General features: G+C 59.5%; 55 protein-coding genes and 3 pseudogenes. 27 read left to right on the top strand and 31 right to left on the bottom strand.

Annotated elements, in window-relative coordinates; genetic code table 11:
- Nucleotides 1–252: 252 nt before the first annotated feature.
- From ABM428_RS16980 to ABM428_RS16970, 3 genes are all read right to left on the bottom strand, one after another.
- Nucleotides 253–480 (bottom strand): hypothetical protein, encoded by a 228-nt coding sequence (locus tag ABM428_RS16980; RefSeq protein WP_340290581.1) that lies wholly within the window; start codon nt 478–480, stop codon nt 253–255.
- 166 nt (nt 481–646) lie between these two features.
- Nucleotides 647–904 carry a helix-turn-helix domain-containing protein gene (locus tag ABM428_RS16975; protein WP_340290583.1) on the bottom strand — a complete coding sequence of 86 codons (258 nt, stop codon included), beginning with the start codon at nt 902–904 and terminating at the stop codon, nt 647–649.
- A 124-nt stretch (nt 905–1,028) separates the two neighbouring features.
- Entirely contained in the window at nt 1,029–1,280 is a 252-nt protein-coding gene (locus tag ABM428_RS16970; RefSeq protein WP_353628657.1) for a hypothetical protein, read from the bottom strand.
- A gap of 210 nt (nt 1,281–1,490) precedes the next feature.
- Here ABM428_RS16970 and ABM428_RS16965 point away from each other — a divergent pair, with 210 nt between their 5' ends.
- The 17 genes and pseudogenes from ABM428_RS16965 (at nt 1,491) to ABM428_RS16885 (ending at nt 15,952) form a co-directional block, all read left to right on the top strand.
- A complete protein-coding gene (locus tag ABM428_RS16965; protein ID WP_037941710.1) occupies nt 1,491–1,859 on the top strand; it encodes a hypothetical protein in 369 nt (122 codons plus the stop codon).
- 43 nt (nt 1,860–1,902) lie between these two features.
- Nucleotides 1,903–2,517 carry a lytic transglycosylase domain-containing protein gene (locus ABM428_RS16960; protein ID WP_353628662.1) on the top strand — a complete coding sequence of 205 codons (615 nt, stop codon included), beginning with the start codon at nt 1,903–1,905 and terminating at the stop codon, nt 2,515–2,517.
- A 107-nt stretch (nt 2,518–2,624) separates the two neighbouring features.
- On the top strand, nt 2,625–2,909 hold the full coding sequence (locus ABM428_RS16955) for a TrbC/VirB2 family protein (RefSeq protein ID WP_353628661.1): 285 nt from the start codon (nt 2,625–2,627) through the stop codon (nt 2,907–2,909).
- Nucleotides 2,902–3,180 (top strand): VirB3 family type IV secretion system protein, encoded by a 279-nt coding sequence (locus ABM428_RS16950; protein ID WP_353628656.1) that lies wholly within the window; start codon nt 2,902–2,904, stop codon nt 3,178–3,180. Before ABM428_RS16955 ends, ABM428_RS16950 begins: the two co-directional genes overlap by 8 nt.
- A pseudogene (locus ABM428_RS16945) lies at nt 3,170–5,543 on the top strand (type IV secretion system protein B4). Before ABM428_RS16950 ends, ABM428_RS16945 begins: the two are co-directional and overlap by 11 nt.
- Nucleotides 5,540–5,707 (top strand): hypothetical protein, encoded by a 168-nt coding sequence (locus ABM428_RS16940; RefSeq protein WP_162840128.1) that lies wholly within the window; start codon nt 5,540–5,542, stop codon nt 5,705–5,707. Before ABM428_RS16945 ends, ABM428_RS16940 begins: the two are co-directional and overlap by 4 nt.
- A complete protein-coding gene (locus tag ABM428_RS16935; protein ID WP_353628655.1) occupies nt 5,697–6,851 on the top strand; it encodes a lytic transglycosylase domain-containing protein in 1,155 nt (384 codons plus the stop codon). Before ABM428_RS16940 ends, ABM428_RS16935 begins: the two co-directional genes overlap by 11 nt.
- Nucleotides 6,851–7,660, top strand: a complete 810-nt coding sequence (locus ABM428_RS16930) for a type IV secretion system protein (protein WP_037941838.1) — start codon at nt 6,851–6,853, stop codon at nt 7,658–7,660. Before ABM428_RS16935 ends, ABM428_RS16930 begins: the two co-directional genes overlap by 1 nt.
- A 17-nt stretch (nt 7,661–7,677) precedes the next feature.
- Nucleotides 7,678–8,331 (top strand): virB8 family protein, encoded by a 654-nt coding sequence (locus tag ABM428_RS16925; RefSeq protein WP_243252210.1) that lies wholly within the window; start codon nt 7,678–7,680, stop codon nt 8,329–8,331.
- Between the two features lies 1 nt (nt 8,332).
- A complete protein-coding gene (locus ABM428_RS16920; protein ID WP_132998441.1) occupies nt 8,333–9,028 on the top strand; it encodes a TrbG/VirB9 family P-type conjugative transfer protein in 696 nt (231 codons plus the stop codon).
- On the top strand, nt 9,025–10,404 hold the full coding sequence (locus ABM428_RS16915) for a TrbI/VirB10 family protein (RefSeq protein ID WP_353628654.1): 1,380 nt from the start codon (nt 9,025–9,027) through the stop codon (nt 10,402–10,404). The genes ABM428_RS16920 and ABM428_RS16915 overlap by 4 nt, the downstream gene beginning before the upstream one ends.
- A 4-nt stretch (nt 10,405–10,408) precedes the next feature.
- Complete coding sequence (locus ABM428_RS16910) at nt 10,409–11,395, top strand: ATPase, T2SS/T4P/T4SS family (RefSeq protein WP_353628653.1); 987 nt, start codon at nt 10,409–10,411, stop codon at nt 11,393–11,395.
- A complete protein-coding gene (locus ABM428_RS16905; RefSeq protein WP_009807516.1) occupies nt 11,392–11,586 on the top strand; it encodes a hypothetical protein in 195 nt (64 codons plus the stop codon). The genes ABM428_RS16910 and ABM428_RS16905 overlap by 4 nt, the downstream gene beginning before the upstream one ends.
- Entirely contained in the window at nt 11,583–11,996 is a 414-nt protein-coding gene (locus ABM428_RS16900; RefSeq protein ID WP_353628652.1) for a hypothetical protein, read from the top strand. The genes ABM428_RS16905 and ABM428_RS16900 overlap by 4 nt, the downstream gene beginning before the upstream one ends.
- A gap of 12 nt (nt 11,997–12,008) precedes the next feature.
- Nucleotides 12,009–13,085 (top strand): type IV secretion system protein, encoded by a 1,077-nt coding sequence (locus ABM428_RS16895; protein WP_353628651.1) that lies wholly within the window; start codon nt 12,009–12,011, stop codon nt 13,083–13,085.
- A gap of 145 nt (nt 13,086–13,230) precedes the next feature.
- Nucleotides 13,231–13,728 (top strand): hypothetical protein, encoded by a 498-nt coding sequence (locus ABM428_RS16890; protein ID WP_353628650.1) that lies wholly within the window; start codon nt 13,231–13,233, stop codon nt 13,726–13,728.
- A 199-nt stretch (nt 13,729–13,927) separates the two neighbouring features.
- Nucleotides 13,928–15,952, top strand: a complete 2,025-nt coding sequence (locus ABM428_RS16885; protein WP_353628649.1) for an ATP-binding protein — start codon at nt 13,928–13,930, stop codon at nt 15,950–15,952.
- Nucleotides 15,953–16,111: 159 nt separating this feature from the next.
- On the opposite strand, the gene ABM428_RS16880 is transcribed toward ABM428_RS16885, so the two are convergent.
- From ABM428_RS16880 to ABM428_RS16850, 7 genes are all read right to left on the bottom strand, one after another.
- Nucleotides 16,112–18,106 carry a type IV secretory system conjugative DNA transfer family protein gene (locus ABM428_RS16880; RefSeq protein ID WP_353628660.1) on the bottom strand — a complete coding sequence of 665 codons (1,995 nt, stop codon included), beginning with the start codon at nt 18,104–18,106 and terminating at the stop codon, nt 16,112–16,114.
- Between the two features lie 8 nt (nt 18,107–18,114).
- The gene (locus ABM428_RS16875) at nt 18,115–20,448 is read right to left on the bottom strand and encodes a relaxase/mobilization nuclease domain-containing protein (RefSeq protein ID WP_353628648.1); all 2,334 of its coding nucleotides are present in this window, start codon (nt 20,446–20,448) and stop codon (nt 18,115–18,117) included.
- Complete coding sequence (locus ABM428_RS16870) at nt 20,435–21,028, bottom strand: helix-turn-helix domain-containing protein (RefSeq protein WP_353628647.1); 594 nt, start codon at nt 21,026–21,028, stop codon at nt 20,435–20,437. The genes ABM428_RS16875 and ABM428_RS16870 overlap by 14 nt, the downstream gene beginning before the upstream one ends.
- Before the next feature lie 564 nt (nt 21,029–21,592).
- Nucleotides 21,593–21,799: a hypothetical protein gene (locus tag ABM428_RS16865; RefSeq protein WP_007120662.1), complete on the bottom strand. Its 207-nt coding sequence runs from the start codon at nt 21,797–21,799 to the stop codon at nt 21,593–21,595.
- Nucleotides 21,800–22,337: 538 nt separating this feature from the next.
- Complete coding sequence (locus tag ABM428_RS16860; protein ID WP_353628646.1) at nt 22,338–23,267, bottom strand: DUF2493 domain-containing protein; 930 nt, start codon at nt 23,265–23,267, stop codon at nt 22,338–22,340.
- A gap of 593 nt (nt 23,268–23,860) precedes the next feature.
- Nucleotides 23,861–24,346, bottom strand: coding sequence for a hypothetical protein (locus ABM428_RS16855; protein WP_353628645.1), 486 nt, complete (start codon nt 24,344–24,346; stop codon nt 23,861–23,863).
- Nucleotides 24,347–24,353: 7 nt separating this feature from the next.
- Nucleotides 24,354–25,415, bottom strand: coding sequence for an XRE family transcriptional regulator (locus ABM428_RS16850; protein WP_353628644.1), 1,062 nt, complete (start codon nt 25,413–25,415; stop codon nt 24,354–24,356).
- Between the two features lie 178 nt (nt 25,416–25,593).
- Here ABM428_RS16850 and ABM428_RS16845 point away from each other — a divergent pair, with 178 nt between their 5' ends.
- The 3 genes from ABM428_RS16845 to ABM428_RS16835 are packed head-to-tail and all read left to right on the top strand — an operon-like array spanning nt 25,594 to nt 28,933.
- Nucleotides 25,594–26,919 carry a nucleotidyltransferase gene (locus ABM428_RS16845; RefSeq protein WP_132998369.1) on the top strand — a complete coding sequence of 442 codons (1,326 nt, stop codon included), beginning with the start codon at nt 25,594–25,596 and terminating at the stop codon, nt 26,917–26,919.
- A complete protein-coding gene (locus ABM428_RS16840; protein WP_353628643.1) occupies nt 26,900–27,508 on the top strand; it encodes an SLATT domain-containing protein in 609 nt (202 codons plus the stop codon). The genes ABM428_RS16845 and ABM428_RS16840 overlap by 20 nt, the downstream gene beginning before the upstream one ends.
- A gap of 3 nt (nt 27,509–27,511) precedes the next feature.
- Nucleotides 27,512–28,933 (top strand): DUF2235 domain-containing protein, encoded by a 1,422-nt coding sequence (locus ABM428_RS16835; protein ID WP_353628642.1) that lies wholly within the window; start codon nt 27,512–27,514, stop codon nt 28,931–28,933.
- Nucleotides 28,934–29,208: 275 nt separating this feature from the next.
- Here the strand turns inward: ABM428_RS16835 and ABM428_RS16830 are convergent, their stop codons facing one another.
- From ABM428_RS16830 to ABM428_RS16795, 8 genes are all read right to left on the bottom strand, one after another.
- Entirely contained in the window at nt 29,209–29,937 is a 729-nt protein-coding gene (locus ABM428_RS16830; RefSeq protein ID WP_132998372.1) for a DUF736 family protein, read from the bottom strand.
- A 124-nt stretch (nt 29,938–30,061) separates the two neighbouring features.
- Entirely contained in the window at nt 30,062–30,364 is a 303-nt protein-coding gene (locus ABM428_RS16825; RefSeq protein WP_132998373.1) for a hypothetical protein, read from the bottom strand.
- A 100-nt stretch (nt 30,365–30,464) separates the two neighbouring features.
- Nucleotides 30,465–30,926, bottom strand: a complete 462-nt coding sequence (locus ABM428_RS16820) for a DUF6915 family protein (protein WP_353628641.1) — start codon at nt 30,924–30,926, stop codon at nt 30,465–30,467.
- Nucleotide 30,927: 1 nt separating this feature from the next.
- A complete protein-coding gene (locus ABM428_RS16815) occupies nt 30,928–31,314 on the bottom strand; it encodes a DUF6878 family protein (protein ID WP_353628640.1) in 387 nt (128 codons plus the stop codon).
- A 121-nt stretch (nt 31,315–31,435) separates the two neighbouring features.
- Nucleotides 31,436–35,698 carry a strawberry notch family protein gene (locus tag ABM428_RS16810; protein WP_353628639.1) on the bottom strand — a complete coding sequence of 1,421 codons (4,263 nt, stop codon included), beginning with the start codon at nt 35,696–35,698 and terminating at the stop codon, nt 31,436–31,438.
- A 102-nt stretch (nt 35,699–35,800) separates the two neighbouring features.
- Nucleotides 35,801–35,953, bottom strand: coding sequence for a StaA (locus ABM428_RS16805; protein ID WP_289092283.1), 153 nt, complete (start codon nt 35,951–35,953; stop codon nt 35,801–35,803).
- Between the two features lie 147 nt (nt 35,954–36,100).
- Nucleotides 36,101–36,619 (bottom strand): type II toxin-antitoxin system YhaV family toxin, encoded by a 519-nt coding sequence (locus ABM428_RS16800; RefSeq protein WP_348398730.1) that lies wholly within the window; start codon nt 36,617–36,619, stop codon nt 36,101–36,103.
- Nucleotides 36,616–36,942, bottom strand: a complete 327-nt coding sequence (locus ABM428_RS16795; protein WP_340251926.1) for a type II toxin-antitoxin system PrlF family antitoxin — start codon at nt 36,940–36,942, stop codon at nt 36,616–36,618. Before ABM428_RS16795 ends, ABM428_RS16800 begins: the two co-directional genes overlap by 4 nt.
- Before the next feature lie 401 nt (nt 36,943–37,343).
- Between ABM428_RS16795 and ABM428_RS16790 the strand changes: the two genes are divergently transcribed.
- Nucleotides 37,344–37,859 carry a hypothetical protein gene (locus ABM428_RS16790; protein ID WP_223866110.1) on the top strand — a complete coding sequence of 172 codons (516 nt, stop codon included), beginning with the start codon at nt 37,344–37,346 and terminating at the stop codon, nt 37,857–37,859.
- Here ABM428_RS16790 and ABM428_RS16785 read toward each other — a convergent pair.
- From ABM428_RS16785 to ABM428_RS16755, 7 genes are all read right to left on the bottom strand, one after another.
- Nucleotides 37,856–38,512 carry a DUF6927 domain-containing protein gene (locus ABM428_RS16785; RefSeq protein WP_353628638.1) on the bottom strand — a complete coding sequence of 219 codons (657 nt, stop codon included), beginning with the start codon at nt 38,510–38,512 and terminating at the stop codon, nt 37,856–37,858. The genes ABM428_RS16790 and ABM428_RS16785 overlap by 4 nt on opposite strands.
- Nucleotides 38,512–39,105, bottom strand: a complete 594-nt coding sequence (locus tag ABM428_RS16780; RefSeq protein ID WP_289085191.1) for a regulator — start codon at nt 39,103–39,105, stop codon at nt 38,512–38,514. Before ABM428_RS16780 ends, ABM428_RS16785 begins: the two co-directional genes overlap by 1 nt.
- A 72-nt stretch (nt 39,106–39,177) precedes the next feature.
- Nucleotides 39,178–41,160 carry a ParB N-terminal domain-containing protein gene (locus ABM428_RS16775; RefSeq protein ID WP_353628637.1) on the bottom strand — a complete coding sequence of 661 codons (1,983 nt, stop codon included), beginning with the start codon at nt 41,158–41,160 and terminating at the stop codon, nt 39,178–39,180.
- Between the two features lie 155 nt (nt 41,161–41,315).
- Nucleotides 41,316–41,705 (bottom strand): DUF3768 domain-containing protein, encoded by a 390-nt coding sequence (locus ABM428_RS16770; RefSeq protein WP_353628636.1) that lies wholly within the window; start codon nt 41,703–41,705, stop codon nt 41,316–41,318.
- Between the two features lie 87 nt (nt 41,706–41,792).
- Nucleotides 41,793–42,002, bottom strand: a complete 210-nt coding sequence (locus ABM428_RS16765) for a DUF6330 family protein (RefSeq protein ID WP_289085194.1) — start codon at nt 42,000–42,002, stop codon at nt 41,793–41,795.
- A 23-nt stretch (nt 42,003–42,025) separates the two neighbouring features.
- Nucleotides 42,026–42,964 (bottom strand): zincin-like metallopeptidase domain-containing protein, encoded by a 939-nt coding sequence (locus ABM428_RS16760; protein ID WP_353628635.1) that lies wholly within the window; start codon nt 42,962–42,964, stop codon nt 42,026–42,028.
- A gap of 39 nt (nt 42,965–43,003) precedes the next feature.
- Complete coding sequence (locus ABM428_RS16755) at nt 43,004–43,474, bottom strand: hypothetical protein (protein WP_353628634.1); 471 nt, start codon at nt 43,472–43,474, stop codon at nt 43,004–43,006.
- A gap of 292 nt (nt 43,475–43,766) precedes the next feature.
- Here ABM428_RS16755 and ABM428_RS16750 point away from each other — a divergent pair, with 292 nt between their 5' ends.
- Nucleotides 43,767–44,969 (top strand): Fic family protein, encoded by a 1,203-nt coding sequence (locus tag ABM428_RS16750; RefSeq protein ID WP_353628659.1) that lies wholly within the window; start codon nt 43,767–43,769, stop codon nt 44,967–44,969.
- Between the two features lie 212 nt (nt 44,970–45,181).
- Here the strand turns inward: ABM428_RS16750 and repC are convergent, their stop codons facing one another.
- The 4 genes from repC to ABM428_RS16730 all read right to left on the bottom strand — a co-directional run bounded on the left by repC (nt 45,182) and on the right by ABM428_RS16730 (nt 49,893).
- Nucleotides 45,182–46,237, bottom strand: coding sequence for a plasmid replication protein RepC (gene repC / locus ABM428_RS16745; RefSeq protein ID WP_353628633.1), 1,056 nt, complete (start codon nt 46,235–46,237; stop codon nt 45,182–45,184).
- Between the two features lie 238 nt (nt 46,238–46,475).
- Nucleotides 46,476–47,444 (bottom strand): plasmid partitioning protein RepB, encoded by a 969-nt coding sequence (repB, locus tag ABM428_RS16740; protein WP_353628632.1) that lies wholly within the window; start codon nt 47,442–47,444, stop codon nt 46,476–46,478.
- Nucleotides 47,444–48,643, bottom strand: coding sequence for a plasmid partitioning protein RepA (gene repA / locus ABM428_RS16735; RefSeq protein ID WP_009807965.1), 1,200 nt, complete (start codon nt 48,641–48,643; stop codon nt 47,444–47,446). The genes repB and repA overlap by 1 nt, the downstream gene beginning before the upstream one ends.
- A 341-nt stretch (nt 48,644–48,984) precedes the next feature.
- Nucleotides 48,985–49,893 carry a recombinase family protein gene (locus tag ABM428_RS16730; RefSeq protein WP_353628631.1) on the bottom strand — a complete coding sequence of 303 codons (909 nt, stop codon included), beginning with the start codon at nt 49,891–49,893 and terminating at the stop codon, nt 48,985–48,987.
- Nucleotides 49,894–50,121: 228 nt separating this feature from the next.
- Here ABM428_RS16730 and ABM428_RS16725 point away from each other — a divergent pair.
- The 5 genes and pseudogenes from ABM428_RS16725 to ABM428_RS16705 form a co-directional block, all read left to right on the top strand.
- Nucleotides 50,122–51,121, top strand: a pseudogene (locus tag ABM428_RS16725) (hypothetical protein).
- Nucleotides 51,122–51,336: 215 nt separating this feature from the next.
- Entirely contained in the window at nt 51,337–51,927 is a 591-nt protein-coding gene (locus tag ABM428_RS16720; protein WP_064217181.1) for a L,D-transpeptidase, read from the top strand.
- A gap of 83 nt (nt 51,928–52,010) precedes the next feature.
- Complete coding sequence (locus ABM428_RS16715) at nt 52,011–52,589, top strand: L,D-transpeptidase (RefSeq protein WP_037941826.1); 579 nt, start codon at nt 52,011–52,013, stop codon at nt 52,587–52,589.
- Nucleotides 52,590–52,601: 12 nt separating this feature from the next.
- Nucleotides 52,602–53,336 (top strand): DsbA family protein, encoded by a 735-nt coding sequence (locus ABM428_RS16710; protein WP_235183692.1) that lies wholly within the window; start codon nt 52,602–52,604, stop codon nt 53,334–53,336.
- A 442-nt stretch (nt 53,337–53,778) separates the two neighbouring features.
- Nucleotides 53,779–54,057 (top strand): annotated as a pseudogene (locus ABM428_RS16705) (hypothetical protein); the annotation flags it as partial.
- A gap of 337 nt (nt 54,058–54,394) precedes the next feature.
- Here the strand turns inward: ABM428_RS16705 and ABM428_RS16700 are convergent.
- Both ABM428_RS16700 and ABM428_RS16695 read right to left on the bottom strand, forming a co-directional pair.
- Complete coding sequence (locus ABM428_RS16700) at nt 54,395–55,576, bottom strand: metal transporter (RefSeq protein ID WP_037941822.1); 1,182 nt, start codon at nt 55,574–55,576, stop codon at nt 54,395–54,397.
- Entirely contained in the window at nt 55,573–56,571 is a 999-nt protein-coding gene (locus ABM428_RS16695) for a multicopper oxidase domain-containing protein (protein WP_353628665.1), read from the bottom strand. Before ABM428_RS16695 ends, ABM428_RS16700 begins: the two co-directional genes overlap by 4 nt.
- Nucleotides 56,572–56,781: the final 210 nt, after the last annotated feature.

The raw sequence follows: 56,781 nt of genomic DNA, 5'->3' as shown, positions 1-56,781 counted from the left end.
TGGTGTGCCAGACCTTGCTGCACGATGCCTTGGATGGCCGGTCTGGTGAAGCTGCGTCGCAGCATAGCCTGACCTGGCGAAGGTCCGGTTAGGGCCGCTTTTGCCGGCCCAGCTAATGCCGCAACTGCGAAGAACTCCGCCCCTCACGCGGTCAGTTTGGGCTCATTTCGGTCATTTTCCGTGTGGGAACCTAGTGTCTGGTATGTCGGCGGGTCCTATCCATCAATATGAATTGACGATTGCCTGAGAAGCCTATCCGCCCTCGTCTCTCTCAACCCGCCGAAGCGCATCGAAGTCGATTTCCTGCTTCTGTTCCGCAGTAAGATCCGGCCGGATATCCAACACCGGCTGGGGCCCGTGGACGTCCCACATCACCGCATGCCCGCCTGTACTCCAGCGATACACCCAGCCAACAACACTGCACCCATCGGTCCCGATCAGATTGGCGATTGCGACGCCCTCACCTTTATCATCGTTCACTGTTTACTGACTTCCTGCACTGAGGCTCTGATTTTGCAGCTGACGGCCTGCGGTGCTCGCCTGCACCGCACGCCGCGCTTGGTGGATGTTGGCTAACCGCTCTTTGTTTAGAAGCTCACTTCACATGGGGGCGCACAAAGCGGAGCGTCCCAAAATTACATTGCTTTCAAATCTTGTGGTCGGGCTCCGTGGCGGCTTCGACGATCGCCAAGACATCGAACGGGTCAAAGCCGATGGCGCGCGCCAGAACGACCAGTTCGACGACGTCGATCCGACGTTCGCCGCTCTCAATGCGCGCCACGAGAGATTGATGGCACTTGAGCCTTTCCGCCAAGTCGTCCTGGCCCAAACCTGCGCTTTTGCGCGCGACGACCAACGCCTGGCAGAGCGCCACCTGCCCTTTGCTTCTGATTGTTTTTGCCACGGGTCACATACCTTTTGTGACGTCGCTAGCGGATGAAATCCGTTATCTAAAAAGTAGATATTTGAGGGTGTTATCGGCGTCTGGTTTTCACGGGCTGCAAGACTGATACTCCCGAGGCTGCCCATCAATCCCCTACCAATTGCAGAAATCGGCCATAGTCCTCGCTGACTTTGCGCGCTTCCTCGAAGGCACGGGCCCGTTCACCGTCGAGGCAACGGAAGTAGTTCTGGATATCCTGGATGTAATCTTCGAAATCGCCACGGATGATGTCCGCATATTCCCGCGCCGCCAGCGAATCGCTTGGTAGAAAAGGGCGGGTTGGGGCGAAGCAGGATTCCGCCAAAACCAGCCCGGGAACGCAGATCAGAGGGACCATAGATTGCAATGGCAGCAGTCCAGTCAACCTTGGGTTTGTCAAACCTGTTATCTCCTTGATCGCGGACACTAGCCGTGACTAGTGTCCGCGTGACTAAACTACAGCTGATGCATGATATTACATCTTGCGGTTGAAAGTATACTATCGTAACTCTGGGCTTCAAGTGAAAATGCCTAGGGTCGCGCCATTGAAGAAAGCGTGAGCCGGGCCATGAACTGGGACATCGAAGCACCAAATGTGGTTACGGAAGCCAGGTTCCGCGAACTCGTGGAAAGCGGCTATTGTGCAGAAATCCTGTGCCAGGAGACGGCACATAAGAAAGGCCCCAGCTATTACGGGGTCTGGATTATGCGTGTTGTCTCTGATGACGGGGTGGAAAAGCTCCTCGTCACCGCCCGCACGCGGACGACCTACAACGATATCAAGATCCGCGAGTTCAAGACGGTCTCCGGCGTGGTGTCTTTCTTCATTGGCCTTGGTTTTGCGCATGTCGACCTGCCGCTTGAGGCGGGAACAAGCCGCACGCATAAACTCGCCCCGCCAGACAAAGCCCCATCAGACAAGGGCGCTGACAACTAACCTCGTCTGCCTCTGGCTGGTCGCCATGCCAGCCTCCGCGCAAATGGTCCTGGTCATGGATAGCGACGGCTCTCTTACCCCGTCGCGCTCCCAAAGGAGCTTTGCTCGAAACTACAATGACGGGATTGGTCAGGGTTCGGCCTCCGATGGGATCGCGATCCTCGGCGAGGTAGAGGCCGAGCAAGAGGGCGTCCAAGTTGCGGCCTTTGCCCGCCTGACTCCCCTGCCCCGCGCCGATGTTCTCTCTGGGATTCAGACCACGGCCTTGCGCCATGCCGGCCATCCCGGCCTGCGTCGCGCGGGGCTTTCCGTGACGGATTGGCTGGCTCTCTATCGAGCCAATATCGAGGTTGAGAGCGCCTATCGGCAGAATGCGATTTCAAGTGCAGGTGCCATTGGCCTTGGCCAGTTAATGCCCGCCACGGCCAGTGATCTGGGCGTCGACCCGCGTGATCCGCTGCAGAACCTCGACGGCTCCGCCCGCTACCTCGCGATGATGCTGGAGGCCTTCGGCGATCCGCGTCTCGCCCTCGCAGCCTACAACGCCGGACCCGATGCGGTCCGCCAGTATGACGGCATTCCCCCTTACCGAGAAACCCAGAACCACGTGGCCCGCGTCATGGCCGTCGTAGCCCGATTGGAAGGATCAAATTCATGATGTCCCAGCCTTTTTGGAAATCATTCCTAAAAACACTTATCGGCAATGTCACGAGAGCGCGCAGCGCGGCAGTGCATTGGCGATACCGCTTTTTCCAAACAAGTTGGATTTCAAACCTCTTTGTAGCCTCGCTGGCGCTCTTTTTAATAATCGCTGAGCCGGCCCTTGCACAGAGCATCGATCTTTCCCCAATCCAGAGCTTGTTGCAGGGCATTGTCGATGCGCTAACCGGACCTCTTGGTGTGGTCATCGCCACACTCGCGGTCCTCGGCGTTTTCTTGAGCTGGTTCTTCAACATCATCGACCTGCGCCAGGCACTCTGGGTGCTTGTCGGGATTGCAGGCGTCGCTGCCGCCCCCACCATTGTTGCCGCGGTCTTTGCCGGTGGCTGAGCGCTCACCCCTCTTTCTGGGTCTCGTGCGCCCGCCGAAGCTTCTGGGCCTGCCCATCATGTACGCGATGGCCTGGCTCTTCGGCTCGGTGCTCTTGTTCGTCTGGGTCCAGCACATCGCTGTACTGGGCGTGGCCGCACTGCTCTACCCGGTGCTCTGGAAGGCTGCGGATTGGGATCCGCGCTTCATCGACGTGATGATGACGGCGCTGCAGGAAACACCACCGACACGGAACCGCTCTATTCACGGCGGGGACAGCTATGCGCCCTAATCCAGCACCGAATGAAGCCCTCGATCTCCGCACGATGACGCCGGACTGGTATGCGCGCGAAACCCGCCTCGCGCATATGCTGCCTTATGTGAGCCTGGTCGATGACCGCACCGTACGGACGCGGGTGAACGAGCTTTTCCAGTGCATCCGGCTCGATGGGGTCAACAGCTACACCACGGATGATGCCTATCTCGACAAGGTGACCGCGCTCTTCGCCCGGATCATCGCGCAGCTGGGACCGGAGTTCAGCTATTACGTCCACAAGGTCTCCAAGGCGATCACGCCAGACCTCGAGCCTGTGCGCGAGGACAGCTTTGCCGGAGAAGTTGACCGCCTCTGGCGCGCGAAACTCAAGATCAGCGGCCTGCGCGACAAAACCTTGACGCTGACCGTCATTCACCGCCCGCCCCCGAAAAGCGTCCTGCCGTTTCTCAATCGCAGCGCACCGGATCGTCTCAAGGAAGCAACCGAGAAGCGCCTGCGGCGTCTGGGCGAGGCCGTGAGCGTGTTCCTGTCTGGCCTGACGGAGCTGAACCCGCGCGTGCTGACCTCCGAGAGTGGCGAGTTGATCGGCTTTCTGGGGGCGCTCAACACCGGCCAGGAATTGCCGCTCTATCCGGCCAATACCTACGGCTTCCTGTCTTTCAACGTCGCCAATACCCGCGTGACGTTCCACGGCGACCATTTCGAGCTCTCCGAAGGCGTCGTGGGGCATCGCTGCGGCAAGAGCTTCACCATCGGGGAATACTCGGAAGCCACCTCCTGCACCATGTTCGACATGCTGAACCTGCCGGTCGACCTGATCGTCACGCATTCCTTCACGCCCATCAATTCGAACCTCATGGCGGGCCGCATCAAGCGGCAAAAGCGCCAGATGCAGGCCAGCCAGGATGCGGCACTGTCGCTGATGGAAGCGCTCGACATCGCTGCCGACGATCTGGAGGCCAAACGCCAGAGCTTTGGCGAGCACCACATGGTGGTGACGATCTTTTGTGACACGCTTGATGAGTTGCAGACACTGAGCGCCGAGATCGTCAACGCCGCCGCCGCCGAAGGCGTGAAAATGATCGGCGAGCGCGTCGCGGCCAAGGCGCATTACCTCAGTCAACATCCCGGCAACCAGCCCAAGCGCGTGCGCGCCAGTGCAATTACCAATCGCAACTTCGCGGATTTTGCGGCGTTTCATCGGACGCAGCTCGGCAAACCTGCTCAGAAAACCCCTTGGGGGAAGGTCATCACCTATCTGCCCACGCCCGAACAGAGCGCTTACCGGTTTTTATCACGAGCAAGGCAGCCCCAAGAAAGAACCCACCAGCGGGCATACCTTGATCATGGGACGGCCCGGATCGGGCAAGTCGGTGCTTTCCGCTTTTCTCATGACGCAAGCCCGTCGAGCAGGGGCGCGGATCTTCGTCTTCGATTACCGTCTCGGTATGGAGATGGCGGTCCGCTCCAATGGCGGCCGCTACGCCTCCCTGAAAGCAGGCCAGCCCACCGGTCTCAATCCACTTTGGACGGAAACCGATAGTCGCGGCACGGCATGGCTCTCGGACTGGCTTGCCACGCTTCTTTATCGCGCAGACAAGCCGCTCACGCCGGCGCAGACCAACCGCATCCAGGAAGTCGTGCGCCAGAACGCGCAGGCCGCGAACCCGGCCCTGCGGAACTGGCGCGACTTCGCATCGCTCTTTGTCTCCACCGATGATGGCGGCGATTTGCACGAGCGTCTTCTCGAATGGACCGAAGAGGGTCGCTACGGCTGGATATTCGGCCAGACGTTGGAAGACACGTTCTCGCTGGAAGGCGATGTGGTGGGCTTCGATCTCACCGGTATTCTCGACAGCGAGGCCGAGAAGGAACGGATGGCCGTCCTCTCCTATCTCTTCCGCCGGGTCGAGCGCGAGATCGAGGACCGCCGCCCCACCATCATCGTGATCGACGAGGCCTGGAAGGCGCTTGACAATGCGTATTTCGCCGAACGGCTCTCGAACTGGCTGGTGACCGCGCGCAAGCAGAACACCGTCGCGGTGATGATGACGCAATACGCGAGCCAATTGGAGCGCACGCGCACGGGCAAGACCATCATCGAGGCCGTGCCGACGCAGATCCTGCTCCCAAACATCCGCGCCCATGCCGCCGATTACGCGATGCTCAATCTCTATGAGAAGGAACTCGATGTGCTTCTCAACACCGGGAGCGACAGCCGCCTTGCGCTGATCCGTGATGACCAGGGCTCCATCGTCGTCGATGCAGATCTTAGCGCCCTCGGGCCCAATCTCACCATCCTCGGCGGCATGGAGAAAGGCGAGGCGCTCGTCGGATCCGATTACCGCAACCGCCCGGACTTCTGGAGACTTTCATGATCCGTATTCTTATCGCTTTGGCTGCGCTCGGCGCGCTGGCCTCCTGCACCCAGTACCGGGAGCCGCAGGCGAACTGCTTCACATTCCTTGCGTCCACGGCACCCGTCGCGCCGGATTGCAGCTTCACGCCCCTCGGCGCACCGGAGGGTGACGTTGACGTCTAGGCTGCCCCATATCCTGGCGCTTTGCCTGTTGCCCGGTCTCGCCCTGTCCCAAGGCGTGCCAACCAATGACAGCGGGCTGACTGCACGCGATATCGTAGAAACGGGTGATCGCGAGGCAGACTTGGCTGTTCAGGCCGACAAGCTTGCCGTGCGCGAACTCATCGCCGAGATCGAACGGGAGCAGCTGGAAACCCTCCGACGCATCCTCGATGCCCAGACCAGCTTCGGCGGCCAGGGCTTGCCCGCGATGGTCTCGGGACTGGAAAGCGGCAGCGGGGATCCCGACCGCTCGGTGGCGGCGGTCTATGGCACGGGCGAGATCGATCCCAATCCCGGCGGTGCGCAGATGTTCGGCGACGCGTCTGAGACCATCGAGCAGCTCATCATCCGCGTCGCCCAGGAAACCAGCGGCTTTGCGGGTGTTGGCCGCGCAGGGCTCTCCCCCGTCCAATGGCGCGCGCTGCTGCAAGCGCTGATCTGGCAGGAAAGCCGGTTTACGATCGGTGCACGGTCTCCCGTCGGCGCCTATGGCCTCACCCAGATCATGCCGGGCACCGCCAGCGATCTCGGCATCAACCCGGAATACTATGACAGCCCCTACCTACAGGTGCATGGCGGCGCGCGCTATCTCGCGACCCAGCTCAAAACATTCGATGGTAACATCATCAACGCCCTCGCGGCCTACAACGCCGGCCCCGGTCGCGTGTTCGAATATGGGGGCGTGCCACCCTTCCGCGAGACTAGAGCCTACGTTCAGGTCATCCCCGAACGCTATAACCTCTATTTGACCCGTATCGGGGGGATCGAAGCGCTTGGCACGATCGACCCCGCGTTACTGGCAAATGCCAACCTCTCGATCACCGGGCATGGCGCGGCGTTCTATGGCAACAATTCGCCCACCGCGATCCGACAGGGCGCCCTGCGCATCGCGGACATCGTCGAGCGGATCTCTGAAACCGAGGATGTGCAGGAAAGCATCGCGCTCAACACCTATGCGCGCGCCGAACTCGTGCGCCTTGTCGCCGCACGCATCCGGCTACAGGCGGCGCGAACCCGCGTGCTGTCTGCCGAAGAGCTGGCACAGGCCAGCGCCCGCATGGCCGAGGGCGCGTTCATGGATTTCACGATCAGGGAGATTGAATGATGGGACATCTGCTCTTGAGGACAGCTTTGGCCACAACACTTGGGGTTGGCTTGCAGTTCGGCGCCATACCCCCTGCCGCAGCACAAGGTGTACCGGTCGTCGACACCCAGAACATCGCGCAAAACATCCAGCAGCTCCGGCAGATGATCGAAGACGAGATCCTGCAAAACGAGCAGCTGACGCAGCTCCGCGAACAGCTTGCCACACTCACGGAACAACTCGCGGAGCTGCAACGGACATATGAAGCCCTGACCCGCCTGGCCGAATTGCCGGAAATCATCCGCACGGAAATGGAGGACGAGTTGAACGGTCTACTCGACCAGGAGTTCGGGGACATCCTCGCCACGATTGAGGCGATCAAGACCGGAGACTTCTCTGGCCTCTCCGGCTCCGGCGCAGGCGAGATCGAAACCCAGATGGACCGGGTGCTGGCCGATCTCGGCTTCGATGAAGACACGCTCTCGGAAATGGCCACGAGCGGCAATTCCGGGGCCAACCGCGTGGCGACGCAGGCAACAACCGGCGCGCTCGTCTCAGCCGCCGCCCAGAACAGCTATGAAGATGCCGGCCAATCGCTCGAGCGGGTCGACCGTCTTGTGGGGCTTATCGACGACATGGACGAACTCAAGGAAAGCATCGATCTCAACACGCGCGTGACCGCTGAATTGGCCATCGCCCTCGTGGCGATGTGGCAACTGGAAGCGATTCAAACCGTGGGTGACGGCACCGGCGGCGTGATCGACGCCGCCACCATCGCCGAGGAACAGCGCTTCATGGATTTCACGCTACCGGACCTCCAGGCAGACTGATCGTGGGGGCATGACGGGTGGCGACTGAACAAGAAATCATCGAGGAAGAACTGGTCTACGGTGCCTTGCGCCGCGAACGACTCTGGCAACGCCTTGGTCTGACAGGTCTTGTCTTCGGCATCATCGGCTGTCTGAGCGCAGCAGCAGTCTCGATCCTCGATGTCGACCCACCCCCCGTCGTTGTCCCGTATGATCCCGCCACTGGTTTTGCCCTGCCCGAGGCGTCCGTTGGGGCCACATCCGTCACCGCCAACCAAGCGATCATCGAGGCGGAGGTCTTCCGCTATGTGACCGACCGGGAGGTCTATAACCAGCTCGACAACGATCTGCGCATCCGAAGCGTCTTGCGCCGATCGGATCGGGCGGCCGAGAGTGGCTTACGCCAGATCTGGAACAGCGCCAACGAGAACTACCCGCCGACAGTCTACGGCCCGAATGCCCGGCTCGATGTGGAGATCCTCAGCATCAATCGCATCGGCACCAACCGCGCCACGGTCCGCCTGCGCAAACGTCTGACATCCATCAATGGCGTCCAGACCGGGCTCTTCACCGCCACGCTTCTCTTCGAGTTCCGCCCCGAGACCCGCCGCTCCATCGACGAGGTCTGGACCAACCCCTTTGGCTTCACGGTCCTCGAATATTCCATCCGTTCCGACAGATTGGAGAATTAGTTTGATCAATAAGTTATTTGGTGCTGCCATATTTGTTTTGCTGCCTGCCCTTGCCTTTGCCGAAGCGATCCCGCGCGGTGGTCCAAATGACAGCCGCGTGCGGCTGGCAACATATCAAGAAGGTCAGGTCTACCGTCTCAGCGTCTCGCTTACCCATGTCACCACGGTCGAATTCGGCGAGGGTGAAAGCATCCGCTCGATCATCGCGGGCGACACCGAGGGCTTCGAGATCGATGGCGTGCCCGGAGGCCAGGCATTTGCAATCAAGCCCGTCGCGCGCGGGGTCCATACCAATGTGACCGTCTACACGAACAGGCGCAGCTACTATCTCAACGTCGAGGAGGTTCGCAGCCCGACCTTCTATGTGGTGCAGTTCCGCTATCCTGATGACGCTGGGCGCCCGACTCGAGCCATCGCCGCCCAAGCGCCAAACTACAATTACGGTGCCAGCGCGCGGACCGAGTTTACGCCAACCCGCATCTGGGATGACGGGACGTTCACGTATTTCGCGTTTCCAAGAAACGCGCCTGTGCCCGCGATCTTCCGCTACGCCGGCGGCCGCGAGCGCACGGTCAACACGCAAACTCCTGAAGACGGCGTGATCCGCGTCAGCGGCGTGAACCGCCAATGGGTCCTGCGACTTGGCGAAGAGGTGGTCTGCATCGAGGCGATCCCGCCCGCGGAGGCCACCTCATGAGCGATACCGGGAACACCGAGCTGGAAAAACGCCTCGCCGCCCTTGAGAAAGGCAGTGCCCGCGCCCCCACGGCGTCGCAGCGCCGGTCGCCCCTTCTCGCGCTGATCGTGGTCCTCGTCATCGGCGCAGGTGGTGCCCTGCTCTATCTCCTCTCACAGCCCGACGAAGAGGAAGCCTTGCCGACGGCCACCCCGGACGTCTTCCAAAACGAGGGGGACGGCTTTGGCGCTATCGAGACCTTGCCCCCGCCCGAGCCCGAGGTTGTGTTTGTCGGACCGGATCCAGTCGAGCCCAACGCGGAGCTTCTGGCGCAGATCAGCGCCCTGCAGGCTCAGATCGAGGAGTTGCGCAACGCCCCTGAACCAGTTGTCCAGGAAGACACCGCCGCCGCAGAGGCTATTGACGCGCTGACCGCTCAGATTGCGGCGCTACAAGCCGCCTCGGAAGCCGCACAGCAACGATTTCAGGACGAACTGACGGCGCGGGATCGCAGCCTTGAGCAACTCCGCATGGATCTGGAACTGGCCCAACTCGAGGCCAGCCGACCGCAACCCGCGCCAGTGGGCCCCACGGAAGATGAGCTGCGCGCACGCGAGCAAGAGCGACTGCGCCGCGAGGAAGAAGCCCGGCGCATGGCCGAGCTGGAACGCCGCGCCGCGGAGGAACGCGCCTTCCAGGAGCGGCGCATCACCTCGCCCACCATCGCGTTTGGCGGTGCCTCCGGAGCGAATGAAACGGCTCTGACAGAACGCACTTTTGGCGAGGTGACGGATTTCGTGCTGAACGGGGCGCTGCCCTCGACGGTGACGCAGGCCGAGGTGATCGCCAATCCCTCCAACACGATTCTACAGGGCACCATGATCCAAGCCGTCATGGAAACCGCCCTCGACAGCTCTCTGCCCGGCCAGACCCGGGCCCTTGTTTCCGAAGACGTGTTCAGTTTCGATGGCTCACGCCTCCTCATTCCGCGCGGGTCCCGCCTGATCGGGCGCTATCGCTCTGGCGTCGATATCGCGCAGCGCCGGGTCACCATCGCCTGGGATCGGATCATCCTGCCCGACAACCAGACGATCCAGATCAGCTCCTTCGGGGGCGATGAACTGGGTCGCTCAGGTGTGACCGGCTTTGTCGATACCCGCTTCGATGAACGCTTCGGCTCTGCGGCGTTGATTTCTCTGATCTCAGCGGCCCCAAGCGCCGCCGCTGCAAACGTGCAGGATGAGACCGCCGCGGACGTGCTCGAAGACGTGGGCGATGATCTCGCCGATGCCACGGACATTGTGATTGGCGACTACCTCTCCATCGGCCCCATTATCTATGTCGATCAGGGCGCGCGCGTCACGGTGATGGTCGACCGCGATCTGGAGATATTCTGAGCCCATGTCGCTGAGCTATCTCGAAACCTCGCTCGACCGGATCGATGCCGCCGCACGCGACGATGTCATCGAGATCTGCATCAACCCTGACGGTAGCTGTTGGGGAGAATTCCAGGGCGATCACTTCATGCGGAGGCTGGACCAGGCGTTGACCACGACGGAAGTCAAAGACCTCGGCAACCAGATCGCCTCCTCGGCCAATACCACAATGAGCAAGGACCGCCCCATCGTCTCGGTCTCGATCACCTACAAGGGCCGCCCTATCCGCGCACAGGTCATCACCCCGCCCGCCGTGCTCTCCGCCATGTCGATCAGCCTACGGTTCTTCTCGAGCCTGCCGCTCGAAGGGATCGCGCTCGATTTCCTCTACGGCAAAGAACGCAAGCTTGAAGAACTCCGCATTGAGAAAACCCGGGAACTGCGCGAGGTGGTCGCTGCAGGCGTCATCGACGATGCTCTGACCTTCTGCGTCGAGAACAAGCTGAACATGATCGTCTCGGGTGGCACCTCCACCGGAAAGACCGTCGCTGCGCGGAAGATCCTCTCCCACGTGCCTGCCGAAGAACGGATCGTCACCATCGAGGAAGCCGCCGAGCTTCTGCCGACCCAGCCAAATGCCGTGACGCTCATCGCCAATCGCGATGCGGAGTTCCAGACCGCCGATGTGCTGCTCACCGCAACGCTGCGCATGCGCCCGGACCGGATTATCCTCGGCGAGGTGCGCGGCAAGGAAGCGATGACTTTCCTGGAAGCGATCAATACCGGTCATGGCGGCTCCATGACCACGCTGCACGCCGAAACCCCGCAATTGGCCGTACAGCGGCTCGCGATCGCGGCCCTCAAAACAGAGATCCCGATGACTTACGCCGACATGATTCAGTACATCGAGAACTCCATCGATGTGATCATCCAGGCCGGTCGCCACGACGGCAAACGCGGCATCACAGAATTCTACCTCCCCGGCACCAATGAGATCGGAGCTTCCCAATGAAAACCTTTGAATACGATATCCTGTCCTTTCCCATGACCCGCAAAACCAGTCTTGCCGACATGCAGGCCAGCCTAAATGTGAAGGGGGCCGAAGGCTGGGAGGTCGTGTCGATCAGCTCCTCGGAATTCGCCAACGTGGGACACACTGTCTTCCTGAAGCGCGAGACCACACCCGCCAGAGCCACGGCATGAGGCAGGCGGGCTGTACCCTTGTACTGACTGCGCTGGTCTTGGGCCTGACGTCGGCACCCGGCTTCGCTGAGCGCAATCTCGTGCCGACCCTCGAGCGCAGTTTCGACGTCTGTCCAGACCGGCCCGCTGAACCCATGTGGATGCAGGAGATCCCCCTGCGCCAAGCTTATCAGCGCGTGTTGGTTCAAGACATCTACCGCGCCCAGAATCTCGAGCGCATCGTCGAGACCGAAAGCTGCGACTGTGAAACCCGGTTCCCCTCTTGGGACGCTGCCGAGGCGGTGTTTCGGGAAAGGTACGCGAGTGACGAACGATGGGAGATGCTGCAAGCCTCGGACGCCTACAACCGCCGCGCAAACGCTGCCCGCCCTGCCGCCAAGGCCATCTGCGAAGCCGCGCGCAATTGGTAAGGCAGCCCCGTCATGAGCGTCGTCACCTATTTCGTTGAAACCTCCCAGGGCTATCTCGACACCGCCGCAGAAACCCAGTTCGGGTCGGTCGCGGCAACGGTCGGCACGCTTCTCGTCCTGGGAACAACGCTCGTGCTGATCCTCGTCTTCCTGAACATGATCTACCAGTACAAGGCGATGGACGGGCGCACGGCCTTCTGGCTCGCGGTCAAGATCGGGTTGATCGGAATATTCGCGACCAACTGGGTGCAGTTCAACGCCCTCTCCTCCGCTATCCTGGCCGGGATCGACAGCATTGCGGGGGCGCTCGTGGCTTCGGTCGGTGGTGGAACTCCTGGCCCTTCTGGAACTTTCGCCGAAGAGTTTGACCGGCTGATCGCGGAACTAGGGGACTATCTCAACGCCGCCGGGTCTGAGCTGAACTGGATGGCCGGCGCCATGCTCGACATTGTCGGGGTCCTCTTGCTCTCGATCCTGGGCGGTTTGGCCGCCTTTATCCTCGTGGCATCCCGCCTGATGATCGCACTTCTGATCGGGATCGCACCGGTGATGATTTTCCTGACCCTCTTCGAGGTCACCAAGGACTATTTCGCGCGCTGGCTGTCGGCGCTGGTCTCCTTCGCGCTCTACCCCATAGTCGTGGCCGGTGTGTTCGCGACAATCACGGGCGTCTCCTCTGCCCTCATCGGCGAACTCGGCGACCCGGAGGGAGCCTCAAACATCGGCGCGCTCATTCCCTTCTTCATGATGGTGCTCATGGCCAAGGGCTTCATCATTGCCACGCCCTTCATCGTCCGCGCGATCTCCGGAAATATTATGATGCCCGCCCTCTCCGGTGGTCTCGGCGGCGGCTACAGCTTTGCCCGCGCCGCCATGGGCAGCCAGCAGGCCTACAATCGCTACCTGATCGGAGGCGCAAGTGGCGCAGAATACGCAGCCCTCAGGGCGCGGCAGTTCTTCGGCGTGCAGCAGATGCCCGTGAGGCAAGGCATGGGGCAGACGGGATCCGCAGGAGGCACAGGATCCGCAGACTCGGGGTCAAAAATGCTGGCGCAGCTGGCGAGACTGGGTCGACTTGGCCGACGGTGACGGCCCTTAGCGGACTTTGAAAGCCGATAACAATTCTGCGGCGCAGCTTCCTCAGGGCGGACATTCATGTTAGAAAGAAAACCGTGTGAATTAAGCTCTTTTTTGAGTTTTCGCAAAATTAAATTGAAAGTTAAGCGATGAGAAAATGGTTTCTGAGGTTCTGATGTCTTTCATCGCTTGGCGCGCTGATCAAGAGTCTAAACGCCTACATAGCTCTGAAGCCGGTAATCCCCAAATAGCACAATTTAGTATAAAGAAGGCGCTTAAGAACGACTTTGGGCGTGAAGTGGTAAGAATGCACTGGTCGCATCGCCCCTTCGCCACCCGCTACGATGTTGTTCGGATAACCTACGAGACCAACCAAATATTCGTTCCCATTCTCGGATTGGATGGCAACGAGCAAGTTGGCATAGCACGGCTGGGCTATGATCTGAGGAAACGTCTCGGTGTGCCTAATGATGCCGTTGGTCAAGAAACGAAATTCGACCTTATTATCGAGCAAACAGGGTTATGGGGGCAAATTTACTGGTATCTCTGCACAAAAGACCCCGCGGTAAAAGTGCCGGCTTGGTTGGCTTTCTGGTCAGTTTTGCTGGGCGCGGCAGGATTGATGTTGGCTATCGTTAATTTTTATCTGACGTAATGGGATATGGACTGATGAATGCCGCACGAAACATCTGTGCGAAGGAACGAGGTCACAGGTAAGTTCGGCCCATATCGGACTTTCGGTGACGTGCTTGGTGCGGCGCCGCAGCATGCTGAGATCAGACACTGAATGGAAGCATCACGTCGGCTACGATCGAAACTGATGATCTAATCACTCCTAAGAAGAATTCTTAGCTTTGCGGGTTTTTCACTCACGCGACGTAGGCTACGATGTCGGAAATAGCGAGGGTATCGGCATGGCGGAAACTGGATGGTTATCAGACCCAATCGGCCGCATCAATAATCTGTCTCTGGCACCTTCGCCGAAGAATACACTTCAGCCTTTGTTCGAAGCTCTGATGAACTCGATCCACGCGATTGAAGAGCGGTTTGGGAAAGACAAGCTGTCATCCGGGATCATCGAGATAGAGATGACGGAGAACGACGAGGGATCATACACGGGGTTCGTAATCACGGACAATGGTATTGGCATGAATGCCGATAACATGATCTCGTTTCGCAAGTCGGACTCGATGAAGAAGGTGAGATTTGGAGGCAAAGGTGTTGGGCGGCTTCTGTGGCTTAAAGTTGCGGACAAAGTTGGCATATCCAGCAATTACCACAACGGTGCAGGCATTGAATCAATCTCATTCGATTTCGTAGCCGATCCTAACGAACCGATATCGAACCTGAAGGAAGGCTCCTCATCAGGGGGTATAGGAACAACGGTCCGGCTTACTCCTATTAAGACAGCTTACGCCCTGCATATGCCGGCGAAGTTGGAGACAATCGCTGTCCGAACCGTCGCTCATTTCATCAACTACTTTGTCAACATAGACTGCCCAAAAATCACTTTGCTCGACTCGAAGGCAAGCATCGATCTGCTCGATAAATTTACCAGCGATGTTGTTAGGGATCAAAACTACCCGATTTCCGTCTTGGTGGATGGAGAGAACCGCAAGCTATCGCTGAACTGTTTCCTCGTGCCGAAGAACTATTCTGACGACGAGAAAGGCACTAACGGTCTCTTCTTCGGCGCACATGGTCGCGCTGTGACTCGATACGAAATGGATAGCGTCATTGGGCTCAAAGCCATCGACGGCAAATACGCCTTTTTTGGCTATCTTGAAGGAAATATACTTAATGAGGCCGTAAACGACACAAGAACGGAGTTCTCATTGGGTGAAGATCCGATTGATGACCTGAAGCGTGAGTGTATCGTTGCCATTCAGAGTTTTCTGGCGAAGGAAATTGGCCAAGTTCGAGAGCGTCAACTTCAGACAATCATCGAGGTGCGGAACGAACACCTGCGCTTTTACAATATCGCCAAAGATCCTCAAGAAATTGCCGGAAAGCTTTCTCTTTCGACTCAAAAGGATGAAGATATCTTCGTCGAGATGTCCCGGCAGTCGCTCCGTCAATACAAGAAAGTCCGCCGTCAGTTCGCCGAAGCCAAGAAGAAAGATCTTCCGGACATTGACCAAAAGGCGAAGGAGTATGTCGCGGAGCTTCAGGACGAATCTCTCTCCTCACTGGCAGAATACATTTACAAGAGAAAACTGATCCTCGACATGTTCGATGAAAAATCGGCATTCGCTGATGTCGATGCGGAAAAGGCTCACTATGAACGCGTGGTGCACGAAATGATTTGCCCGCTCGGAACCACCAAGAGCGACCTGAACTACGAAGACCATAACCTTTGGGTTATCGATGACCGTCTGGCGTTCTATTCCTACTTTAACTCGGACAAGCAGCTAAAAGCGCAGGCGACAAGCTCTGATCCTCGGCGTCCAGATGTGACCCTTTTCGACTTGGGGATGGGATTTGAGAAGGGAGCATCTCCAGAACCGATCACAATTGTCGAGTTCAAACGTCCCAAGCGTGACGACTACACCATGGCCGATAACCCCTTTACGCAAGTTCAGGACTATGTCGAAGAACTTCGCAAAGCTGGAGAGGCAATGCGGTTTGATGGGCGTGTGATACGCACGATAGAGGACAACACACCGTTCATGTGCCAGATTGTCGCCGATGATACGCCATCTTTACGGCATGTGATGAAGCGGGTCGGCGGCTTCTACAAGAAGGCGGGTTCAAAGTCCTATTATCGCTGGGACGAAGGCTTCAAAGTATTCATGGAGGTCACCTCGTATGCCGATCTGATTTCTGGAGCCAAAGCCCGCCACGCTGCCTTCTTCGACAAACTTGGCATTGCTCCATAAGGTTCTGTTTTACCCTCCGCTCGGTTTGGGCAGGTGTCAGACTTCAAAGATGACACAAGGAACTCGATGCCCGTTTGTTGCGATCGGCACTGCATTTTTGCAGCCGCAGCGAAAGTCTGCATCCCGTCCTTCTATGACCGTCAGACCATGCCCACCGCCCTACCGGTGAATTGGCTTTTTGCCACCCTCCTCCTGCAGCATCGCTTCCATGTCGTTCAAGCCATCGACTGCAGAGCGCATCTGCGCCTCATCATCCACTGTGTCGGAATCCGCAACCTGGCCCTCAAAATCCATCTCCATCTGGCGCTGTTCCTCGGCGACAACAGTTTGAACGACGGGCGCGGTCTTCCGTGAATTGGGTTCAGTTTGCCCGGACGGTTGATCGCCAACACCTTCGCGCAGGCCCTCAACATCGGCCTCGGGTCTGCTTGACCCGTTCGGTGGCGGTGTCATCGGCATCGCGCGGACACTCAGCGGCAGCGTACCCTGCGGCCCCCCTCCCCCCGGCTCTGGAAACGGCAATTCGCCCGTTTGCGCTGCATGGATCGCCTTGAACAGTCGGTCGTCGAAATACTGGATCCGCTTCGCACGTACGGGCATCTGCGCATCGATGACCATGACGATCTCGTCGAGCGGCAGGCGGCGCGCCTCGTCTTCGGGGAGCAAAGAGCTTTCTTCGGTCCGTGTGGATTGGCTACGGCCCTCGAATGGGTTCTTGCCGATGGACTGCGAACGCGTGATGACGGTCTTCGTGGTCTTGCCAACCGCCTTGCTCAGCTCTTCGACGGTTTTTTCATCCGAGGGCGTGAGGTAGAGCTTCACGCCCGCGTTGCCCTGCAGGGCTCGGCGGGTGTTCTCGCCATAGATTTCATCAAGGGCGGGGATGGTTTGGGTAACCACGGCGAGGTGACCGCGATACGTCCGCAGGGTCTCGATGCTCTCGACCACGATAGGCATCTTGCCCAAACGATTGAACTCGTCGAGCATGATCATCACCGGCCAAGGCTCATCCGGCCCTGGGTCCTTTTCCTGCATGGCCGAGAGAAGATCGGAAAAGAAGAGCCGGATCAGCGGCGCGAGCGGCTTCACCATCAGCGGCTGGACCACGAGATAGACCGAAAAGGGTTTCTTGCGGATCGTGCGGAAATCAAAATCCGACACCGCTGTCGCCTCATCGATGGCCGGGTTCTGCCATTGATCGAGCCCCGATGTCATCAGGAGCGAGACGTAAGAGGTCAGCGTATCGTTGTTGGTCGAGGCCAGCCGCGTGAAGATCAGCTTGGCGGCCCTGTTGTCCACCTCGTGGCCCCGCGCGAAATACTCCTTCTGCTTGTTCCCGCCCGAGGCGGCGATGCGGTAGATCTCGCCCAAGGTCGGACGCTTGCGCTGGAAGGCCAGGAGCCCCGCTGCCACAAAGAGATCGATCCCGCCCTTGAGCAGCCCCTGCACCCGGTCATTGTCGCTTTGCAGGAAGAGCGTCGCCAGGAGCTGCAATTCCATCTGCTGGCGCGCGGGATCTTTCAACTCATAGATGCGCAGGAGCGGGTTGTAGCGATGCGTGCGCTTGCCCTCCCAATCGGTGGGGGCAAAGCGATAGACCTTGTCGCCTTGGGCTGCGCGGTGCCGGGCCGTGGCCTCGAAACACTCGCCCTTCACATCGAGCGTCACGGCGGAGCCTTGCCAGGTCAGCAGGTTCGGAATGACAAAGCCCGTGGTCTTGCCGCGGCCCGTGGGGGCCACGATCAGCGCATGGGGGAAGACCTTGGAGCAGATGTAGTTGGCGCGGGAGCCCGGCGGCCCCAGCTTGCCGAGGATGAACCCGGTACCGGGCGCTCCGAAGAAGCCATTGGCCGTCATCTCGCGCGCGGTCTGCCAATGGGTCTGGCCAAAGCGTGTCAGAGCGGACCCCGAGAGGGCGAGGCTCAGCATCAGGCCGGCGGCGGCGAAGCTGCCGATGATCAGGTGAATAAGTTGCGCGTCTTCCGGGCGGCGATCGAGGATCGCCAGATAGTTCTGCGCGATATAGGCAAAGTCGACCTCGGCTCCGAAGCCGAGATCCTGATAGGTCAGCACCGCCGAGGCGATGGTGTAGCCTATGGCTGCGGTCACCAGCGTTACCAGCAGGACGCCCGTGGCGATCCGCGCTTTTCCCATGGAGGCGCTCAATGGACCTGTCCCCGCTCGGTCTCGCCATCCACATCGCCAGTGCGGTGTTTTTCGTATTCGGTGTCGGCAAGATCATCGACCACCTGGCGCAAGGCCTCCGTGTTGGCCGTCGCGGCATCGGATTGCAGATAGACCTTGGCGACATAGAGCCGGTCGAGACGGTCCTCGAGAACCTTCTCCAGCGCATCGGCATCGCCAGATGTGAGCCGGTCGAGTTGGCGAACGTCCAGCACCCGCGCGATCTCGTCGCGGAAGGCGTCCCGCTCCGCCTCGGTCTCGAAGGGCGCGGACAACTCCCCCGCCCGCTCATGCTCCAGAACACGCGTAATCCCGTCTGCGAGGCGATCGGTGTTGTCAGACTGCAGCGCAGTTTCATCGCGGGTCGCGAGGATGTCGTCGCGCGTGCCAGACCCAAGCCCGTCGCGCATCTCGGCTTCGCGGCGGACCTGATTGATGGCTTCCGTATCGCGTATCTCGACGACGGCCGCATAGGTCGCGCCGAGCCCACGGGCGAGATGGGACGGCATGTCCGGATAGCGCGCTCGTAAGTCATCCGTGACAGCATCTGCAACGGGCGTGCGGAGGTCGCGTCCCTCCATGATGCGGCCGACCTCGCGGGTGATCTCGCTGGCGCGGGCCGCATCGGTGATAGTCTCCCTGTAGGGCTCAGACCGGTCGATCACATCGCCGGGGCGTGCGAGCAGGTCCGGGTGTGCCTCGAGATACGCACGCTGCTCCGTCTCGATGCGGCGCTCCGCCCGTGAGACAACCTCCCAGTCCCGGTCCTCGATCTGCTGCGCGGTCAGGCCGTCTGCGCGCATCTCCTGACGGATTGTCCCTTCCATCGCCCGGACTGCGTCCTGATGATAATGGAACCGCTCGCTGACCGGTTCCGCTTCCATGACCCCATCCCGGCGCAGCACGTTTTCCCGTTCCAGAAGCGTGCCAAGCGCGACATGCACATCGTTGAGAATGTCGCGCGCCTGTTCCAAATCGGCGCGGCGTTCGAGATTCAGATCGCGCGCCTCGGCCACCTTGGAGAGATCATTGGCGATCCATTGATGCTCGAGCGCTGCATTTGAGGCCCCGGTCTCGATCCGGGCCACCACTTCGGATGTGCTGATCCCCGTGCCCCGTAGTGCCGCGTCAATGCGCGATCTCAGATCGGGCTCGGCCAGTCGCTCGCGCTGGTTGGTGTCGATATTGGCTTCGGAATAGATCCCGCCCTCCGAGGGGGCCTCTGACAGCGTGGATGATCGCAAACCGAGAGGCTGCATGTGCTGGACCTGCGTCTGGATCTCGATGAGGCGTTTTTCCAGCACGGGACGTTCCGCGTCAGGCTTCTCGGCGATCATGCCCTGCACCCGCGCGAGCTTTTCCGCATAGAGGCTTCTCAGGTCCTCGAAGCTTTGATCCTCGGCCATATAAACATCTCCTGTTCGGTCCACCTGTCCGCCATGCGCCAGCACCTCGCCCGCGCGGAACAGCGCCGCGGCAATATCCTCGCGGGCCTCCCTCGAGGCTTCGGCGGCCAGGGAATGGTAGACGGTTCTGGTTTTGGCGATCTCCGCCAGCGTCCGGGTCAGGTCCTGCCCCACGCGTTCGCGCTCGCGGGGCGCGCGACCCTCTTCTTTCGCCGCATAAACCTCGCTGGTGCGGGCTGGGTAATGCACGACGCCGCGCTCCACCCGCCGCGTGGCTTCCAGCCGCACGCCGTACTTCTCGGCCTCCTCGACCATGGCGAGGCGGAAGTCGTCATAGTTGAAGCGGTGATTGCGCCCCAGAAAGAAGAACTCGCCTTCTTGCGAGCGGCGGTTCAGCACCAGATGCGCATGCGGGTGATCGCGGTCCTCATGCACCGCGATGATGTAGTCGAAATGCCCCTCATCAGTCTGGAAGAACCGCTCGGCCACATCCGTCGCAATATCGCGCACATCCTCCCCGCGCGTGCCGATGGGGAAGGACATGAGCATGTGGGTGGTCTGTCCGAGCTTGGGTTTGAAGCCCGCATCCCACCGCTTGGCAAAGCGCTCGGTGAGATCCTTGATGTCATTCGCCTCGAGCTTCGCCTTGCCATCCAGGAACCCGCTACTGTCCACGATATGAGTGGACTTGGTTGCGAGGTAATCGAGCTGGTTCATCAGCTGCGACTTGTTATGGGTCCCCCCGCCCCGGATCGCCTTGAAGACCGCTGGCCGATGCCCCGCTGCCGCGCGTACAAGCTGGCTCTGCTTGGCGACATGCAGCCCCTGCATCGAGCCCCGGACGCGGCTCCAGCCATCCCGGAAGACCTCGCCCGTGACGGCATGGACGGCATCATTCAGCCGCATGGGCAAACTCCCTCAGCGCGGCCGTGGCCTCCAGCTGCATCGCGTCCCGACGGCGGCGCAGGAGCAGGTCGATCTCGTCAGCAGAATCCAGAATGAACCGCGCCAGCCCGCGCATCTGCGCGAGGCGCAATTCGGAGAACTCGGCACTCGTGCCCTCCACGGCCCCCTGCCCCATCCGGTTGGCCCGCGTCATCTGCTTGGCGATCTGCGCGACCCCATTGCCGACCTCGTGCAGAGAGGCCCTGTAGCGCGCCATCTCGGCCGCCATCTGCGCGTCCGGAACGAACACTCCGCCCGCCGCCTGAATGAGCCGCCGCAGCCCCTCGGCACGGCTCTGGATCCCCGCCTTCGCCAGCACCTCGTCGAGCGCCGCAAGCTCCGCAGCCGTAACCTTCACACTGACCGCTAAGACCGGAATTGCGGCATCGGCCTGGCGCTCGGCATCAGCTTTGAGCGTGTACTGAATCGCCCGCACCGACACGCCAAACCGTTCCGCCAGCACTGAAGTGGAAATGCCTTCCGCAGCTTCGCGAACGATCTCCATGCGGTCCGCATCTGTGAGACGTTTTGAGCGCGACATGCGAAGAAAGACCCCCTATTTCCTGCCACCTTCCATCAAGGCTGCCCCCACCTTACGATAATATACCTATATGTCAATTATATACTTATGTCGCTTTCAGTCTCAGGCAGCCCTGATGTCCGTTTCACGCCGCGGCCCGCAGGGACGCGGCCCTGTCGAGCCTCACCACCGGCACACCATCCAAACGCCAGGACCCCCTTCCCCAGCACCGCCCGAGTGTCAGGCCGAACACGAATGTGTTCGGACGGAACCGCGGGCGGGCGCAAACCCCACCGACAGGGCGGACAGGCAGGGTCAAGTAGGGCCAGATTTGGGTCCCCAAATCTCTGCCGCAAAAACCGGGAGGCCCTGGCCGATAGGTTTTTACGGATGGCCCCCTTGAGGCTGACTGGCCGGTCTGTCGCGGCCTGACTCTTCCGGTCTGCGATCCTCCTTTGATCGCACAAAGACCGGAAGCAAGGCGAGGTCGCTGCCGGCGATCACCCGCGCCGGAACCGGCATCCCTGGAACAGGGATCGGGCCGCCCCAAGATCGTCCTGGGGCGGCCCATCCTCGTCAGAGGATTTAGTCCTGGGGATCTTTCGCGCTCGGTGGGAACATCACCAGCTCCGAGACCGCGACCGGGAAGTCGAGCTTGAGGCTGAAGAACTCCGAGCCGTCCCCGTTGCGAGTATTGCGGAACATCGCACCCACGCGCTGAAAACGGGTGCGCTCCTGGCCATCGGTATCGGTGAACTTGACGGGGACGGTGGCGACGTAGTGGTTGGTCATTTGGGTTACTCCTTGTTGCGATGGGGATCACCCGGCACGGGGGCAAGAGGCCCGGTCGCAAGCGCAAATGCGGAGGGTCCGCGGCCCGCCGTGGAAGCCGTATTTGTGCTTGCCGAAGCGTGAGCTGAGGGCACGATTGGGCCGACCCCGTGCGATCCACATCTATGAGCAAAAAGGAGTGACACGGATGACCCTTGCCATCACGCAGCCGCCACCATCCGCGTCCGCGTCCCGCCAAGCCTGGTCGGGGTGCTGACGGAGCCCGCCCGCGTGGATGCGATGTTCCGAAACACCACCCGAGGGATACGCAAGTCTTCAGCCTCAAGTGCGACGTCTCGATCCCTCGCGTCTTGCCCCGCTAACGATGTGCGTGAGGTGCGCGCCATCCCCAGCCCCTACCGATGCGGATGGGCCGCACTCTGACGGGCTGGGTAGAGGGATGACGGTGCTGGACGCCGTGAGCTGCCGATCAAGTGTGATCGATCGCACGCGCCATGAGACATGACGAAAGGGCCGCGCCAAGCGCGACCCCCTCTCTTCAATCTTGCGCAGTATTCTTCGGCGGGTCCGCAACCCGCATGACCGTCAGGCCTTTCGCTTCCGCTTTCTGCCCGAGGTTCAGCGCGACCCCGTTACCACCGAAGAGAACAACCCCCGTCGCCGCGAACTTGTCGTCCAGCATCTCGTCGTTGCACTTGAACGGTGCCGCCCGCCCGTACGCGGACCAGCGCGGATCGAAGCGCGCTTGCGCGACCCCGCGTGCTCGGGCCCACCGGGCCGCAATCATCTCCGCCCCGTGCTTGCCACCCTTGTGGCAGAGGAAGATCTCCTGGTTGCGATTCTGCTTGATCCGTTCGCGAACCTTGTCGAGCGTGTTGAAGATCACATCGACATCGGTCCAGTCGGTGGCACCTGAGACGATCAGGGGAACCCCCTCGACTTTCGACTTCTCGGCGGTTTCGCGGTCGTGCTGCTCTAAGAGCTGCCGCGCCTCGAAGACCGCCCCGGTCTCCTGCGCCCGGACGCTTGCGCGCGACCCGGCTGCCGGGATGAAGGCGTGGCCCGTCTCGATCTCGTAGCATTCCGCCGCCGCCTCGCTCATCACCTCGATGGCGGCGACAATCTCGCGCAACTGCAGGAAGCGCGCCTGCGCTTCTTCGAGCGCGGTCTCGGCGATCTCCGATCCGTCATGGGATTTTGCCAGCGCGCCGATCTTGTCGGCGGTGCGGTCGACCTCCTTGCCAAGCGCTACCTTGCGGCGCTGCAGGATCGTCGCGAGCCCATGGGCCAGCGGTTCGATCTCTGCTTCAAGCCCGGTTCCCCGCAGCTGCCCGAGCAATGCCTCGAAGCTTTCGCGGATGATGTGGTAGGTCAGGATGTGATCTTCCGGGATCGGCAGCTGCGCGTCCTTCTCGGTCAGTCCGAAAAGTTCGATGGTCTCGTAGGTGTTTGCGGTGTCGTAAGCCATGTCTGGTCTCCAGTATTCGGTTGAGGAGCCACCACGTGAGTGTGGGGGCATGGCCGAATGCCTGGTTTCCGAATCTGCCCGGGTCAGGGACGGCGCAGCCGCCGGCTTGCCGGGCGCAAAAGTTTTCCGCGCGCAACACCCGACACATGCGCGCGCTCACGCACGGGTTCACCCCAAGCCACCGGCCCCGCCCTCGCCGAAAAGTTTTGCGATCCTTGACGCGGGCTGATTTGGGGGCCATCCGGAGGATATGCTTCCGCACTCATGTGTGTGTGTTTTGACGGTAGGTTTGCCCGACCCGAGCAGGCAAACGGCCCGACCGGACGCGGGAGACGGATGAAGCGGCGGGATCGTTTTGCCCCGCAAAACAGACCAGAGCGCAATCCGGCGGAGCGGCCAGGGAGGGACGTGCTCGCGAGGCGGGCAAACCGGGATGCCAGGTGCAACGCCGCGGTGAGGCCGCATGGCCGAATGCGCGACGGACCGAAGGGCCGTTCTCCCCTGCGACACGCGAAGCCGAGCGGGGGAGGCCGCAAGGCTAAAGCGAAGATGAGCTTCGCAACAATTTCCTTCCAGCAAGCCGAATAAACAAGCTAGTATCTCGCAAGGCGCCTATTGATTTCCCTAATGGGAAGTCTGCATCTCGGATGATCACGAACCGCTTCGAGACCAGATTTTAGGAGGTCGGTCGAACAAACCTTGTGACGTTCCATCTCATCGAAGACCCACAAGACGCCGTGCATCGCGATTTCTTGGCGCTCGGCCTCAGCCCTGAGCGCACCGTCTCCGGTAAGGAGAACCCAATCCCTTCCAGCTGCCAGGCAAAATGCAAAGACATCTGGCGTCGACAACATAGATTTCGCCCGCTTCAGCGCTGTCGCACGTGCGGTTTCTTCTGGAGTGAGCTCTTCCACTCTCAGACCCAGATCGATCAGATCAGGACCCATCCAGTCGAGGAGTTCCGCTTCATAAAGAATATCTGGGACAACAAAATCATAGGGGAGATCAAAGAGCCTCGCCGTCAGCGAGGCTCTTTCAAGGTCGATCAGGACGGAGGTATCAGAAACAAGAACTTGCACATGGGCACTATGCCATGTGGTCCAACCGTTCTTCCAGTTCTTTTACTCGTATTTCGAGAAGCTCAGCCGCGCGAGACAACCCAATCAATCCCTCGGAGAGGGCACGAAAACACAACCTTTGAAAACGGTCCGGTTCTTCTCGCTCCCAAGGAATGGAATTCGGCTCCTCGAACGGCTCATCCCGCCAACCTCGTTGCTTATAGACCTTAAACAGACGCGCAAATGTTGCCTGGTTGATGATCTCCAAATCCTTGCATCGATACGTCAGCGCTTGAATGCTAACGCCAAACCGATCCTTCAGACTAATGAGCTCACCAATGCTTATGTCCGTTCTCCGGGCACCAATCTCCTGCCGAAGCACTTCTGCCGGAACGAGGAATGCGCCAGCAAATCGATTTGCCGCGCGTTCTGAATCGCACCCTTCGGCGACTTTAAGAACCATGTGGCCCAATTCGTGAGCTAAACTGAAGCGCTTCCGCTCAGACCAGGTCTTCTTCTTGATCATGATCACCCGCGCGGAGTGATGCTCTTTTCGACGGACTTTCGCCGCAAGCCCATCAACTCGATCAACGTCCAAAGACAACACCTTGATACCGTGCTCCTCTAAGAGTTCGGCAAGCATTGGAATCGGGTCGTGACCCAGCTGCCAGGAAGCACGCATGTTGCGAGCCGCGTCTTCGGCATCACGAACATCGGCCACCCAGTAGGGCGCTTCGTGCGGGGCATCCCATTCCTGACTCGAAAGATTCAGCAAGCTTTCGATAGCTAGATACTTTTCAACCATATTGAGCGTTTTGGCTTCGATCGTCGCGATCTCCTTGGCTGACGAGCCGGCTGACTTGCGAAACTCCACGCCCTCCAACTCAAGCTCGTCATCGCTGAGCAGGAAATCCACAGAAACGTCGAGTGCTCGGGCAAGACTTAGCAGCACGCCCGATCCGGGCATGTCTTCATTGCGCTCGTACTTGCCTATGGCTTGAGCGGACACCTTGTTCTCCATGGCATCGGAAAGCGCACGGAGCGAAAGGCCAGATGCCGCCCGGGCTCCTTTGAGTCTCTTGCCAATCATAACGTCCTCCCAGTGGGCGGTTTACACTTCACCCATATGATTGATATTTTGTAAACCACAACGCTTGAAAGCGTGGCTTTTTGCCCCTAACTTGTAGCAGGAAGCCGAAGTAAAGGCAAATTTGTAAACCGCCGCACCGGCCTAAGAGGCGCTGAACCGGCAAAAACGCGAGGCTTCAATGGGCATCTCTGAAGACTTCAAGACCTTTCTCGATAACATCAAGATCGATAATGCCGCGACGATTGCCTTGCGATACGGCGAAGTCACTGCTTCCCTTAACAAGGAGTTTCGCGACACAGAGTCAAAAACGGCCAACAGCCTTCAAGTTGGCTCCTATGGCCGTTGGACGGCGATCAAGGGCATTTCCGACTTGGACATGATCTACATCATGCCTGCCGGGAAGTGGGATAGCTACAAAGATGGGGGCCAGTATCGGCTTCTTCACGATGCCAAGGCTGCGATCAAGCGGCGATACCCTTCGACGACCGTCAAGGTGGATCGTTTGGTTGTTCGGGTGCTTTACAACGACTTCCACATCGAAGTGATGCCGGCCTTCAAGCTAGCTGATGGGAGCTACAAGTACCCTGACACCGCAAACGGTGGGTCGTGGAAGAATACCAAGCCGCAGGCTGAACTCGATGAAATGAGAGAAGCCAATGAGCGCAAGAACCGTAACCTTCGCCGCTTGTGCAAGATGGCGCGCGCCTGGAAGAACAAGCACGGCGTCGCCATGGGCGGCCTTCTGATCGACACTCTCGCCTACAACTTCCTAGAGTCGACCGACGAATACGATACCAAGAGCTTCCACTACTACGACTACATGTGCCGAGATTTCTTCGAATTCCTAGCTGATCAGCCCAAGCAATCCGAGTATGCAGCGCTTGGCAGTCGCCAACGCGTCCGCGTTAAGAAGCGGTTCGAGCGGAAGGCGAAGAAGGCATACGATTTATGTCTGAAAGCCATCGATGCGAGCGGAAAGAAGAACGAGCGCCAAAAATGGCGGGATGTGTTCGGGAACGCCTACCCAGCACCGGCAAAGAGCGCAGCGGGAGAGGCTGCCGCATTCGCGCATGTCTTCAAGAACACTGAGCAGTTTGTCGAAGACAGATTTCCGGTCGATATTCGATACCATCTTCGTATCAACTGCGAAGTGACGCAGGATGGATTCCGTCCGGGAATGCTTCGGGACCTATTGGAGCGGCATGGCGTTCTGCTGCCGAAAAAGAGCCTTCGATTCTTCATCGCGGATGCAACCGATCTTCCCGATGATACCGAGTTGTTTTGGAAGGTCTTGAACCGTGGCGAAGAAGCCGAGCGTCGAGACGTGATCCGGGGACAGATTGTGCGCGACGAAGGTCGCGGTGAGCGCCGAGAGACCACAAGCTTCCGCGGAGATCACCTCGTAGAATGCTACGCGGTCAGCCGAGGCGTGGTCGTTGCGCGTGACAACATCCACGTCCCGATTCGTGTGAGAGATGCCGAGGATGAAGACTATGCCGCCTGATTACGATATCGCGTTCGAGGATCAGGTCCGGGAATGCTTCGGACGGTTGGTCTATACCCACAAAACCCACGAACGTATGGCCGATCGCTCTGCCGATACACTTCGCAGGTACAAGATTGTGCAAATCACTCTGTCAGCACTGACGAGTGCAGGGGCGATCGGAGTCGTGGTGGGAGAAGAATTATGGGTCGAGGTCGCGACTGTCGGCATTTCATTTATGACGCTATTTGTGGCGGCCTATCTGAAGAACTTCGACCCCGGTGCTATCGCCCAAAAACATCGTGACGCAGCCGCGAAGCTCTGGAACGTCCGAGAATGCTACCTCTCACTGCTAACCGATCTGTCGAGACTGCCATATGAAGCCGCAGTTGAGCGTCGCGACGAACTACAGGCCATGCTTGCAGCCCTCTATGAAGGAGCCCCTCAGACTGACGGAAAAGCCTACAAGGAGGCCCAAAGACGGCTGAAGGAGATGGAAGACATGACCTTCACGGATGACGAGATAGACTGTTTTCTTCCGCTCTCGCTAAAGCGATCCGGCGGACGGCCTAAGCAGAAAGAAGTCAATCAGACTGAAGGCAAAAGGTAAATAATGACAAAGAATATCTGTATTTTTTCCGATGGGACCGGTCAAATGGGCGGGTCTAGGCCAGACCAACGCCTTTCGAACGTCTACAAGATGTATCGCGCCATGCGTCCCGGCCCAGACTCACCAATTAACCCAAAGGATCAAGTCGCCTTTTACGATCCTGGGCTGGGTACGGGCGAAAGCGGGGGGCTCTTTGGCCGCGTTAAACCTATCCTCGAAAGTGCAGTCGGCACCGGCATCGATCACAATATCATCGATTGCTATGAACAAATCATCGCCCATTATGAGCCGGGCGACCGCGTGCTGTTGTTCGGCTTCTCGCGCGGGGCTTACACGGTCAGGGCACTGGCGAATGTCATGAACCTTTGCGGTATCCCAACAGAAATGCCCGATGGCAAACCCGTTCCGCGCCACGGGCCCGGTTTACGTAAGATCGCCAAGGATGCAGTGAAGTTTGTCTATAACCACGGTGCCGGAAAGCCTCGAGGGCAGAACCCTTACTTCAAGCACCGCGAAGAGCTTGGTCGCAGGTTTCGCCAGAAGTATTCAAGTGCCCCGCAGGAGGGCGACGAAAACCAAGGCAACGTCCAGCCGAACTTCATCGGGGTTTTCGATACGGTGGCGTCGCTGCGGACAGCAGTCGTGCGCACTTTGGTCTGGGGCAGTACCTTTGCAATCGGTGCCGCCTTCGTCGCCGGTCTTGTGCTAGGGTGGTCATTGCTTCTGGTCATTCCTCTTGGCGTCCTGCTCGGCGCGCTTATTTGGCAGCTGGGCTCTCTATTACTCGATAATTTCAAGTATTTCTCTGATGATCCTGATCGCAAACTGAAGATTTGGCGCCCGACAGACTGGCCGCAGATTCTGAAGACAGGACATTTCGCCGCTTGGAACAAGCGCAACTACGACATGTGGCTGGATCCCGACGTTAACCACGCCCGCCACGCAATGGCGATCGACGAAGACCGCGCAGACTTCCCGCGAGTCGGATGGGCGTCCCAAAAAGCCGCGATTGAGACCAAAGATCGAGAACCGGCTTGGCTCAAGCAGATCTGGTTTCCGGGTTGTCACAGCGACATCGGTGGCAGCTACCCCGAGGCCGAATCCCGTCTCAGTGATATCGCCCTAGACTGGATGGTGGATGAGTTGAGGGAGTGTGTGCCTTCAATCAAAATCAACGAGAATTATCTCAACCGCGCTCCTGACCCCTTGGGCCTGCAGCATCGCGAGGACGCGATCGTGAGATTAGGACCAATCAGCATCCCATGGAAAAAAGGAACCCGAGAAGTTGGCGATGATTTCCCTCTCCACCCATCTGTACAAGAACGCATGCAGGCGGCCGCGGTCGCTCAATTCGGAGAGGTCAAGCCATATCGACCGCAACAGCTGAGCAAGCGATGCGATCTGAGGCGTTTCTATGAGACGTAACAGCGTCTTCGGGTCTTTTTCGAAACAACTTTCTCTGCGCAGAGATGTGCGAGTTCACTTGCATCGATACCTAACGACCACAGCGATTGTTTCATTTGCCAAGTTGCAGCGTAGCATCCTGAAATTGATGTCGATCTCAACCTTTGGCAGAATATGGATGGCTTAGTCACAAGAATCGTGAGATATGTTTCGCCGCAAAACCGAGACAAGAAAAAGGGGAACCGTGGTGCCACGGCTCCCCTTTGGGCTCAGATCGTCTCCCCCTCGCTCGCCGATTAGGCGACCAAGGAGAGCCCCACGCCCGCGTCCTGCGCCTGATCGCCGCTGTCGATGAACGGGATGATCGAGAAGGTCTGCCCGCCGCGCTGCTCTTCGTTCTGCACGGCGTTGACACGCAGATCGCCATCGGGCGTGTTGATCAGCAGCGACAGGTAGTCATTGCCCGTGCGGCTGCTTTTCGCCATCCAGGCCGAGCCGACGCGGATCGGTGTGCCCCGGGGCGAGCTGACCTCGATCCGGTAATCGGGGTGGGTCTCCTCGGATTTATAGCTGTTCTCGATCAGCATGAACTCCAGATCGAACATCATGTTGGCGATGTAGCCGGTGAAGGCGTTGTCGGCGTCCATAGCGGTCAGCTCGCCCGAGATCGAGCCGGATTTCATCAGGCCGTTCGAGACCAGCGGGATAATCTCGAATTCGCCGCTCTGGGCCGTGCGCGCTTCCTTCGTCTGCACCGCGTTGACCCGGAACGGGCCCAAGCCAACATCGATCTGCATCGAGATGTAGGGGTTGCCGCTGGTATTGCCGATCTCGTTCCAGGCCGTGCCGATGCGCACCTTGCGGCCTGTTTTGTTGACTGCCGTTACGTCAAAATCCGGGCTGCGTTCGGACATCTTGGCCCGCGCCTCCAACTGGATGGCGATGTCAAAGCGCGCCCCGTGGATCATGCCGGTGTACTCGGCGGCTGCGGTCTCGACATTGCGGGTGAGGGTTCCTGCGAACATGGGATGGTTCCTTTTGGATTGGCCGGTGTCTGACGTCCTTGCCAGCGCATCCGGGATTGCTTTCTCGACCCCTTGAGGGATCACAAATCAGAAAGCCTGCTTTCCTTTTTGCCCTGCCCTCGGGTCAGCGCTGCCGTCCCAATGGGGATGCCCCCGCGCCTCCGGGTGCTACGCCCCTCCCCTGCCCGTCTGGTCTTGATTGGCTGCCCGGATTTTCCGCGCCGTCCTCCGATCGCGCGATGAAGAACTCCGCCTCTTTTCCGTTCAACCGGTGCCCGCCCTGGTCGGTCAGGCCGATGCAGCTACCATTCGGCACATAGGTGATCAGGTACTGACCGAGCCTGTCCTTGTGGACAATGTAGCCGGTATTGGCCCAATGCACGGTCTGCCCGGCATCGACGGCGGCCTTGATTTCATCGAGAGTCATGCGAACCTCCTTACGAAGAATGGTGGGTAAACGACGCAAGAAGCCCGATCTTCCAACCGGGCTTCTGTGCGGCATTCATTTGGCGAAGAGCCGGGAGCTGTCAGGCGGTTTGCGTGGCTGGCCTTGCGCGCGCTGCCATCCAATCCTTCAGGCCAAGGACCGTTCTGCCGGCGGCGACTTCGGAGGCCCAGGCGGCCCTTGGGTCGCCGCAGGGCTCATCGCCGGGATGCCGGTCGATATGGCCATTGGCCATCCATGGCTCGGGCTGGATCCGTCGCAGCCAGTCCGCCATGCTCGGGATACGGCCCTGGCAGTCTTCACGGATATGCTGCTCGCCGATCCAGCGCACGGGTATGTCCCGACCTGCGCTATTGGTCAGGGTCAGGCCAAAGACACGTTCGGCCTCGAACAGGCCTTGGGCATGGTGACGCAAGGCGCGGTGCGTGAAGAGCGCGAGGTGCTCTTTCGAGGCGTCAAACCAATCGTGCACAGCCTGATAGTCAGACTGCACCCCGCCGAATTTCCGGGCAGAGCTTTCAGCATGATGAAGCGGATGTGCCATCTCACAGTCCCTCGTCATAGCTGTGCGAGCATTCAACGTAGCGGTCCGCATGATCGAGCGTGATGCTGTCGTCGCGCAAGTCCCAGGTCAGCGTGCCATAGCCGCCTTCGTTGTTCTCGAACCCAGGATGATGGTGATAGGCGAGCGACCAGGCGAAATCGCCCACCTCAGTGGCAAGCGGTTCCGGCAGTTTGACCTCCGCAGGCTGCACGGTCACATCCTCAACATTGCCGGAGTCGCCATAGCCTTCGTATTCGGCAGTGACCTCGCTGATGCCGAGCGCGCGCAATTGCGCGACCAGCTCCGCTCGGGTCGCCTTCAGGGTGATTTCGCGCTCCGCGCGCCATTGAGTTGCCATTGCGGCATAGTCGATCTGGGGATTGGTCATGGGTCTGTCCTCTTGTCAGAAGTTGGGGGGCCAGGCGTCGCATTGGTCAGCGCGCGCCCGGAAAGCGCAGACCGGTGAAACCCCGATCCGCGATGCCCGACTCAAAGCCCGCTTTGACTTTTCAGGCGGCTTGTTCTGCCGTCATGGCTGCTCGCTGCCCCACGATCCGGGCCAGAATGCTTTCCGTGTCGATCCCGTCCCCATGCGGTAGGAACACCCGTAGCTGGAAAGCGATAATCTCGGTGAAGCAGCCAAGCGCCTTGAGGCCGTCGATCATGCCCCGATCCGCACCAGAGAGCTCGAGGCGCATCTCGCCTGCGACCCGGCGACGGGTCAGGGTCAGACCCCGGCCCAGATCCACAGGGGCGGTGGTGCCGAGGGCGGCGGTCAACATCTCCTGCGGCGTTTGCGGATTGGAGACGAGGAAGCGGGCGCGCAGCGCGGCCGCCCCTTCCTCGCTCAGCGTACGCCCGATCATCGCGGTCGCCCCGTCGGGCGTGACGCGGTAGATGCGCTCATTGGTGGTCGGAATGTCCTTCCAGATCGGCAGCAGCAGCCCAGTCAACAGGTAGAGCTTGGTCGTGGTGGTTTTTGGCAGGGACGCAGCCTCGGCATCCCAAAGCCGTGCGAACTCGGGCCTGTCGATCTCTTCCCAGGCCGAGGACTCGAACCGCGCCTCTTCGAGATAGCTCGACCCGTTTGGCCGCACCACCTTGCGCATCAGCGTGACTATGTCCTCGTCATACATCTGCATGGGCCGCGCCGAGATGAGCGCCGCGCGACCCGAGGCGCGATTGACCATCGGCAGCTTGTCGGGGTTGCGCGACAGGGCGTCATCCGCCGACAGCACGTGGACCGGGTCCGTCACCTCAAGTCCGATGATCCGCGTCACGGCGCCAGATTTCGGGCAGGTCCAGAGATCTTCCGTGGAGACCTGTTCTATCTTGTCGCCGCGTAGGGTTTCCACGCCGAGATCGAGCGTGCCCGCCGCCCGCGCCCGTTCAGTCTGATCGGCAATCCGCCTCATGAACTCGGCAAAGAGCGCGTTCTGCATGTGGATGGGAAGCGCCAGCACCCGGTTCAGAAACCGCTGGATCGGGGGAAGCTCCTCAAGGAGCACCCCGTCCTTGTCGATCAGCCGCAGGGCTGTCCAATCGGTGAAGCTCTCGTAGCGCATCGCCTCGGCGCGCCCGGCGGCAAGATCGGCAAAATACCCACGCAGCGCCGCCCGTGCGATCGGGCTTTCGAGATTGTCCTCCTCGCGGAACATGCCTTGCGAGCCGGTCTCGCGCTGACCCTTGGTCAAGGCCCCCAGCTGGTCGAGGCGTTTGGCTATAGTCGACGTGAAACGCTTCTCGCCATGCACATCGGAGGTGCAAACGCGAAAGAAGGGCGCGCTGACCTGAGCCGAGCGATGCGTGCGGCCCAGCCCCTGGATGGCCGCATCGGCGCGCCAGCCGGGCTCCAGCAGGTAGTGCCGCCGCCGTTTCTGGTTCTTCGCCGTCTGCGCCGCGTGATAAGACCGGCCCGTGCCACCAGCATCCGAGAAGATCAGGACATCCTTCTCGCCGTCCATGAAGGCCTGAGTCTCGGAGGAATTGCTGCTGGCGGCGCGCTTCTCGATGAAGAGATGGCCGTCCTCAGCCTTGAGCGGCCGGACGGAGCGCCCCGTGACCTCGGCAACAGCCTCGTCGCCGAGCGCCCAGAGGATCTGGTCCAGCGCCGAGGGGATCGGCGCCAGCGTCATCAACTCCATCATGGCCGCGTCGCGCAGGGCGAGCGCCTCGCGCGAGACGACCAGCGCGCCTGTCTCATCGCGGAGCGGTTCGGCCACCATGTTGCCGTCGATCTCGACCAGCTTTTGCGCATGAATCGGGAAGGCCTGTTCGAGGTAGCCCAGCACGTAGTCACGCGGCGTCAAGGCACCCTCGACGAGCTCGTCTTCCAGGTCCATCGTCTCAAGCCGACGTTTCAGCAGGCTCTCACCCGTCGAGACCACCTGGATGACGCAAGCCTTGCCCGCCGCCAAATCGTCCTCGATGGCGCGGATGACCGTCGGGGCTTTCATGCCCATCAGGAGATGGTTGAAGAAACGCTGCTTCGTGCTCTCGAAGCGGGACTTGGCCGAGGCGCGTGCGGCCGAGGCATTGGTCTCGCCCGAGGCATCGTTGACGCCAGTCGCGGTTAGTGCAGCCTCGAGATTGTGGTGGATCGTGCGGAAGGCACCCGCATAGGCGTCGTAGATCTCGATCTGGGCCGGGGTGAGCGCGTGTTCGAGCACGTCATACTCCACGCCGTCGAAGCTGAGGGCGCGGGCCGTGTAGAGGCCGAGCGTCTTGAGATCACGGGCGACCACCTCCATGCCAGCGACACCGCCTGCCTCCATCGCCGAAACGAAACTCTCGCGGCTTGGGAAGGGGTATTCGGGGCCTTGTCCCCAGAGACCGAGACGCGCGGCATAGGCCAGGTTGTGCACGCTCGTGGCGCCCGTGGCCGAGATGTAGAAGACGCGGGCGCGCGGTGCTGCCAGTTGCAGCCGCAGGCCAGCAAGGCCCTGCTGCGAGGGTTTGACCCCCCTGCCCTGCTCGGACCCCGCCGCGTTCTGCATGGCATGGGCCTCATCAAAGGCCAGCATGCCGTCGAAGTCTTCGCCCATCCAGTCGAGGATCTGGCTCAGCCGCGTGGTGCCGCATTTGCCTGCCGAGCGCAGCGTGGCGTAGGTCACGAAGAGGATACCGTCACCCATTGGGATGGGCTGGTCCGGTTTCCATTTGGAGAGCGGTTGGATGTCGGCGGGCGAGCCGCCGAGATCGGTCCAGTCGCGTATCGCGTCCTCGATGAGCGTCGCGGATTTGGAGACCCAGATCGCCTTCCTGCGGCCGGCCAGCCAGTTCACCAGGATGAGCCCGGCGCATTCGCGCCCCTTGCCGCAGCCGGTGCCGTCGCCGAGGAAATACCCGAGGCGATAGGCACGTGCCTCCGGGTATGCATCGGCGCGCGTCAGCTTGGTCTGGTCGTCATCGATGGTGAACCGTCCTGGCAGGTCGCGCCCATGGGCATCATGCGCCATGATGATGGTCTCGAGCTGCGCCTCGGAGAGATGTCCCTCCTCGATCAGCTTGCCGGGCAAGAGCAAGCCATCGCTGTCCGTGTTTGAGGGCATCGGCGGAGCAACGGAGGCCATGGCAATGCTCTCGACCAGCGGCGTGGGATGTTCCTGCGCGCCCGCGATCTCGATTCGCTGAGGACGGTAGCGCGCATAGATGTCCGAGACGGGCGTGTTGTCGCGCGGGGCCTCAAAGCTTGTGAAGCTGAGCGGACGGACTGCATTGGCCCGTGGTTTGGAGGCGGCGACAGGCGCAGCGGCGGTCTTGCGCGGGGCAGAGGATGCAACGGTCGGTCGAGCATGAGGGATCGCTTCAACCCGTTGGGCGGGGCGCATCTCGGTCCGGGTTGCGGCCACGGCATCGACATATGCCAAGGCTTCATCCAGATCCCGCACAGGGACGCGGATCATCTCGCCGTCCTCCTGCACCTTGTCGAAGACCATCAGCTGGGTTTCCACAGTTGTGCCGAGCTTGCGATAGAGCTGCCCCGGCATCGTGAGGGCCAAGCGCGGCGTCAGGAGACCGCAGGCGCGGGACCAATGCGCGGCATCGCGTTCGGGCGTGAATCCCGGCGGCATGATCGCCACAAGCCGCCCGCAGGGTGCCAGGCGCTTTGCAGCCGCGATGAGATGCTTGGCGGCGATGTGCTTGTCACGCGACCGATCGACCGAGGAGGCGAAGGGCGGATTCATCACCACGACGTCGGGTAGAACCGGCGTCTGCAGCAGATCATCGATATGCTCGCCGTCATGGCCTGTGACCTCGCCGCCAAAGACGGCCCGCAGGAGGCGCTGACGAAATGGATCGATCTCATTGAGCAAAAGCGTGGCACCAGCCCGGGCGGCGAAAGCGGCCAGGGCACCAGTGCCAGCCGAGGGCTCCAGCACGGTCTCGCCCTTGCGGATCGCAGCCGCCTGCACCGCAAGTGCGGCAAAAGGCAGCGGCGTGGAAAACTGCTGCAGCCGGATCTGCTGCTCCGACCGGCGCGTTTCCGTCAGAAGCCGCGAGGCGAGCAGCTTTGCAACGGCGATGTCGCCTGCCGCGCCGCCCCCACGTAGCAGCATCTGGATGGCCGCGGCCTGCATCAGGTCATAGGCCATGCGCCAGTCCCAGGCACCCCCGGCATCGCTGCCATGGAACGTCTCGCGCATGATACGGGCGAGCGCTGAACTGCGCAGGGGTTGATGGGCGACCTCCGTGCCGATCTGCGCGAGGGCAGAGGCGAGGTCAGGGTGGGAGATTGAGAGAGCCGGATTTGCCGGTTTGGGCTTGGACATGGGAAATTTCCTTTGGATCAGGGTCTGAGTTCCAAAGGACAAAAAGCCCGCTTTTGCTTTTCAGGGTGACGGGGTCAGACCGCGCTGACCTCCAAGGCTCGGTCAGGACTTGGGTTCGACCTGCCGCTTCGCATCAATCAATGCCTGGGCGGCCTGCATCACCTGAACCTGAGATATTCCCGAGCGTGCATCCTGCAGCGCGGCCTGTACCTGAGCGCAAAACCACGCGTCATACGAATTGACATCAGCCGCCACGGAAATGCTCCTCGAGACCAAGGTGCGGCTGTTCCTTACCCGTTGGGTCCATTGCGCTTTCTCCGACTTTACTATGGGTCGATGCTACATCACCCACAGTGGTGCCGTAAACGGCAAGGCCGTAAGGTTCACAGCTAACCGGTCCACTTACCGACCGGGCGCCGCTTCGAAAGACGTCTCGAACCGCTTGTCCGCCGCCGCAGCTTCTTTCAAGAGAGCATCGAAATCGTCAGGTGGATTTCCATCTTCCAGCATCCCTTTGAACGTCGCATAGGCATCCGTCTTGCTGCCGTAGGCGCGCAGGGTCTTGTCGTCGTTCACCCAGGCCACCACGATGACCTTCGCATCGCTGTTGAACCGGTAGAACAGCCGATACTGCTGGAAGAATTTCGCCCGGAACCAGTGTTTGCGGTGATCGCCGAGCGTACCGCCTTGCCGGAAGGCGGCGGCACCCGGATCTGCCGGTATGGCCTCGGTGACCAGCTTGAAGATGGCGGCCAGCCGTTTCGTCGGGTTTTTCTTGCGCCAAGTCTTAGGATCGCGTGCCTTACGCGCTTCAACTTCCTCGATCAGCCCTTCGAGCTGGTCCAGAAAGAGCGGATGCGCATAAATCGACCATCCATTTACGACAAGGGGCGCTTGGGCGGGCACGCTATCGCCGCTCATTCATCCTCGGGCGATAGCGGCGCATCGAGATCGACGTCAACGTCTCCGACCAGTGCTGCAAGACGGCCATGCAAAGCCCCATCGAACGCCCGAATGCGATCCGGATGCGCCTTGATATCGGCCTCGACAAAATCGAGAAAGGCGCCGAGCGCGGGATCATCCTCGTCGCTGCGCACGGGCTCGATATAGACCCTGCCACTCGGCTCGGTACAGTAACGAATCTGGTCGCCCTTGCCCAGCTCGAGCTGTTTGCGCACACCCGCCGGCACGGTCGTCTGATACCGGTCCGTGAGCTTCGAGACATCTTGTGCGAGCGCTGTCATGGCAGTCTCCTGAAAGAAAAGGGTCTTTGCTACCCGCGATAGGTAATGCATTTGCATTGTCTTGTCAAGACAAGCCGCAGGATCTGCTGTCGCCGACCGGCCAATCAAACGGTTTTCCGGAGTCGGGCTGGAAAACTGAAAAACCCGCCGCAATGCGACGGGCTTTTGCTTTCTTTGTGCAATGAGGGGAGGCATAGTGCCCGCAGTCTCAAAGCTCACGCCCTATATGGCACCGAAAGTCTTTACTGTCAATGTATCCACCGTTCACGGCTGATGAAGAACACCACCTTCCGAACGTCCTATCCGCACCTAGGTTTGCGACCTATCTGCGCGAAACCGGCAATGATAGGACGCGAGCTCTCCGCCTATACCACTGGAATCTACAAGTATCAGCCGCGTTCATGGTTCCACTCCATGTTTTGGAAGTTGCGCTGCGAAACGCGATCGTGGAAGCAATCGAAGCTGTCCATGGAGGAACATGGCCTTGGACACAAGGCTTCATCCGTTCGTTACCGAACCCGCGCGGTCCGGCATACAGCCCCAAACGAGACCTCGAAGGTTGCGCAGCACAGCAACCCACTGCCGGAAAGGTCGTCGCCGAACTGAAGTTCGTGTTTTGGGAGAAGATGCTGACAAACAGGCACCAAGGCAGACTGTGGGACGATCATTTCTACGCAGTGTTTCCGGACGCGCCTCGTGGTGTCGCTGCCAGCCAGCGCCGATCAGAATTAAGGTCTGACATTGAAGCCGTGAGGAGGCTCCGCAACAGAATCGCACACCATGAGCCTGTTTTTCCGCGCGCCCTTCAGGATGATTTTGATCGGATCATCCGCTGCATAAGATGGCGCAACGAAACGACCAGCAACTGGGTGCTGGAAATCGAGACGGTGCGCGCACTACTCGCAGTGCGCCCCTAAGCGTCCCGCCCCGCTAGGAATTCCGCCAGGACAGGACTGGCCGCGCCCTTTGCGGAGCTGAGCAACTCCGAGCCCGCAAGCGAGGCCTTCGACAGGCGTACGAGCCCACCGGTTTCCTCGATGCGGTAGCAGCGGCGTTTTTGCCGCCCCCGCCTGTAGTGCGTCGCAGTGACGATCTGGCAGGTGCTGCCATCGGTGAGCGTCACAGGGGTGGCGAGCTTGATCTTGTCGCCTTCCTCGTAGTCCGGGATCGCAGCCCAATCCCGGCAGCGCTGACGCCAGTCCTTGGCGTAGCTGTCCGGGTCTTTCAGGTCGGAGAGGAGCTCGATCAGCCCAAGCGGAGCACGAGACTCGTTCGGGCCAGCACTTTCCTCCATGTCCTTGTAGCCCCAGCAGCCGTCATCGTATCGGGTGAGGAAGACAGCCCCGAAAGTGACGGAGCCATCCGCATCGGTCACATAGGTCGCGTCTTCGACTGGGGTGCCGTCAATATTGGTGACCCTTGCCGCCGCATACCAGGTGGAGTCAACCTTGCAGGCTTTCACCAGTTCGGTCTTGCGCGTGTCGCCCTCGAAGGTGCAAAGCCGCGTGATTTCCGCTTTCTCATCCGCATAGGTCTGGACGCGGCGGTCCGTGTAAAACAGCCAACCCATCACGCCACCCTTCGGTCATCGAGTTCCATCAGCGCATCGAGGGGCACGCGATAAGGCTGCATCGCGTCGAAATCCTCGCAATTGCCGCAGTTCTGCACAATTGCGAAGGTATCGCAGGCATCCTTGAGGATGACCCGGAAGGTACCGCCAAGACCCGAGGGCACCTCGTAGGTTCCGCCGATGAGATAATCCGAGGCCCGGCGCACGAAGACGCGGATGCTGTGGCCATCGGTGGCGAGCCGGATCGCCCCCTGCCCCCGGTCGATGAGCACCTGCAAATCGTCGAGGATGTCGGTGTAGAACTGGCCGGTCAGATCACGAAACGCCATGCGGCGCTGCGCCATCCAGTCTGTATCCCGAAACGGGTTCATGCCATCGGCGAAGGCAAAGGAGGGATCGGCCTGCTCGGTCGTGACGATGCGGGTGGTCGTGCCGTCGATGCCGTTTGAGCGCAGATGCACACCATTGCCGACGATGAGGATCAGGGCGGGCCTGTCCACGGGCCCGTTCCAGTTGGGCAGGAAGGTTTTGCAGGCGCGCGCATGCGCGATCTGCGCCGCAACAGCGGACGCAGAGAACTTGAGAATAGCCATGGGGATGTCTTTCGGTTGAGTGTGGGAAGGGCGACCCGCGCGGGGAATGCCTCACGCGGGTCGCGTGATGGCTCAGGCCGCTTGCGCGACCTCGCTGTCAGGCTCCGGGGTTTCCGCAGTGGGCTCCGCCTCATCAAAGGCGACACCGGCGGTCTGCATCATGGGCGGGCACCAGGCCGCCACGGCAGCGCGCTGTGCATCCGTCAGCGTGGCAAAGGGCTCGGCGAAGAGCTTGTCGCAGAAGGTGACGATCTCCTTCTTGCTCGACGAGGCCAGCGTCACAGCCTCTTGGGCGAGACCCAGATCCTCGCCGAGGATCTTCAGGAGCCAGACCTTCTTGAAGCGGTTGAAGAGTGCCGCATTCGGCGTCCAATGCGCGCGAACGTCAGGCATGATCTCGATCTCCAGGTCATGCATAAGGCTGTCGCGCGATAGGTCCCGCGCGAAGCAGGACTGCGTGGTGCTGGCGGTCGCATAGGCGACGAGCTTGGCTTTCTCGTCTGCCTTCAGCGCGCGAAACGCCGCGAACTGATCGGCCGGAGACCGGGCGTCATCGAGCCACGAGAGATCAAGCGCATCATGCGCCGCCGCCACCTGCTCGAGCGAGGTCTCGTCGATCTCATCCATCTTGGCATGGTTGCGGTATTCCTTGCGGGCATCGATCTTGATCGCCTGCGTAACACTCATGCCGCTGGCCAGAACGTCGCTCACCAGCTTGAAGAGCGTCAGATCGAGCGTAGCCTCTGGATGCAGCGCCATCGCGGCCCCAAGCGCCATGGCGCGCTCGGTCTTGAGGTCCTCAGCCAGCGAGGCCGGGTAGGTGATTTCGCCGGCGTCCGGGGCCTCCTCTCCCGTTGGGTTGCTTGAAGAGCCACGCGCGCCCTCCTCTTTCGCGGTGTCCTCCGGGCGTACAAGGCCCACATGAAGCGTAACCTGGCCACTCGACCACGAGGCGATAACCCCGGCCCGCGCCAAATCCTCGGCGCTGTAGGCCTCCTGCAGATCGCGCGCTTCCTCTTCCAAGGCATCGACGCGGTCGTAAAGCGCATTGTAGGCACCGTCCTCGAGTCCCTCATCCTCCATCTCGAGCTGGAGTTGCTCGAGCTCGGCGGTGATCTGGTCGATGCGCTTCTGGGCGGCTTCATCCGGCTCAATCGGACCGGGATAAACACGGCCGTAGTCGGCCATGGTCGCGTAATTATAGCGCACCATCGCATCGGCCCAGGCGAAGCCAAGTTTTGCTCGGGCCTCTTCAGCGGCAGCACCGAGCTTGTCGAGCAGGATGGTCTCGACCAGCGCGGCATCTTCCAGCACCGAATGCTCGTCCAGAAGATCAGCCGCGATGGTGCCGCCGCGGGCCTCGTAGTCCTCGCGCACGAAGGCACCGATATCGTCGCTAACCTGCACCCCGCGGGATTTGAGGGCCTGACGGACGGTGTAGGCCTGCAGGTAGCTGTCTTCCTTGGTGAGCGCCTCGAAGACCCCGCGCTGCACCTCCTGGCTTGGGTGCTCGGCGAAAGCCTTCATCGTGTCGAGCGTGATCGTCTTGGCACGGGCCGCCGAGCGAATGTCGGGATGGATCAGGCCATATCGCAACCGGCCTTTCACGGCGGCCACCGTGGTGCCGAAGGTCTTTGCGATCGTCTCGGGCGTCTGGCCGTCGACTTCCATCATCCGCGCAAAGGCCTCGAACTCGTCGATTGCGTTCATCGGCGCCTGGGTGATGTTCTCGGCGAGCGACAGCGCCGTGGTGACGTCGCAATCCTCGGGTACCAGGCGACACTCAATCTTGGTCTTCGCGGTGAACCCCTTTTCGGCCTTGTCCGCGACCAGTTCTTTCAGCGCGGCGTGACGGCGCCCACCGGCCAGCACGGCGTACTTGCCGTCGAGTTTCTGGACCAGGAGGGGCTGGAGCAGGCCCAGAACGGCGATGCTGGCTTTCAGATGGGCGATGTTCTCAGTGGCATAGGTTTCCGGGGAGTTGCTGCGCACATTGGCGGGATGCGGGACCAGATCACCGATCGCGACGGTGAGAGAGGCAAAGCTTGTGGTCATGGGATATCCTTCCAGGTGGGTGAGGTGTGGCCCGCGCACTCACGCGCGTGACCAATCCCCGGCTTCAGGGATCACCACGACAAAAGGCCCACTCTCCCTTTGAGGGGTCAGTGGGCCTTCATCGCCTGGGGTGTCAGGAGGGGGTGTCCCCTGCCCTACCAGTCGCGCGCCAACATGATGGTCAGCACGCGCATGGTGGTGGCAGGATTGTCCGGGACCTCGGCCCCATAGCGGAAATCCGAATCCGCCTCATAGAGATCGATTTTCCAAAACACGGTCTCGCCCCGGATCTCGACCGCCCCGAAATCGTGCCAGCCTTCCGGGTCATTTTCGGGCTCGAATGTGGCAAACTCACCGGTTGCCTTCACCGCCTCAGCCATGAAGCCGTCACCGGCCTCCATAAGCGAGCGGGTGACATGCATGCGGCCCTGGATGGGCTGCGCGGGCAGGATCCCGAGACAGGCGAACTTGCGAAACGCGTCGTTCTGCGCCGCAATCACACTCGGATCCGGGCGGTCTGGCTGGGGTTGAACGGTCATGGACATGGCGATCTCCTTTGAGAAGTTGAAACACCCTTCCCAAAGCCTGCTTTCTCTTTTCCGCTTGGCGGATGAATCGAGGCCGAAGGTGCCTTACCCGAACAGCCCTCTGGCTCTATAATTCGGGTTGGGGATGGTTTCGATCCAGCCGCCCAGTTCTATGATGCTCTCAAGTGCTGCCGAGAGCGGATAAGCGCCCTCAGACGTGCTCCACCAATAGGCACCGCGCTTGAAGACGATGATCTTGCGGCGGCCGTCGTTAAAGCAGGCTACCCGCAGCGTCCTAGGTTCCTTGCGTGACATGGACGTCTCCGTTCTCCGTGTGGTCAGGCGGCCTCGGCGCTGCGCCCTGCCCTGCCCGTCTCCGATCTGGCGATCAGATAGTCGCAGGCCCGCTGCGCGTCCGCGGCGTGCCGGAAGATCGCACCCTTGTCCGACCGAAGAACGCGCAACCAGTTGTGGAGGTAGGCGGCATTTATCTCGAGCGTATGCGCCGTGAAGCCGAGCGTCTGACCCAGGAACACCGAGGTCAATTCCGCGACGATCTCCTCGCGCGCATAGGACGTGTTGCCAAACTTCGAGAACCCGAAATCACGGTTCAGTCGATGGGGGGCTTTCGTGGCATGCGCCAGCTCATGCGCCCAGACCCCGTAGAAATTGCGCGGGTCCTGAAACCGCGTGATGGACGGCATGTAGACCTTGTCCACGGGCGGCAGGTAGTACGCTTCCGTTCCTGTGAAGACGGTTGTGATGTCGATGGTATCGAAAAACGCCTGCATGTGCGGGATGGGCTCGGACGGCGGATGCTCGTGCGCTGGCTCCGGGTCGGGGAAGAAGCTGTCGGGCAAACCCTCGATCTGGCAGGCATTGAACACACGGTAGGATTTCTGGAAGCGGAAGATGCGGGCTTCCTCGGAGCGATCATCGCCATCGCTGCGGTCGTCCTCGCCGCCCGCGTCTTTCCGGCTTTGGCCGTAATATACGACTACAGAGGATTTCTCTCCCTTGCGAACCTTTGCGTCCAACGCGTTGGCCTGCGGCAACGTCATCCAGAAGGGAGAGCTGTGGCCCGCCATCACGGTGCGCATGGTCAGCAGGAAATTGTTCACGCCCTGGTAGGGCTCACCCCCCACGCGCAGAGGACGCGAGCTGCCACCTGCCGTCCAGGGTTTGCGCCACGGCAAAACGCCGCGCTCGATGATGCGGATGATTTCGTTCGTGATGACCTCGGAGGCATCAAATTTGGGCGTGCGGGATCGGGCCATGTCTGGCCTCCTTTCGTGTGTGGGTGAGAAGTTTGGGGATCAGATTGACCGACGGGGTCGCGGATCATTGAGAATCCTCGCACCGAGCTTTTCGACCATGTCGATGTAGGTACTCAGCGAGACAGACTTGCCGGCACCCGAATGGCCAGGGTCGACCGATCCGTCACGCGTCACGCGCGGCAGGTTCGCGAAGGCGATGACATCCGTGTCGTGTCGGATATCGATGAACGGGGTTCCTCGTGCGACCGCAAGTGCGGCCAAGGGAAAGCGCTCGATCGGCGCGAAGGTCGATACGGTGGTCCAACCGAGATGGAGGAATGTCCCACCCTCCCCGCAGATCACATGCGCGTTTGGCAATGACGCCGCCTGCCTGAGATAGCCGAGATCGCGGAGAACGGCTTTCCGCTCGAGCCGCCGGGCCAGCTCCGTCTCGCCGGTTCGGCGCAGTTCTCTAAGCCGCCACCAGGAGGCAGCGGTTGCGCGCAACACGCGCAAGACACCTGTTTGCATGGGAATGCCCTTAATCAGGAACGGCAGACCGGAACCCGGCCCGGACCCATCTGAGGGACCCCAAAGGCCCTCATCCGTCAGTCACAAAACCCGAAGAACACTTTTTCTTTTTCCGGCCCCTTTGGGCACGCAACAAAACCGAAAAGCCAGGCGCATCTGCCGAAGCCATTGATTTCATGTAGCAATTCTAGATCGGCAACCAAGATCGGCAACGCATATCGGCAAAACCTTGCTTGAAAGTACGAAATGTGTTTATTTTTCAATTACTTTGCAAACATGGAAGATCGGCAAAATGCTGGAAACACCCGCCAGGATCGAACCCTGCTTCTTCGAGGAGCATATTCCTACAGAACTGGCAGACCTTTCGGTCGACATCCAGAGGGAAGCCACCGGGCTGGGACAAGGGTTGCATCCTGACAGCGCAGCCGAACTTGCCGATCTCGTCCGTGTGATGAACTGCTACTACTCCAACCTGATCGAAGGGCACAACACGCGCCCCCGCGACATCGAAAGGGCGCTGGCTGGTGCCGAGCTTGAGGAAGAAACCCGCCCTCTCGCCCTCGAGGCCCGGGCGCACGTCATCGTTCAACGGGCCATCGATGAGATGCATCGCATAGGCACCCTGCCCCGCCCCACATCTGTCGAATTCCTGACCTGGGTCCATAAGAGCTTTTACGACGAGATGCCTGATGAGTTTCGGGTCATCGAACATCTCGACGGAACACAAGAGCCCATCGTTCCGGGACGCATGCGCCAAGATGACGATCGGGAAGTTGCGGTCGGGCGCCACCTACCTCCTTCATCGTCGCGCGTCGCGGCATTCATGGACCACTTCGACAAACGGTTTCAGATTGCGTCACGGTCTTCGAGTGGGCGGATCATCGCGATCGCCTCTGCACATCACCGGCTGAACTACATCCACCCTTTCCCGGATGGTAACGGCCGTGTCAGCAGACTGATGTCTCATGCCATGGCCCTCACAGCGGAGATTGGTGGCCAAGGACTCTGGTCCGTATCACGTGGGCTGGCCCGCGGGCTAGCCGATCGGGGCGAGTACAAACGGATGATGGATCTGGCCGACAGCCCACCCCGCGGAGACCGCGACGGACGGGAGAACCTGTCAGAAGCGGCACTGAAGACGTTTAATGAATGGTTCCTAAAGGTGACGCTCGACCAGATCACTTTCTCAGCAAGATTGTTCGATCTCGGCGGATTGGACCAACGGTATCGTCGCCTCGTTGCAGATACCATCGATGACAAGCGAGCGCCGGAACTGATTTCGGCGGTTCTTCGGCATGGCGCACTGGAACGAGGCGACGCTCAGATTGTGCTCAAGACATCCGAGCGTACTGCTCGCAACACGCTGAGTAAACTGACCGCCGCCGGATACCTGACTTCTGCCTCGCCTAAGACGCCAGTTCGGTTGGCGTTTCCGTTGGATCATCGAGAGCGACTCTTTCCAAACCTCTTTGGAGATGGTGACCTCCCACAATAACGCTAGGGATTTAGGGTGTAATGCCTCGCCGCCCATTTCTTCCATGGGCGGCGAGATTTCCATCAAGGTTCGCTCGTGCGTTACTTGTCCACCGCAGTGGACATCTGCTGGTCTGAGATAAACTGAAGAACCACCACGCGCCGCCAGGTGCGTTTGGACAGTTGTGGTTCTCATAAGCGCTGCTTCCCGTTCGAAGTCCACCGCGGTGGACATTAGACAGTTCGCTTATTGGTTTCGGACAGTCGCTTGATCAAAGCTAATGGATCAAATTGGTTTTGCCTTTGACCCAGAGTGATACTGTGAAAATACGCCCCAAAATCCCTGATGCGTTTTCCAAGTTGTAGCATGATAAAGATCGCGCATGACGCTTTCTGAGCTCCTACAGCATTCTTGGCTTTCTCGAAAGTTTCTGGGTGAATGCCCATCATGGGTGCAAGTGTTCGAGCATGGTTTTCAATGTCCAACCAGTTTCTAAGTCTCTCTGTGGAGAACGATGTCGCCTGATCGCAGACTGAGGTCAGCAAGTCTGGTTTCAGGGCCTCATCGCCTATGTTGCTATCTAAATCTTTTTTTTCTTCTTCAGACTTAGATTGATGCCGGACAGTTTGTCCGTCATTGGCGGGCAATTCCATAGTTTCAGGCGGTTCATCCGGGGTAGACAAACTCTGGCATTCTGCATCTGTATTGGCGAGCAGAGCGTGGTATTCGGGGAGGCTCAGCTTCCTGCGTAGAGCTTTCCGTGCGTGGTTGATGAATGCGTTGCTAGGATCGTGCTCTTCCAAATGGGCGAGCTTTGTAAGGATCTGTTTGCGGACAAATATCCGATCTCGCCGGTTATTCTCCATCTCTTGCGCGATGGCTATAAGCTCGCTCGCACGTTGGAGCAGGGGGGTGAGAGACAATCCATAACTGATGCACTCCCCGCCGGATGAGCGAATGCGGTAGCGCTTTCGGTTCGAGCTGTCATTGCGCTTGATCAATCCGAGTTCAACGAAGCGGTTGATGTGCCTCCGGAGTGTCCGTTCGTCGATTCCGCCAACGCGCTGGCAAAGTGAATTGTTAGACGCAAAAACCGTTTCGCCATGGCCAGGTTTCAGAAAACTGAGCATTGCTTGAAGTGTCTGTATGTGGCCAGGACGTAGACCAAACACGCTGCGTGCATCTCTCAGGGCTCTGAAGATGGTCCAGACGTCGGTTTCAGATGGGGGAAATGAGCCGCGGGTTGCATCAGCACCTGCGGCTTCGATCGAGAGTTTTGTAAATGCCATGGCTTGTTCACGACGACCGTTCGGCCCACAACTTCCCCGTCTCTTTCCTCGAATTTTCGCGGAAAAAGGCAAAAAATATCAGTCCACCGAATCGGTGACTCTTGACCGGTATGCTGGAGGTTGCTACATCAAAGATGCTAATCAGATGATGAGGGCTCACCAGGGGAAACTTTGGGGGGCTCTTTTCTTTCGGGTCTTCGCTTTTCTCCTCTGCTCGTGTTGCTCTGTGTGGCCTGGGTTAGGACCCAGAGCCTCTCTCATTCCGCCACTGTTCGAAGAGTTGCAAAAGCGCAGCTTCCGCGTGTTCTTCGAGCCATTGGCCGAATTCTGGATTGTCCTTCTTGGTGACCTTGAGAGCGATCGCCTTCTCATCGATTGTCAGCGTGCCCAATGAACTGCCGTTCTCATCATTGATGACCGAAGTCAGCCCACGATTGGGCGGCTTCTTGTCGCTACGGGCTTTGCTCGAGCAAGCCGAATAGACCGCTTGGAACTTTTCGGAGCTAGGAGTGTCGTCGGGCAGGGCGGTGAGCGCCTCTTTGGCGATGTCCACCAAATCTACATTCACCGATAAGGCAGCTAGCTCACCCCACTGCCGTCGTCCGATCCCATGTGCTGGCCCGATGAGTTGAACAAGACCGTCTGGCAGTTGTTCTATGACGACCCTGTGGTTGGATACGCCTTGCCGGGTCAGACCTAGAGCATCTTGAATGACGCCGGGTTTGTACCCGGATTCTTGCATCTCTTTGATAAAAAGAGACTTTTCTATAAAAGACGGATCAAGCCTGAGGTTGTTCTCCTGGCCTTGAGCGATCAGAGATGCGTCATCGTCCAAGGTTCGAACAATTGCCTTGACCGTTCCACCGACCTTACGGATCGCCGCAAGCCTGCGGCGGCCGTAGATGATGCGGTATCTGTCCGGTTGGGCTGATGGACGGACCATGATGGGCACTTGTTGGCCATGCTTGCGAATGCTCTCGGCCAACTCATCGATACTGGAATCTTCCAGCACCAACCGATCCCGCAGCCCATCCATGTCAATCTGATCGGGTTCGATATCGCGAATCGAGTTTGCTGTGATCTCGCGCAAAGAGTCGCGCAATCCTCCAACAGATCCCGGCAGCTTTGCCGCTTTTGGCGGGGTAGGGGAGGGGGCTCCGCTCTCCGTCTCATTCCTTGGAGGCTGGTTGAAGATGTTTCGGGCCATTAGCGACGCCCCCATGCCATTTGGATCGTCTGCTCTAGCTCATCGCCAACGCCATTCACGCTGGTCAGGGCGCGATCAATTGTCTTTCTGATGAATTGGCTTGGATCGACTTCGTAGACGGTCTGCTGGGTCATCCCCGCGTCGGAGATCGCCGTAGACTTCAGCATCGGCTCTGTCATGACCTGACCTGCCAGAATTGATCTCAGGTAGCCTGCCATTTGGGTCTGCGGACCGTCCGACGGTTCATATCTGGTAATCAGGAACTTGACAAAATCCCATGTGACACGCCGACCGATGGCTTCCTCCACCGCCTTGACCGTTTCTGAAGCAAGCTTCAGGAATTGGCTCATGGATGCGATGTCAAGCATGCCAGGTACCACGGTAACCAAAAGTCCCGTCGAGGCTGCCAGCGCAGTTAGGGTTAGAAACCCAAGCTGAGGCGGGCAGTCGATCAGGACGATGTCGTAGTTTGCCTCAACCTCTTCAAGCGCCAAGGCGAGGCGCTCTGCAAAGATGGGTTGTACGCGACGGGCGAGAGCGTTTGCGGTCTCGGTTTCGTACTCCGAGAGCATCAAACCGGCGGGCACCATGTCGAGCTTATGGAAGTAGGTCTTTTGGATGACGTTCGAGAGAGGAACTTGGTCCTCATATCTCAAAGCATCATAGATTGTGCCGCCATCGGCGAACTCAAGCTCGGGTCGAAAGCCGAAAAACGTGGTCAAACTTGCTTGCGGATCGAGGTCTAGGACCAGCACGCGGTAACCGCGCAAGGCATACCTTTGCGCAAGATGAATCGTTGCAGTAGTCTTTGATGAACCGCCTTTGAAGTTAACGACGGATATCACCTGGAGACGATCGCCATCACGTCGACCTGGGCGGTAGCTTTCTGCGTTCTTTCCAGTGCGTCCAAGAACATCGCGCAACTCATCAATCTCTTGGGCTGTGTAGAACCGGTGTCCGCGGTTGTCTGTATGCACTTCCGGGAAGCTGCCGTCCTTGTGCCGGTTGCGCAGGTTAGATGTGCTTACGCGCAGGAGGCCGGCGACTTCGGTGGAACTGAAGCGGCGTAGGGACTTTCGTTCTTCGGGTTCGAAAGCGATCTTCATCTGGCGATCCAAAGACTCAGCCAGATTGTCGGCAAATGCTCCGATATCGGAAGAGCCTATGCCTTGCGTGTATCCAATGTTACGATCATCCATGTCCTGCCGCCTACTCTCGGCCTCTGTTGAGGCTCTTAGTCATTCTGACGGTGTACAGCGTGTCTGACGCGTTTTGCCGTCAGAATGGGAATGCCACGATCCAGTGAGTCCGGCAAGAAGAATCTAAATGTAGTGTGAAAGTTATCCACAACACCTATAGGTGTTGTCGTATAAAAAACTCAGCAAGTCATTGATATAGATATATTAAATGCAGATCTAACCGAATCGAGCCGCTACTCTGTTGAGTTGGCACATTAGCAGCTAACCCCAAGCAACTATTGGCACTTTATGCCTCCTGCGGAGTTTTCTCCCAGTGAAATTTTTTGGATTCGGGTCAGAAGCTACATCTGATCTTGGCTCGATTCGTAGGGCATGAGGCCAAGTCGTTCCGCCCGCTCCAACAGCATTTTCACCGAATACGGCTGCCATCTTGTTCGGCCACGAGGCGTGCGTTCGCGCATAGATTCCAGCCGTTCACAGATCGCTTGAAGCGTGATGTCAGGATCTGCGCCCTTGATGCCAGCAATAATGGCGGGCAGGCGATCGTCCGTTTCGCGGCGCCCGGCGCGGGCCAGCACCTCGGCAGGCAGGAAGCCGTCGCGGACATAGGCCTTCACAGCGCGCAGCAGGCGGCTTTGGGTCCAGCGACGCGCCTCGGGCAAGGGGCCGTTGATGATGCGCAGCACGTCCTCCCAAGCCAAGTCGGGTCGCAACCGGCGCACGTGGGGCACCCAATCTTGTGCCGTCTCGTTCAAACGCTCCATGTAGCCGTCCTGTCGCGCCAGCCGCACTTTGCGAAGAGCAGCAGGGTCTTTGACACGCAGCCCAGGGTTCCCGCCCACGCGGCCCTTTGTGCGCGCGCTGGCGAGGCCGGCCTTGGTGCGTTCCCGGATCAGGACGCGCTCGAACTCGGCCGCAGCGCCCAAGACCTGCAGCGTGAACTTGCCTTGCGGGGATCCGGTGTCGATCGGGTCCTGAATGGAACGAAAGGACGCACCCTTGGCCTCCAGCCGCTCGATCACCTCCAGCAGATGCGACAGCGACCGCGCCAGACGATCAATGCGCACGACAAACAGCGTGTCGCCCTTGGCCACGCGCTCCAACACGCGCGCAAGGACCGGCCGCGCACGATTTCCGCCCGAGGCCTGTTCTTCATGGATCTCGGCGCAACCCGCGGATTTCAGGGCCTGCGATTGGGGCAGGGGGGTTTGATCCTCGGTTGAAACGCGCGCGTAGCCTATCAATGGCATCAAAACAGGCCTTTTGCAGTTTCAGATACCGCCACTAAACGACCATTTGTAAACGAATGCAATCAAGCGTTCTCTCGTCGGGCTGGGCCACAATCCCTTGGTTTCCTTGCGCTGTGCGCGAACTGAGAGGTTCCGCCGGCAGTCGAGTGCGCGTACTATATAAAGGGCGCAGGCAGCTGCCAAAAAAAACGCTTGGGTAATGTGCAAGAAATCAGTCTTTTTGTGCACATGAAGACGCAAGCCTCTACTTTTACCGATGATTACGACGAACCCCTTATCACCATCCAGGAGGATGAAGAGGCTCACGAAGACGATCTCTGGTTTCTGCGTAGGTTACTTGTAGAAGAACCGGATGATTTGCCTCCAGGGTCACGGGCGGAACCGCCCGACATTGCTGTCGTCGAAGTCTGGGCAAAAGCAGAAGGCGTTCACGCTGCGCGACTGGCAAGAGTGGCTGGACGCTTGGGAGCTCTGGATGACTGGCTGCTGCGTGGCCCGGAAGGCTGGCGGCATCGCCTCGCTCTTATTGAGGCAGCGGACCTCAGCTGGTTCGCAGGGGATCGGGTGAGTTCTGATCGTCTGGCGCTCTGGATATCGATGCGGCTGTCAGGTGCACAGGATGACCTAAATGCACTGGCAAGAGTTGCATGGGCTGTTCGGCGCCTAACAGGCGGTCCTGGGCCGAAAGCTGACTTGGCCGCCTTCCTGGACCGTCGCGATCCCGAGAACACTGGAGACAGCGCTGAGCGTTTCGAGGATCGCGCGGGTGGGTGGCTGGACCTCATGGCAGCCGCAAAGGGTCTCCACCCGATCACACGGGCGTGCATGGGGTATAACCTGTGGAGCTTGGCGGGCCTCGGACGCCACGGCGACCAGATCGAAGCTACCGTCACCGCGTCCAGGGTCGCGACCAGCGATGGAAGCGGTGCCATCTTCGCGCCGCTCGCTATGGCTGGGGCCGGGGGGTTGCGCGTTTCGGGCTTGCCACCCGAACGTTTGGCCCGCTGGTTGGATGGGATGAACAGCGCAATTATCTGGCCGCACACCGGTTGCCTTGTGAAAGGTTTTCACGGAATGGCCCTTGGTCTCCGCCCCGATGGCTGAGGCCATGACCGGAGCCAGCCGCGCCGCCGTTCAGCGCAATCTCGCCTGGATGGAGGCAAGCGGTTTGATCCGCGAGGTGGCGGGGCACGGGAGATGTCGCATGTGGAAAGCTGACTTAGTATAGGTCATTTGTCGAGGCTGACACAGGCTTGACCTGCCACGCTTTAGCGCCGCCCCAGATGATCGTTTAAGCCACTTTCCGTTCGAATGCTACAGGGCTTTTCCAGCCCAAAGCGTTCGTTCGCTGTTCGTCTCACGTTTTTGTGACAATTGATCGCTTGAAGCTCCAGTGGGTGAAGGTTGTAAACAGACGAAAGAGGCACGACCGAAGGGTTGATCATGAAGCTAATTAAAGACTCATCTTTCTCACGTCGCGGAGCGCTGCTCGGTGCGGCCGCAAGTGGGGTGTTCCTAGGAGCAGGCGTTGCAACCGCGCAAACCACAGCACCACTTGGTACACCACCAGTGCGCCGCAATATTTCATCCTTCAGCACCTCAAACTGGCGGGATCACTTCGAAAATCTAAACCACGGTGCAATCCTGTGCGACATTGATTCCCGAGCGGTGCAATATTGGTCAGAGGATGAAAGTGTTTATAAGCTGTATCCGTCGAGCGTTCCGGAATCCGAAGAACTGACAAAACGCGGATACACTAGCGTTATCAAGAAAGTGGAAGGACCAAGCTGGCGCCCAACTCCTTCGATGAAGATCCGCAATCCGGATTGGCCAGACTATTTTCCACCCGGTCCTGACAACCCCTTGGGCACACACGCCCTCTACCTTTCATGGCAATATTACCGCGTCCACGGAACGGGGGACACGCGGAAAATTGGCCGCCAATCGTCGAACGGATGCATCGGCCTTTACAACGAACATATCAAAGAACTGTTCGCTTTGGCTGAGGTAGGAACACAAGTGAAATTATTTTGATCGCGCACTTAGCATGACTTGTTAAAGTCTTTTCTCGTGTACTGGCGTTCATTCAACGTTCACCTTTCGAAAGCCACAGCTTCATGAATCGAAGAAAATTCCTCCTTGCCGCCGGGGCTGCTGGCGCTTTGACCAGTCAGCCAGTTTCAGCCCATGTAGTGCTGCCAAAGTATGATTTACCGCCGGAGTATTTACCCCAAGTAGTGAGCATTCCAGAGGGCTCCGCTCCATACGAAATCCATGTTGTTCCAAGCCAGTTTGCCCTGTTCTGGACCCAACCCGATAATACTGCAATTCGCTACACCGTCGGGATCGGTCGTCCGGGTCTTTATGAGGCAGGTGAATTCTATGTGGGGGCAAAGAAAGAATGGCCCAGCTGGACACCGACCCCGGGCATGTTGCGTCGTGAACCGAAGAAATATGGACCGTTTCGGAATGGAATGCCTGGCGGTCTGAGCAACCCTCTAGGCGCGCGGGCCCTCTACCTCTTTCAACCGGGACGCGGGGATACCTTTTTGCGTGTGCATGGCACTAATGACCCAAGCACTATTGGCCGTGCCGTTTCAAACGGATGCGCCAGATTGGTGAACGATCAGATTGTCCAGTTTTATGATATGGTTCCGCTGGACACGCGTGTGATCCTGTACCCCGCAACTTTCTAGGAAGAATTTAAGATGTCATTAGCGCGACGCGACCTGTCAAAAATTATACTTGCAACAGTCTTCGCAGCATTTTCTTTCACTACTGTGGCCGCGCAAGAACTCAATGAGGCAGATATTAAGCGTCTGGCGCTTGAAGCGATCTTGGAAAAACCCGAAATTCTGATCGAAGCGCTTTCAATCCTACAAGAACGTGAAAATGCAGCACTTGTTGAAGCGCAGTCTACAGCTTTAACTGAATTGCGCGACGACTTCGAACAGAACGCTCCTATCTTCGGAAATCTGGATGGTAGCGTCACGCTAGTCGAATTTTTTGACTATAACTGTGGATATTGCCGCCGCGCAGCACCTGAAGTCAAAGCCGTGCTGGAGACAAGCAAGGATGTCCGCATTGTTTATCGTGAATTCCCGATCCTAGGGCCCGGTTCCGAAATTGCAGCGCGCGCGTCACTTGCCGCGAGAAACCAAGGTAAATATCAGCAGTTTCACGAGGCAATGATGGCATTGAACGGACAAGCCTTTGAAGCAAGCGTTATGGAAGTTGCAGGCGATGTGGGGCTCGATCTCGAAGTTTTGAAAACAGATATGCAATCAGACCTAGTGAACGATCACATTGCTGCCTCTCTGCGTCTGGCAGAAGCTTTGCGTATAACTGGAACGCCGACGTTCGTATTGGGTGATGAAATAATCCCCGGTGTGATCGAGCGCGGCACCCTTCTTGAAAAGATTGCAGCCCTCGTCCCCGAGTGAAACGGACGACGATTGTGAAATCGGACCTTAAATTCCTTGACCTTCCACCTGCTGGACCCTCTATCTCTGTAGTTGTCCGGAGCAAGAGGTCTCAATATCGAAAGCGAAAAGTCATTCACGTCCGGCATTCAAAAGATGAATTGTTCATCTTGTATTGGCCATGTGGAAAAGGCTTTGAGCGCGGTATTGGGTTTCTCTGAGACGCACGTAAATCTGGTGTCACGTAGCCCTTAATTGTGAGATGAGAAATTCAACGAGATCAACGGCTGTCCTTTGCCCCTACTAAATATGAGATTTTGCTTTTAGCTCCGATATTCTTGCCCTTAATCCAAAGATAGAGTTCACAGACTTGTGCGGCAGATATCGATGGAAAATGATGGCGTCGACTCCGTTGCCGATAGTGATGAAGAGGTGCGCTGGCGATTGACGTCGCAACGCCGATATGGAAATAGCATGCCTGACCGCGATGCGGCAACTCGACGACATCCAGGCATGGTCAGCGCGGGCGGAAACCATGATGGCCCCGCTTTCTGGCAAGACACCACCAGCATTGCGCGCGGTGCTGACCGAATGGCCCGTCGTCTCCGCTCCAATAGCCGAGACCCTGACCGGTGCCAGCCGCGGCGCCGTCCAGCGCAACCTTGCTTGGATGGAAGCACAAGGTCTAATCTGCGAGGTGACCGGAAAGGAGTGTTTCCGCATGTGGCGGGCCATGCCATGAAACACATCTAAAGAAGCACTCGTTTTGGTGTGTAGCATCTGTTGCTGGTTTAACGGAGGCCCAGAATTGTGACAGAACAAAAATATGAGACAGTACATTTCGACGTGCGGCTCAGCAATAGTGGTCAGATGGATTTGCAGTGTTTTCACTTATCTGTGATATCCAGGTGGATCCTCTAGTCCCTCTAGCCTCAAATTCTTCATTTTGAAATCACGAAAGAATAAGTCTCTTGGGCGCACAAACTGAGGCACGAAAATAGCGATCTCCCCGTGGACAGACGGGGTCAGTTTATCGAGCTGGGCGACCGCCCCATGAGGCCGAAACAGCCGATCACCGCTCAGATTTTGATCAATGCTGCCGTCGCGTACATGAATGCGATGCCGCCCAGAAACCCGACCAGTACGACTGGTGACATCAGCGCTGCCTGCCTGTCGGCGTTTTGACGGACAAGGTAGGCGCTGACCTCGACCATGACTTGCAGGATCGCACCCGCTCCGACGGCGAGTGCCAGTGCCGACCATTGCGGCGCATAGGCAAGGCTGCCCGCCCACATTCCGAGGATGGCCGGGCCACCGGCGAGCAGGGTCAGGGCGGCAAACGTCCAAAGGTTCGGCCGGGCACGAAGCATCGGGGCGGCGATGCCGATGCCCTCGGTGACATTGTGTAAGGCAAAGCCTAGGACGAGGAAAGTTCCAAGCCCCGCCGATCCGGCGGCGAATGCGCCGCCGATTGCCAGCCCTTCGCCGAAGTTGTGAAGCCCGATCCCAAGGGCGATGTAGAACGCAAGCGCGATGCCTTCCGGATTGCCGCGCCATCGCCCGATAGCCATCAATAGAAGAAAGCTTGCAAGCGCCGACAGCCAGACCATGGCAGAACCTTGGAATATCGCGGCCGCTTCTGCCGATAGCTCCAGTGCCTCGGATATGGTGTCGATCAGCAGGAAGGCCAGCAACCCGACCGTCAGCGCCAGCAGAAAGTTCATTCCCCTTCGCCCGACGCCCTTCATGGCCGGATAGAACATCAGGCCAAGCGCTACCGGCAAAAGGCCGACGATCGCCCCGATCACCGCCTGGAGCCGAAGTTGCCCCCAGGTGGGACTTGGCGTCGAGACGGCGACCCCGATCTCATGCCCGAAGGTCGCGCCCGTGTTGGTCAGCAGGTTGACGTGATGGGCCTCGCCGAGAACCCACGGATAGGGAATTCGCAACCAGACCGCTTCGCCCCGGGCAATCGGCCCCGCGGGCTCCTGCGTGAAGGTCCAGTAGGCGTCGTCCACTGCTACTTGCGCGACCACCATTGCTTCCGATCCGCCGGCGCGCACCCTGAGCGAAATCCCCGACCCGTCAAGGATCGTCCGTTCGACGGTCAGCGCCTCGACCGGGGGCGCGCCGTTATTGAAGCCGCGAAGGGGATCGAGCGACGCAATCCAGACAAAGGCGCCCAGCATGGCAGCCAGTGGCGCTAGCACCAGAAGCAGGCGGGTCTTCGGCGGGCGGCTGTGTTGGGTCTGATCGGTCATGCTCCGGCCTCCCGCACGTCGAAAAAGCCCATCCAGCCAAGTTCGGTGAACTCGGCCTGGTGGGCATGGAACATGTACAACCCATCCTCGTGGTCAGCGAAACTGAATTCGAGGATGCCGCGCTGCGCTTGGCACTGCATGATCACATCGACCGTGCGCAGGGTCGGCGTGAGTTGCGAACCGGTGTCGTAGTAGTTAAAGAAATTGCCGTGCAGATGGAACGAGTTGATAGGGTCGAACTCGGTCGCATTCATGAGGTAGATACGGACCGGGCGCGACTTGTCGATCCGGATCGGCGCGTTCATGTAAGCTTGGCCGACCGTGTTTACGGCATAGACCTCGTTCTCGCCGTCAAAATTGGTGTCAAAGCCGTTCATCACCATCGCCAGTTCCTGCCATTCGGCGTTTTCCGGGCTGCCCAGCACACGCGACGCGGCAACGGCCGCAAATTCGGGGTGGCGCGCCGGATCTGGATCGACCACGAACAGGCCGTACATGCCCTTGTGCATGTGCCGTTTCAGCGGCAGCGCGTGGCAATGATAGAGATGACAGCCGAAGGGCTTGGCATCAAATTCGTAAACGAACTCCTCGCCCGGATCGATCAGCCCGGCGCCTTGAACGCCGTCCATCCGCGCCGAGTGAATGCCGTGAAAATGCATGGAATGCGGGTGTGACCCGAGGTTGCGAAAGACGATCCTCAGCCGTTCGCCCTCCTTCGCTCGCAGGGCGGGGCCTGGCACGCGGCCGTTGAACGTCCAGGCGGGAAAGAAAACGCCGGGAGCGATCTCGATCTCCACGTCGATGGTGTCCACCTCGTACGTTCGCAACGTGCGCCCGTCCGGCAGGACTTCGGTGCGACCGGTCTCCCAGTCGGTCAGCATGGCCGTCGGGTCGAATCCGTTCCGGGCGTGGTCGACCTGGCCGACCATCGTCATGTTGCCATGCGCCATGCCACTGTCATGGGCCGAATACGGATCGACCGCCCCGCCGGGCATAGCATGCCCCGCCATCGGATCGGGCGTTGCCTGGGATTGCGCGCGGCTCGCGGCCACGGCCGCTCCGCCAGCAGCCACCAGACCGCCGACCAACAACGCGCGTCGCGACGCCGATACTGGCTCCGTGACCATCGCAGGTGGCGCTGTGGGCCGAGATGTCTCCACGGCGGACGACACATCGCGCCCTCGCTTGCTGGTATCGACAGGCAT

This window comes from Sulfitobacter sp. TCYB15 (genome assembly GCF_040435955.1).
Lineage (GTDB): Bacteria > Pseudomonadota > Alphaproteobacteria > Rhodobacterales > Rhodobacteraceae > Sulfitobacter > Sulfitobacter pontiacus.
Note: the sequence above shows the minus strand (reverse complement) of the source record. Positions and strands in the feature narration are given on the sequence as shown.

Bases quoted from the DNA above. Each gene is read 5' to 3' on its own strand.
- ABM428_RS16970 (WP_353628657.1), bottom strand. From the start codon at position 1,280: ATGGTCCCTCTGATCTGCGTTCCCGGGCTGGTTTTGGCGGAATCCTGC.
- ABM428_RS16965 (WP_037941710.1), top strand. From the start codon at position 1,491: ATGAACTGGGACATCGAAGCACCAAATGTGGTTACGGAAGCCAGGTTC.
- ABM428_RS16960 (WP_353628662.1), top strand. From the start codon at position 1,903: ATGGTCCTGGTCATGGATAGCGACGGCTCTCTTACCCCGTCGCGCTCC.
- ABM428_RS16940 (WP_162840128.1), top strand. From the start codon at position 5,540: ATGATCCGTATTCTTATCGCTTTGGCTGCGCTCGGCGCGCTGGCCTCC.
- ABM428_RS16930 (WP_037941838.1), top strand. From the start codon at position 6,851: ATGGGACATCTGCTCTTGAGGACAGCTTTGGCCACAACACTTGGGGTT.
- ABM428_RS16915 (WP_353628654.1), top strand. From the start codon at position 9,025: ATGAGCGATACCGGGAACACCGAGCTGGAAAAACGCCTCGCCGCCCTT.
- ABM428_RS16910 (WP_353628653.1), top strand. From the start codon at position 10,409: ATGTCGCTGAGCTATCTCGAAACCTCGCTCGACCGGATCGATGCCGCC.
- ABM428_RS16905 (WP_009807516.1), top strand. From the start codon at position 11,392: ATGAAAACCTTTGAATACGATATCCTGTCCTTTCCCATGACCCGCAAA.
- ABM428_RS16900 (WP_353628652.1), top strand. From the start codon at position 11,583: ATGAGGCAGGCGGGCTGTACCCTTGTACTGACTGCGCTGGTCTTGGGC.
- ABM428_RS16895 (WP_353628651.1), top strand. From the start codon at position 12,009: ATGAGCGTCGTCACCTATTTCGTTGAAACCTCCCAGGGCTATCTCGAC.
- ABM428_RS16890 (WP_353628650.1), top strand. From the start codon at position 13,231: ATGGTTTCTGAGGTTCTGATGTCTTTCATCGCTTGGCGCGCTGATCAA.
- ABM428_RS16880 (WP_353628660.1), bottom strand. From the start codon at position 18,106: ATGGGAAAAGCGCGGATCGCCACGGGCGTCCTGCTGGTAACGCTGGTG.
- ABM428_RS16875 (WP_353628648.1), bottom strand. From the start codon at position 20,448: ATGCGGCTGAATGATGCCGTCCATGCCGTCACGGGCGAGGTCTTCCGG.
- ABM428_RS16870 (WP_353628647.1), bottom strand. From the start codon at position 21,028: ATGTCGCGCTCAAAACGTCTCACAGATGCGGACCGCATGGAGATCGTT.
- ABM428_RS16865 (WP_007120662.1), bottom strand. From the start codon at position 21,799: ATGACCAACCACTACGTCGCCACCGTCCCCGTCAAGTTCACCGATACC.
- ABM428_RS16860 (WP_353628646.1), bottom strand. From the start codon at position 23,267: ATGGCTTACGACACCGCAAACACCTACGAGACCATCGAACTTTTCGGA.
- ABM428_RS16850 (WP_353628644.1), bottom strand. From the start codon at position 25,415: ATGATTGGCAAGAGACTCAAAGGAGCCCGGGCGGCATCTGGCCTTTCG.
- ABM428_RS16845 (WP_132998369.1), top strand. From the start codon at position 25,594: ATGGGCATCTCTGAAGACTTCAAGACCTTTCTCGATAACATCAAGATC.
- ABM428_RS16840 (WP_353628643.1), top strand. From the start codon at position 26,900: ATGAAGACTATGCCGCCTGATTACGATATCGCGTTCGAGGATCAGGTC.
- ABM428_RS16835 (WP_353628642.1), top strand. From the start codon at position 27,512: ATGACAAAGAATATCTGTATTTTTTCCGATGGGACCGGTCAAATGGGC.
- ABM428_RS16830 (WP_132998372.1), bottom strand. From the start codon at position 29,937: ATGTTCGCAGGAACCCTCACCCGCAATGTCGAGACCGCAGCCGCCGAG.
- ABM428_RS16825 (WP_132998373.1), bottom strand. From the start codon at position 30,364: ATGACTCTCGATGAAATCAAGGCCGCCGTCGATGCCGGGCAGACCGTG.
- ABM428_RS16820 (WP_353628641.1), bottom strand. From the start codon at position 30,926: ATGGCACATCCGCTTCATCATGCTGAAAGCTCTGCCCGGAAATTCGGC.
- ABM428_RS16815 (WP_353628640.1), bottom strand. From the start codon at position 31,314: ATGACCAATCCCCAGATCGACTATGCCGCAATGGCAACTCAATGGCGC.
- ABM428_RS16810 (WP_353628639.1), bottom strand. From the start codon at position 35,698: ATGTCCAAGCCCAAACCGGCAAATCCGGCTCTCTCAATCTCCCACCCT.
- ABM428_RS16800 (WP_348398730.1), bottom strand. From the start codon at position 36,619: ATGAGCGGCGATAGCGTGCCCGCCCAAGCGCCCCTTGTCGTAAATGGA.
- ABM428_RS16795 (WP_340251926.1), bottom strand. From the start codon at position 36,942: ATGACAGCGCTCGCACAAGATGTCTCGAAGCTCACGGACCGGTATCAG.
- ABM428_RS16790 (WP_223866110.1), top strand. From the start codon at position 37,344: ATGGTTCCACTCCATGTTTTGGAAGTTGCGCTGCGAAACGCGATCGTG.
- ABM428_RS16785 (WP_353628638.1), bottom strand. From the start codon at position 38,512: ATGGGTTGGCTGTTTTACACGGACCGCCGCGTCCAGACCTATGCGGAT.
- ABM428_RS16780 (WP_289085191.1), bottom strand. From the start codon at position 39,105: ATGGCTATTCTCAAGTTCTCTGCGTCCGCTGTTGCGGCGCAGATCGCG.
- ABM428_RS16775 (WP_353628637.1), bottom strand. From the start codon at position 41,160: ATGACCACAAGCTTTGCCTCTCTCACCGTCGCGATCGGTGATCTGGTC.
- ABM428_RS16770 (WP_353628636.1), bottom strand. From the start codon at position 41,705: ATGTCCATGACCGTTCAACCCCAGCCAGACCGCCCGGATCCGAGTGTG.
- ABM428_RS16765 (WP_289085194.1), bottom strand. From the start codon at position 42,002: ATGTCACGCAAGGAACCTAGGACGCTGCGGGTAGCCTGCTTTAACGAC.
- ABM428_RS16760 (WP_353628635.1), bottom strand. From the start codon at position 42,964: ATGGCCCGATCCCGCACGCCCAAATTTGATGCCTCCGAGGTCATCACG.
- ABM428_RS16755 (WP_353628634.1), bottom strand. From the start codon at position 43,474: ATGCAAACAGGTGTCTTGCGCGTGTTGCGCGCAACCGCTGCCTCCTGG.
- ABM428_RS16750 (WP_353628659.1), top strand. From the start codon at position 43,767: ATGCTGGAAACACCCGCCAGGATCGAACCCTGCTTCTTCGAGGAGCAT.
- repC (WP_353628633.1), bottom strand. From the start codon at position 46,237: ATGGCATTTACAAAACTCTCGATCGAAGCCGCAGGTGCTGATGCAACC.
- repB (WP_353628632.1), bottom strand. From the start codon at position 47,444: ATGGCCCGAAACATCTTCAACCAGCCTCCAAGGAATGAGACGGAGAGC.
- repA (WP_009807965.1), bottom strand. From the start codon at position 48,643: ATGGATGATCGTAACATTGGATACACGCAAGGCATAGGCTCTTCCGAT.
- ABM428_RS16730 (WP_353628631.1), bottom strand. From the start codon at position 49,893: ATGCCATTGATAGGCTACGCGCGCGTTTCAACCGAGGATCAAACCCCC.
- ABM428_RS16720 (WP_064217181.1), top strand. From the start codon at position 51,337: ATGAAGCTAATTAAAGACTCATCTTTCTCACGTCGCGGAGCGCTGCTC.
- ABM428_RS16715 (WP_037941826.1), top strand. From the start codon at position 52,011: ATGAATCGAAGAAAATTCCTCCTTGCCGCCGGGGCTGCTGGCGCTTTG.
- ABM428_RS16710 (WP_235183692.1), top strand. From the start codon at position 52,602: ATGTCATTAGCGCGACGCGACCTGTCAAAAATTATACTTGCAACAGTC.
- ABM428_RS16700 (WP_037941822.1), bottom strand. From the start codon at position 55,576: ATGACCGATCAGACCCAACACAGCCGCCCGCCGAAGACCCGCCTGCTT.
- ABM428_RS16695 (WP_353628665.1), bottom strand. From the start codon at position 56,571: ATGCCCGGCGGGGCGGTCGATCCGTATTCGGCCCATGACAGTGGCATG.